We start from the raw sequence: 57,671 nt of genomic DNA on the forward strand, positions 1-57,671 counted from the left end.
GGCTGGGGCTGGGGTAGGCTCACTGCCTTCCAGCACGCCCGAGGCTAAGGTCGTCGGTGCACCAAGAAAGCCGCTACTCTTTACCGGTGCGCCCGTTGAATCGTCGCTTTGCAGCGTGTCATTGCTGATTGGGCGTATTTCTCCCCCCGGCTGAGCAGGCTCGGCCGGAGAAGAGACGCTGCCCATTCCGCCGTCAAGATTTGGGCGGTCGGGCAGGGCATAGGTCTGTTTCGCCACCGTCGTACACGCGGTACCTGGCCCGGACAGCGAACCATCCTGTGCCACGATAATTGGGTCAATACGGACTTTGGTGTTGTTCGAGGTATTCAGACGATCGGCTGATGCGCGAGACAGGGAGATCACCCGGTCATTTCCGTACGGGCCGCGGTCGTTGATACGCACGACAATCATACGGCCGTTTGCCAGGTTGGTGATACGGGCGTAGCTCGGGATCGGCAGCGTTGGGTGTGCTGCCGTCAGCTGCATCGGGTCGAACGTCTCCCCGGAGGCCGTCAGGTTACTGCCTGGCTCGGCATCGTAAATGGCGGCAAAGCCCGCCTGACTGAAACGGGAAGGATCCTGAACAATTTTATAGCTTTTGCCGTCGCGCTCGTAATCCTGATTGGCACTGGCATTCAGCGGTTCATAAACGGGATCGGCACCGCTGATTTCAACGATTGGGCCATTACACACCGCAGGCTGCGGCGGCGCGACGGTTGCCTGTTGCTGACCATCATCACTTGTGCAGGCCGCAAGTAAACTTGCCGCAATGCAGATCCCCAGCCACTGCTTACGCATTCCGATCCCCTTATTTTTATACGCTTTTTGACAACATTTTTCTGTGGGTATGGATCGACATCACGATACCAAACCCGGCCATCAACACGATCAGTGCCGAGCCCCCGTAACTCACCAGCGGCAGCGGTACGCCTACCACCGGCAGAATACCACTCACCATACCAATATTTACGAAGACATAAACGAATAAAATCAGCATCAACCCGCCAGCCATGACGCGACCAAAGGTCGTTTGCGCGCGTGCTGCAATCCACAATCCCCGCATGATCAGCAGAACGTATAGCGCCAGGAGTATTAAGATGCCCACCAGCCCCAGCTCTTCCGCGAGTACCGCAAAGATAAAGTCGGTGTGGCGTTCCGGTAAAAATTCCAGCTGCGACTGCGTACCGTGCAGCCAGCCTTTCCCGCGCAGGCCGCCGGAGCCAATCGCAATCTTGGACTGAATAATATGATAGCCCGCGCCCAGCGGATCGGTTTCCGGATCGAGCAGCATCATGACGCGCTGGCGCTGGTAATCATGCATCAGGAAGAACCAGAGAATAGGGATGAACGCCGCAATCAGCACCACCGCGATGCCAATCAGGCGCCAGCTCAGGCCCGACAGGAAGAGGACAAACAGGCCGGAGAGCGCGATAAGGATTGAGGTGCCGAGGTCAGGCTGTGCCGCAACCAGCAGCGTTGGCAGAAAAATCAGCACCAGCGCGATGGCGGTATTCTTCAGAGACGGCGGACAGACGTCGCGGTTGATAAAGCGTGCCACCATCAGTGGCACGGCGATTTTGGCAATCTCCGAGGGCTGGAAGCGGACAATACCCAAATCCAGCCAGCGCTGCGCCCCTTTTGAAATGGCGCCAAACGCATCGACCGCAACCAGCAAAATAATACAGAAGATGTAGAGGTAGGGCGCCCAGCCTTCGTAGACACGTGGCGGGATCTGCGCCATCACCACCATAATGATCAAGCCCATGGCGATCTGGCCGATTTTGCGCTCCATCATTCCGATGTCCTGGCCGCTGGCGCTCCAGATAACCAGCGCACTGTAAACCAGCAGAGCCAGCAGGATCAGCAGCATGGCTGGGTCGATGTGGATTTTGTCCCACAGCGATTTTTTATTTGGATTATCCGTCATGATTATTGGTCCTCCGCCGCAGCGGCGGCCGGGTTTTCAGCCGGCAGTTCGGTGTTGTTATCACCCAGCATGATGTGGTCAAGGATCTGGCGCATGATGGTCCCTACTGCAGGCCCGGCACCGCCGTTCTCCAGAATCATTGCCACCGCGACCTGCGGGTTGTCATAAGGGGCAAACGCCGTCATCAGCTTATGGTCACGCAGACGTTCGGCAATGCGGTGCGCGTTATAGGTTTCGTTGGCTTTCAGGCCAAATACCTGCGCAGTACCGGACTTCGCCGCCACTTTGTACGGCGTCCCGGCGAAATACTTGTGTGCGGTACCGTTCGGGCGGTTTGCCACGCCGTACATACCGTCTTTCGCGATTTCCCAGAATCCGGAATGAATGTCACCCACCGGGGCTTCGTGCGGCTGGTTCCATGGCACTTTTTTGCCGTCTTCAACCGTACTCTGCAGCAGATGCGGCACTTTCACCACGCCGTCATTGATGAGGATCATCATGGCTTTGTTCATCTGAAGCGGCGTTGCCGTCCAGTAGCCCTGACCGATACCCACCGGAATGGTGTCGCCCTGATACCACGGCTTTTTAAAGCGCTTCAGCTTCCATTCGCGCGTCGGCATGTTGCCGGAGCGTTCTTCCGCAAGGTCAACGCCGGTGTAGTGTCCGTAGCCGAATTTGCTCATCCACTCTGACAGGCGGTCGATCCCCATGTCATACGCCACCTGATAGAAGAAGGTATCCGCAGACTCCTCCAGCGATTTGGTGACGTTCAGATGACCGTGGCCCCATTTTTTCCAGTCGCGATAGCGCTTATCTGAACCCGGCAGCTGCCACCAGCCCGGGTCAAACAGGCTGGTATTGCGGTTGATGACGCCAGCACTCAGTGCAGAGACCGCCACGTACGGTTTAACCGTTGATGCCGGTGGGTAAACCCCTTGTGTCGCGCGGTTCACCAGCGGCGTGTTGGGGTCATTCAGCAGACCGGAGTAGTCTTTACTGGAAATGCCGTCAACAAACAGGTTCGGGTCATAGCTTGGCATAGACACCATCGCCAGGATGCCGCCGGTTCGAGGATCGGTGACCACAACGGCTGCACGGCTGCCCGCCAGCAGGGTTTCAATATACTGCTGCAGCTTAAGGTCAAGGGTCAGATAGACGTCATGCCCCGCCTGCGGCGGTACCTCTTTAAGCTGGCGGATCACGCGGCCACGGTTGTTAACCTCAACTTCTTCATAGCCGGTTTGCCCGTGCAGGACATCTTCGTAGTAGCGTTCAATGCCCAGCTTACCGATATCATGCGTTGCGGCGTAGTTCGCCAGCTTGCCGTCTTTATCGAGGCGGTCGACGTCTTTGTCGTTAATCTTGGAGACGTAGCCAATCACATGCGTCAGCGCGGAGCCGTAGGGGTAGTAGCGACGCTTGTAACCTTTTACTTCCACGCCGGGGAAACGGTACTGGTTCACCGCAAAGCGGGCCACCTGGACTTCCGTCAGGTTGGTTTTAACCGGGATGGAGGTGAATCGGTGTGAGCGGGCGCGCTCTTTTTTAAAGGCGGCGATATCGTCGTCGTTAAGGTCAACAACGCTTTTCAGCGCTTCCAGCGTATCCTGAACATTATCGACTTTTTCCGGCATCATCTCGATTTGATAGATGGTGCGGTTTAACGCCAGCGGGGTGCCGTTACGATCGTAAATAATGCCGCGGCTGGGTGCGATAGGTACCAGCTTGATACGGTTTTCGTTGGAACGCGTCTGGTAATCGGTAAAGCGGACAATTTGCAGATTATAAAGGTTGGCGATCAGCACGCCGGTAAGCAGCAAAATCCCGGTGAAGGCGACCAGCGCCCGGCGCACAAACAGCGCGGACTCAGCCGTATAGTCGCGAAAAGAATTCTGTAGTTTCATCCGCTGCTTAATCTACCCTGGTCAGTCATTACTCGCGGTGATAGGGGTGGTTGGTAGTAATGCTCCACGCGCGATACAGGCTTTCTGCCACCAGTACCCGAACGAGCGGGTGGGGAAGCGTCAGCGCGGAGAGGGACCAACTTTGTTCTGCTGCCGCTTTGCAGGCAGGGGATAACCCTTCAGGCCCGCCAATCAACAGACTGACGTCACGACCATCCTGCTTCCAGCGCTCCAGTTCGTGCGCCAGCTGCGGCGTATCCCAGGGTTTTCCTGGAATATCGAGGGTAACGATGCGGTTCTTGCCTGCGGCAGCCAGCATCAGTTCGCCCTCTTTATCGAGAATACGTTTGATATCGGCGTTCTTGCCGCGCTTACCGGCGGGAATTTCCACCAGTTCGAACGGCATATCTTTTGGAAAACGACGCAGATATTCAGTAAAACCGGTTTGTACCCAGTCCGGCATTTTGGTGCCGACGGCGACCAGCTGCAACTTCACGCATTAACCCCAGAGTTTTTCCAGTTCATACAGGCGACGGCTCTCGTCCTGCATGACGTGGACAATCACATCGCCGAGATCGACAACCACCCAGTCAGCCGTCGCTTCACCTTCAACACCCAGCGGTAACAGCCCTGCTGCACGTGATTCCTGAACCACGTGATCGGCAATCGAAACAACATGACGCGTGGACGTACCGGTGCAGATAATCATGCAGTCGGTAATACTGGATTTACCCTTCACGTCAATCGCGATGATGTCCTGACCTTTCAGGTCATCAATTTTGTCAATAACAAAATCCTGGAGTGCTTTACCCTGCAAGTTTTCCCCCTGGGGTGAATGAGATTGTAAAACTTTGAATTCGTAGCCAGGCAGTATACCTGAACTCATGCCTGTGTCGGGACAAATGTCTCCGGCCGGGCTTTTGAAGGCGGGTATCATCCCACCCTCCGCCTGAGATTGCATCGCCATTTTTGTAAAACAATTTCTGTAAAGCAATGACTGGCGGGAAAGTCTGGCAGCGGAGAATAACAGTATGGCTTACCCTGTCAAGGCAGGATAAACAATAAGCCGCTTTTTATGCCTTCCCGCTATTCATCTGCGCTTTTCTGATACAAACCGTGCGTATGGATATAGGCCAGCACCGGTGCGGGGAGCAGATCGTCACATGCTAAACCCTGCTGTAAACGCTCACGAATGAGGGTCGCAGAGATATCGAACCACGGCGTTTCCGCCAGATAAATCTTCCCGGCAGGCTGATTGTGGAGATCTTCAACATTGGCGGTGAGATGATCTTCCAGCCACTGCTGGTACTGCGCTTCGCGCATGGTCAGCGGATAGCCAGGACGGCGGCAGACGAGCAGATGGCTGTTCTCCAGAATGGTTTCATATTTATGCCATGTGGGGAAGTTCAGCAGGGAATCCTGACCGATGATAAAAGCCAGCGGCTGGTCTGGCCCCTGTTCTGCGCGCCACTCCTGAAGCGTCTGCGAGGTCCAGGAGGGTGTGTCGCGACGCAACTCACGCTCGTCAAGCCGGAAGAGCGGCTTATCTGCGATGGCCAGGGCAAGCATCTCTTTTCGCTGCTCGCTGGTCGCCTCGGGCTGTGGGCGGTGGGGCGGGACATTATTGGGCATGATGGTAACGCGCTGAAGGCCGATCAGATTCGCCAGAATTTCAACCGGCTTCAGATGCCCGTAGTGTACCGGGTCGAAGGTGCCGCCATACAGGGCCTGTAAAGAATGCATACTATCCATCAATAAAAACGTCTGCCAGCGCCTTGTGGCAGAGCAGCAGAGAAAGGCTTTCCAGCTCCGCCCAGACCGACTGGCCGTAATCTTGCTTTAGCGTAAGCTCGGCGCGCATCAGAAGCTGTACCGCCTGGCGAAGCTGTTCATGACTGAGGCGGTTGATGGCCTCGGTGGTCAAAGCCCGGCGATTTTGCCACACCCGGTGTTTATCAAACAGCGAACGCAAAGGCGTATGGGCAGACTGACGCTTGAGCGTAATCAGCAGCAGTAATTCGCGCTGCAGGGTTCGCAGCAGAATAACCGGTTCGCTGCCTTCGAGGCGCAGCTGCTGCAGAATATGCAGGGCGCGTTTACTTTTTGCCGACAGCAGCGCGTCCACCCAGTGGAACGGCGTGAAGTGCGCCGCGTCGTTAACGGCCTGCTCGACGCGCGGCAAGGTCAGCTTGCCGTCCGGCCAGAGCAGGGAGAGTCTGTCAAGCGCCTGCGCCAGGGCCAGCAGGTTACCTTCATAGCAGTAGCAGAGCAGCTGATTTGCCGCGTCATCCAGCTGAAGGTTGTTCTGTTTCGCTCTCGCGGCGACCCATTTAGGCAGATGTGCCTGCTCAGGCGTCTGACAGGTGACCAGTACCGCGTGGGTCGCGAGTTGGGTAAACCAGGCCGCGTTTTCCTGCGCTTTGGTCAGCTTGTTGCCACGCACAATAAGGAGCAGATCGCTGTGTAAGAGGCTGACCAGCGTTGCGAGCTGCTCGTTTATCGCCGCGTTAGGGCCGTTATCCGGCAGCAGGATCTGAATTGTCTGGCGCGATGCGAACAGGCTCATCGCCTGACAGAGCGAGAAGAGGGCGTTCCAGTCGGTGTTGTTATCCAACTGGACGGTGTGATGTTCATCAAAGCCCTGCGCGGCGGCGGCATGCCGCACGGCATCCAGGCTTTCCTGAAGCAATAACGGATCGTTTCCAAGAAGCAGATACGCCGCGCGCAGCCCTTCATTGAGCTGCGCGCGGAGTTGTTCAGGATACAGCCTGATCATCATTTACCCAGAGAGTTAGCAGCAGGAAGCGTGCCATCAACCGGTTTATCAACAATGTCAGATCCTTGTTTGGTTGACGCTGCAATACTAGGCAGTTTACGGATCAGCTGTTCCGCCGCCTTGTCGTACATTTCGTTGATGATAATCTGCTGTTCGGCATCTTTAGCCAGCGCCGTCTGCGGGTTATCGAAGAACGAACGGTACACTTTCGTACTGATCGGATAGATGTCTTTACCCGGGATCAGAACTGCCGCGTTGACCGTCAACACCATTTGATACTCTGCGGTACGACCATCCTGGAAGATAGACGCGGTATCTCTCGACAGACCACTTCCTGTCACACGCAGAGACGGCACATCCTGACGCAGCGTCTGTTTCTCAACAAGCTCAACGCCGTTGAGGCGCAGCTGATTGCGAATTGCCCGGCTGAGTGGACCATTCGGATCCCCGGAATCAAAGATCATGGTTTTCATCTGAGCAGGCACCGCCGTGGTATTGCGCAGGTGCCAGCCACAGCCAGCGGTGACAAGCACCGCCAGAGATAAGAGTATTGTTGCCAGTTGTCGCACGTTTCCTCCCGCGCTTAGCCAACGACCAGATTCAGCAGTTTACCCGGTACGTAGATCACTTTACGTACGGTAACGCCCTCAAGATATTTAGCGACCAGTGGTTCCTGGCCCGCGCGCTCGCGAACCTGTTCTTCGGTTGCATCGACCGCCACGGTAATTTTACCGCGGACTTTGCCGTTCACCTGGACTACGACCAGCGTGGTGTTTTCCACCATCGCGGCTTCGTCAGCCTGCGGCCACGGCGCGTTGTCGATATCGCCTTCGCCTTTCAGCTCCTGCCACAGGGTAAAGCTAACGTGCGGCGTGAACGGGTTCAGCATGCGAACGACGGCCAGCAGTGCTTCACGCATTAAGGCACGATCCTGCTCGCAGTCCTGCGGGGCTTTCGCCAGCTTGTTCATCAGTTCCATAATAGCCGCAATTGCGGTATTGAAGGTCTGACGACGACCAATATCATCGGTCACTTTCGCAATCGTTTTATGAACATCGCGACGCAGCGCCTGCTGATCTTCAGTCAGGGCGGCGGCGTTCAGCGCCGGGGCATCGCCCAGTGAGGTGTGCTCGTAAACCAGCTTCCAGACGCGTTTCAGGAAGCGGTTTGCGCCTTCTACGCCAGACTCCTGCCACTCCAGCGTCATGTCTGCCGGAGATGCAAACATCATGAACAGACGCACGGTATCCGCACCGTAACGCTCAACCATCACCTGCGGGTCGATACCGTTGTTTTTCGACTTAGACATCTTGCTCATGCCGGTGTAGACCAGCTCATGACCTTCGGCGTCTTTGGCCTTCACGATACGGCCCTTCTCGTCGCGTTCAACGATCGCGTCAACCGGAGAAACCCAGTTACGCTCGCCGTTTGCACCGACGTAATAGAAGGCGTCCGCCAGCACCATGCCCTGGCACAGCAGCTGTTTTGCAGGTTCGTCAGAGTTCACCATGCCCGCATCGCGCATCAGCTTGTGGAAGAAGCGGAAGTAGAGCAGGTGCATGATGGCGTGTTCGATACCACCGATGTAGATATCTACCGGCAGCCAGTAGTTCGCCGCGTTGGAATCCAGCATGCCATCCTGATACTGCGGGCAGGTGTAGCGTGCATAGTACCAGGATGACTCCATAAAGGTGTCAAAGGTGTCGGTTTCGCGCAGCGCAGGCTGGCCGTTGACGGTGGTTTTAGCCCACTCAGGATCGGCTTTGATCGGGCTGGTGATGCCGTCCATGACGACGTCTTCCGGCAGGATCACCGGCAGCTGATCTTCTGGCGTTGGCATCACGGTGCCATCTTCCAGCGTCACCATTGGAATTGGCGCACCCCAGTAACGCTGACGGGAAACACCCCAGTCGCGCAGACGGAAGTTAACTTTACGCTCGCCCACGCCAAGGGAGGCCAGCTTGTCGGCGATGGCGTTGAAGCCCTCTTCGAAGCTCAGACCGCTGAACTCGCCGGAGTTGAACAAGGTCCCTTTTTCGGTCAGCGCGTGTTCGGACAGGTCTGGTTCAGAACCGTCAGCCGCCAGGATAACTGGCTTGATGGTCAGGCCATATTTGGTGGCAAATTCGTAGTCGCGCTGGTCGTGACCCGGAACGGCCATCACGGCGCCCGTGCCGTATTCCATCAGTACGAAGTTGGCGGCCCAGACAGGGATCGCTTCGCCCGTCAGCGGGTGAATGGCTTTAAAGCCGGTATCAACGCCTTTTTTCTCCATCGTTGCCATATCGGCTTCGGCCACTTTGGTGTTGCGGCATTCGTCGATGAAGGTAGCCAGTTCCGGATTGTTTTCTGCCGCTTTCTGCGCCAGCGGGTGACCTGCGGCCACGGCCAGGTAGGTCGCGCCCATGAAGGTGTCCGGACGGGTGGTGTAGACGGTCAGGGTCTGGTCGTAGTTCTCAACGTTGAAGGTAATTTCCACGCCTTCAGAACGGCCGATCCAGTTGCGCTGCATGGTCTTAACGGTATCTGGCCAGTGGTCCAGATTATCCAGATCGTTCAGCAGCTCATCAGCATAAGCGGTGATTTTGATAAACCACTGCGGGATCTCTTTACGCTCTACTTTGGTGTCACAGCGCCAGCAGCAGCCATCGATAACCTGTTCGTTCGCGAGAACGGTCTGGTCATTCGGGCACCAGTTAACGGCAGAGGTCTTCTTGTACACCAGGCCTTTTTTGTACAGCTCGGTGAAGAACTTCTGTTCCCAGCGGTAGTATTCCGGGGTACAGGTTGCCAGCTCGCGGCTCCAGTCATAGCCAAAGCCCAGCATTTTGAGCTGGTTTTTCATGTACGCGATGTTGTCGTACGTCCACGGTGCCGGCGCCGTATTATTTTTTACCGCCGCGCCTTCCGCAGGCAGACCGAACGCATCCCAACCGATGGGTTGCAGAACGTTTTTACCCAGCATGCGCTGGTAACGCGCAATCACATCACCGATGGTGTAGTTACGCACGTGGCCCATGTGTAGTCGACCAGAAGGATAGGGAAGCATCGACAGGCAGTAATACTTCTCTTTGCTCTCGTCTTCGGTTACTTCAAAGGTGCGCTTCTCGTCCCAGTGTTGCTGGACTTTTGATTCTATCTCTTCCGGGCGGTATTGCTCTTGCATGGCAGCCAGTGGTCCTGTTTTCAATACAGCTACAAATGTAGCCAATGGATGTGGTAATTCAGATCCGCATAGCATAGCCCAAACGCCCGCGTCAAAACAGCCTTTCGCACAAATGCGCTTTGCAGGAATTTACCGGGTCTGTGCTTCACCTGACAAAGCGGCGATGAAATAAGGTCTATTATTAGAAATAGTTACTTACCCGGGAGGCAAAATGATGAACAAGGTTGCTCAATTTTACCGCGAACTGGTGGCGACACTGACGGAACGGCTGCGTAACGGCGAGCGCGATATCGATGCGCTGGTGGAGCAGGCGCGTGCCCGCGTGTCGCAAACGGGTGAGTTAACGCGAACCGAAGTGGAAGAGGTGACGCGTGCCGTGCGTCGCGATCTGGAAGAGTTCGCGCGCAGTTACCAGGAGAGCCAGGAGGAGGTCACGGACAGCGTTTTCATGCGGGTGATCAAAGAGAGCCTGTGGCAGGAGCTGGCCGATATCACGGATAAAACGCAGCTGGAGTGGCGTGAAGTCTTTCAGGATTTAAACCACCACGGTGTGTACCACAGCGGTGAGGTGGTCGGGCTGGGAAATCTGGTGTGCGAGAATTGCCACCACCATATTGCGGTGTATACGCCGGAGGTTCTGTCGCTGTGTCCGAAATGCGGCCACGATCAGTTCCAGCGTCGTCCGTTTGAGCCCTAGGTAAAAGCGCAGGTTTGCGCCCTCTCCCCGTGGGAGAGGGCATCAGGCCGCACTACGCACTATAGTAAGCCAGCCTCTCCGCCAGCAAATCCACAAACGCCTCACGGTCAATATCCACCATCACCGTGGTATTCGGCTTATTTCCCGTCAGCGAGTAGTAGTCCACCACCGTCATCCCCTGGGTGTATTTCCCCTGAGTTTCGACGCCAACCCACCTGTGGACGGTGGTAAACATCTCCGGCTTTAATAGCCAGGCAATGGTGCATGGATCGTGCAGCGGCGCGCCGTGGAATCCCCATTTCTCGGCTTTGTGATACTCCATAAAGAAGTCGAGCAGCTCAGCCACGGTTGTCGCGACCGGATTACCCACGGCACGGAAGCGCTCAATGTCGTCAGCCATAATCTGCGCGCGATGGGTCACGTCCAGCCCCGCCATCACGACGGGCAAACCGGACTGGAAGACGATCTCCGCCGCTTCCGGGTCGACAAAAATGTTGAATTCTGCGGACGGCGTCCAGTTTCCTAGACCCATGGCCCCGCCCATGATGACGATACGGGCGATTTTGCTGTGCAGTTCAGGGTGGCTGTTCAGCAGCAGCGCGACGTTGGTTTGCGGTCCGGTAGCCACCAGCGTCACGGGTTCCGCGCTTTCGCGCAGCACCTTCGCCATCAGCTCCACGGCGGTGCAGTTTTGCGGCGTGAAGCCCGGCTCAGGCAGTGCCGGACCGTCCAGCCCGCTTTCACCATGCACGTTATCCGCGATAATTAACTCACGCATCAGGGGCTTGAGGGCGCCACCGGCGACGGGAATATCGGTGCGCCCGAGCAGCGTCAGCATGCGCAAAACGTTACGCAGGGTTTTATCCGGCGTCTGGTTTCCGGCGGAAGAGGTGACGGCTTTGACGTCGAGTTCAGGGGAGGCAAGTGCAAGAACGAGCGCGATCGCGTCATCATGACCCGGATCGCAATCGAAAATGATGGGTTGTGCCATAGCGTTCTCCATTCATAGCGTTATTTTGTGACAAGGTTAACGCTGCAATGTGACGCCGAATAGATAAAGAGAGCTAAAGCGTGAAGCAGTGCGCAATCCGCAGATTGCGCACCGAGAAGATTAGTGCAGGATTTTGGCGAGGAAATCTTTCGCACGTTCGGATTTCGGGTTGGCGAAGAATTCCTCTTTCGGGGAATCTTCGACAATTTTCCCTTCGTCCATAAAGATCACGCGGTTGGCCACCTTACGGGCGAAGCCCATTTCGTGGGTCACCACCATCATGGTCATCCCTTCGTGCGCCAGTTCGACCATTACGTCCAGCACTTCGTTGATCATCTCCGGATCGAGCGCCGACGTTGGCTCATCAAACAGCATGGCAACCGGATCCATGCACAGCGCGCGGGCGATCGCCACACGCTGCTGTTGGCCGCCGGAGAGCTGCGCCGGGAACTTATCGGCATGCGCAGAGAGGCCAACGCGTTCCAGGAGCTTCAGGCCTTTCTCACGCGACGCTTTTTTATCACGCTTGAGCACTTTCACCTGGGCCAGCGTCAGGTTCTCAATAATGGAGAGGTGAGGGAACAGTTCAAAATGCTGGAACACCATACCAACGTGAGAGCGAAGCTGGGCAAGATTGGTTTTCTTGTCGTTGACTTTGGTACCGTTGACGACGATCTCGCCCTGCTGGACCGGCTCCAGACCATTGACGGTTTTGATCAGCGTCGATTTACCGGAACCGGACGGTCCGCACACCACTACCACGTCGCCTTTTTTCACTTCCGTGGAGCAGTCGGTCAGCACCTGAAAGTGCCCATACCATTTAGAAACATTTTTCAGGGAAATCATTGTACCGTCCTTTTCTTCAGCCAGCTGACCAACAGCGACGCGCTTAAACTAATCACAAAATAGACCGCACCCGCAAAGAGCACCATCTCAACCTGCGTACCATCACGCTCACCGATGGTTGACGCGGTACGGAAGAAGTCTGCCAGGCTCAGCACGTAGACCAGAGAGGTATCCTGGAACAGCACGATACCCTGGGTCAGCAGGAGCGGAACCATGGCGCGAAACGCCTGCGGCAGAATAATGAGCTGCATGGACTGCCAGTGCGTCATCCCCAGCGCCAGCGCGGCGCTGGATTGCCCGCGGGAGATACTCTGAATGCCCGCACGGATAATCTCCGAGTAGTAAGCGGCCTCAAACATCGAGAACGCCACCATCGCCGAGATCAGACGGATATCGGTTTTCGGCGACAGCCCCAGTACGTTTTGCAGGAAGCCGGGCACGATCAGGTAAAACCACAGCAGCACCATTACCAGCGGGATGGAGCGGAACACGTTAACGTAGGCGGTCGCGAACCAGGCGAGCGGCTTAAAGCTCGACAGGCGCATGACGGCCAGCAGGGTGCCCCAGACGATACCGACAATAATGGCAATAACGGTGATTTTTAAGGTAATCATCAGTCCATCAAGCAGATAAGGCATGGATGGAACGATAGAACTCCAGTCAAATTCGTACATTATTTGCCCCCCATGTTGCCCGGCAGGCGAATTTTGCGTTCAACCAGGTTCATCACCAGCATGATGAAAGCGTTAATCAGAACGTACGCGAGCGTGATCGCGGTAAAGGATTCCCACGCGTGAGCGGAGTAATCCAGCAGCTTGCCCGCCTGTGCAGCCATATCGACCAGGCCGATGGTTGAGGCGATGGCCGAGTTTTTCACCAGGTTCATCATCTCGGAGGTCATCGGCGGAACGATGACGCGGTAGGCGTTAGGCAGCAGCACGTAGCGGTAGGTTTGTGGCAGGGTTAATCCCATCGCCAGACCCGCATTTTTTTGTCCACGGGGTAATGACTGAATGGCGGCACGCACCTGCTCGCAAACGCGCGCAGCGGTAAACAGCCCCAGACACATCATGGAGGAGACAAAGAACTGCACATTCGGATCCAGTTCCGACTTGAACCACATGCCAATATTTTCCGGCAGCAGTTCCGGGATAACCAGATACCAGGTAAAGAATTGCACGATCAGCGGAACGTTACGGAACAGTTCCACATAGAGGGTGCCAAGCGTTGAAAGAAAACGGTTAGGGACGGTGCGCAGAATACCGAACAGAGAACCGACAAGAAACGCGATGATCCACGCCGTTATCGATAATGCCACGGTGACCTGAAAGCCGCTCCACAGCCAGCCAAGATAGGTGGTGTTGCCGAACGGGGCTTGTTGCAGAAATATGCCCCAGTTCCAGTCGATTGACATAATAAACTCCAGAAAAAAAAGGGTAGCAGCGCTACCCTCGAAGATTGGTGAGAAGCTCATTTTTCGCGCTGAGTGGGGAACGACCACTCAACGTATAGTCTGTCCATGCTTCCCGACAATCGAGAGGGCAGGAGATCCCGCCCCTGTTGTTCTAATTAGTTAAGAGCCTTGTCATTTGGAGATTTGAACAGCGCTTTCATGTCGTCAGACAGTTCAAAATTCATGTTCAGGTTTTTAGGTGGAATCGGGTTCTTGAACCATTTGTCGAACCATTTTTCCGCTTCGCCGGAGGTCTGCACCTGAGCGATGGTGTCATCGATCAGCTTTTTGAACTGCGGATCGTCTTTACGCAGCATACAGCCGTAGGCTTCTTTCGACTGCGCGGTGCCGACGATATCCCAGTTGTCAGGTTTCTTCGCTTTCGCACGCTCGCCCGCCAGCAGGGCATCATCCATCATAAACGCGACGGCACGACCGCTTTCCAGGGTACGGAAGGAGTCGCCATGGTCTTTCGCGCTGATGATGCGCATATCCATTTTCTTCTCGTCGTTCAGCTTGTGCAGCAGCACTTCAGACGTGGTACCGGAGGTGACAACGACCGCTTTGCCTTTCAGGTCAGCGAAGTCTTTAATCTCACCGCCTTTCTTCGTCAGCAGGCGGGTGCCTACAACAAAGATGGTGTCAGAGAAGGCTGCCTGTTTCTGACGCTCGAGGTTGTTGGTGGTGGAGCCACACTCGAAATCAAAGGTGCCGTTTTGCAGCAGTGGAATACGGTTCTGTGAAGTGATTGGGATCAGCTTCACCTGCAGGTCAGGTTTGTTCAGCTTTTTCTTCACGGCTTCAACGATAGCGTTGGAGTAATCCTGTGAATAGCCCACGACTTTTTGCGTGTTGTCGTAGTAAGAGAACGGGACAGAAGATTCACGGTGGCCGACCACGATGACGCCGTTTTTGGCAATCTTGTCGAGAGTGCTGCCTGCTGCTGGCGCATCTTCAGCGTGAACCACGCCTGCAGACATTCCCATAACCAGCATTGCTGTGGCCAGTTTACGTAATTGCATACCCAACTCCTTTCTTATCAGCGCCAGAGACGCATTGATACCCATTGTGATGTTGTTATATCTCGCGCAATGCGAGTGCAGTGTTATGCAAGCTTGTTAACATTTAGTCTGGCTTAATGTAAAGATTTTGCTGCGTTATTGTTTATTTTTGCGAAGCGCGCCGCACCATTCAGAGGCAAATATCTCCCGTTGCACCGTTTCGGTGCTACCGATGATCTACGCTGGTGCGACAAAGTTGCACGTTAAGCCAAACGGCGTTTACCTGAATAAACAAAGCAATAGGCGTGCCAGAATTGAAGTCTGGAGGGAATTGTCGGGTGGCGGCTGCGCCTTACCCGACCTACGGGAACGGAAATGTTGAAGGTAGGCCGGGTAAGGCGCAGCCGCCACCCGGCAACAGAAGGGAAGGTTATTTACGACGCTGGCGCAGGCTCATCAGCACCGCGCCAAAGCCGAACAGCGCGGTCAGGATCCACAGCGGCCAGTTGCCGGTACGGGCGTATGGCGTCAGCCCCGTGGTCGGGGTGATGTGAGTGGTCAGTACCTCACGGGTGAACTGTGGGATCATGGCCTGGATTTCACCCTGCGGACCAATCACGGCGGTGATACCGTTGTTGGTGCTGCGCAATAACGGACGCGCCAGCTCCAGGGAGCGCATGCGTGCCATCTGGAAGTGCTGCCACGGGCCGATTGACTTACCAAACCAGGCATCGTTAGAGATGGTCAGCAGATAGTCCGTATCCGGGCGGAAATTATCGCGCACCTGCTCGCCGAGGATGATTTCGTAGCAGATGGCCGCCGTCAGGGCAACGCCGTGCGCGTGCAGCTGAGGCTGAACGTACGGGCCGCGGCTGAAGGAGGACATCGGCAGATCGAAGAAGGGGGCCAGCGGGCGCAGAATCGACTCCAGCGGCACAAATTCACCAAACGGCACCAGGTGGTTCTTGTTGTACCGGTCAGTGGAGTGGTAGCTGTATTCGCTGTCTTTGCCGAGCGTAATGATGGTGTTGTAAGTGTCGTAGCGGTTCTGCTGATTCAGACGCGCATCGACAATCCCGGTGATCAGTGTGCTGCCACGCGAGAGCAGCAGGTCGTTCATCATGTTGAGGAACGGCTGCTGGTTGATCTCCAGATCGGGAATGGCAGACTCCGGCCAGATAATCAGCTGCGATTTACCCATCACCTCTTCGGTAGCGTTGGCGTAGATCTTCAGCGTATTCAACAGCTCTTTCTCGTCCCACTTCATGGACTGCGGGATGTTCCCCTGAACCATGGAAACCTGCATAGCGCGCGCGGGCTCAGGCGTGAACCACTGGATATAGCGCAGCGGGAAGGGAAGAGCGAACAGCACCAGCGCCACAACCAGCGGCTTCCAGCCGCGCGTGACCAGCGCCAGGACCAACAGGCCGCTGACCACCATGAGCAGGAAGTTAATGGCCTCAACGCCCATAACCGGCGCCAGGCCTTTGAGCGGGCCGTCAATCTGACTGTAGCCGAACTGCAGCCACGGGAAGCCGGTCAGCACCCAGCCGCGAAGGAATTCCGTGATTTGCCAGACCACCGGTGCGGCAATGGCGACGCGCAGCCAGCTGGTTTTGGGCCACAGGCGAGAAAGGATACCGGCGAACAGACCGGTATAGAGCGAGAGATACGCGGCGAGCAGTACCACCAGGAAGACGTTTACCGGGCCCGGCATACCGCCAAACTGGGCGATGCTGACGTAGACCCAGTTAATACCTGAGCCAAACAGCCCCAGTCCCCAGAAGTAGCCGATAGCGGCAGCCTGTACCGGACGACGGTTCAGGGTCAGACCCTGAAGCCCCATCAGGGAGAGTATGGCCGCAGGCCAGATATCGTAAGGAGAAAAAGCCAGCGTACCGCTGGCTCCGAGTAACAGCGCCAGCAGCAAACGGACGCGCTGGCGTTCAAGCAATGGGGCAAATGCCATTTACATTAATCTTCCAGTTTTGGCACCGGTGAGTCGTCCGGCGTTCTGACGTGAACCTGTATAATACGTCGGCTGTCGGCCATGGCTACTTTGAACTGGTAACCGTCGATGTCAACGGTCTCACCGCGCGCCGGGAGATGGCCAAAGGCCTGCATCACCAGCCCGCCAATGGTATCGACCTCTTCGTCGCTGAAGTGGGTCCCGAAGGCGTCGTTGAAGTCCTCGATGGAGGCCAGCGCACGCACGGTCCAGGTGTGGCGGCTGAGCTGACGGAAGTCGATATCCTCTTCTTCGTCGTACTCGTCTTCGATTTCGCCCACGATCAGCTCAAGGATATCCTCGATCGTGACCAGACCGGAGACGCCACCAAATTCATCAATAACAATCGCCATGTGGTAACGCTGAGAGCGAAACTCTTTCAGCATCCGATCCACACGTTTACTTTCCGGCACAACCACGGCCTGGCGTAACACTTTTTCCATGCTGAAGGCTTCGGCATCGCTGCGCATAAACGGCAGCAGATCTTTCGCCATCAAAATCCCTTCGATGTGATCTTTATCTTCGCTGATGACCGGGAAACGCGAGTGGGCGGATTCGATGATCACATCGAGGCACTCGTCCAGGGTCTGGTTACGTTTCAGGGTGATCATCTGCGAGCGGGGGATCATGATATCGCGAACGCGCTGGTCGGCGATGTCCATAACCCCTTCGAGCATTTCGCGCGTATCTTCGTCGATAAGGTCGTTCTGCCCGGAATCACGAATCAGCTCCAGCAGTTCATCACGGTTTTTGGGTTCGCCGTGGAAAAGCTGGTTCAGAATGAGGGAGAAAAATCCCTTTTTACTGGTTGTCGTGTCGCTACTGTGTGAATTGTCGTCGCTCATGGCGTTTGTTAAGGGTTCTCTTGTTAGTTCAACGTTTACCGCCACGCGATGTCCTTTCGTGGCGGCGGGGGAGTCAGTCAGGTGACGGACTATTCTTTCTCGGCAATGTACGGATCCTCATAGCCCAGAGCAAGCATTATCTCTGTCTCGAGGGACTCCATCTCTTCCGCTTCGTCGTCTTCGATATGATCGTAGCCGAGCAGATGCAGGCTGCCGTGTACCACCATGTGCGCCCAGTGGGCTTCAAGGGGTTTCTGCTGCTCTTTGGCTTCCTGTTCAACCACCTGACGGCAGATGATCAGATCGCCCAACAGCGGCATCTCGATGCCCGGTGGGGCTTCGAACGGGAAAGAGAGCACGTTGGTCGGCTTATCTTTCCCGCGATAGGTCAGGTTAAGCTCATGGCTTTCTGCTTCATCCACCAGGCGAATCGTAACTTCTGATTCTTCCTGAAACTGCGGGATAACGGCATCCAGCCATTTCTGAAACTGTGCCTCATCTGGCATGCCGGAATTGTCTTCACAGGCCAGCTGTAAATCGAGGATCACCTGACTCATTTCTGTTCTTGCTCCTGCGCTTCGCGCTTACGTTCTGCGGCCAGTTCGGCCTTACGCTTCTGATCCGCCTCTTCCCAGGCTTCATAGGCGTTAACGATACGCGCGACCACCGGGTGGCGTACCACGTCTTCACTGTGGAAGAAGTTAAAGCTGATTTCGTCGACCTCGGCCAGCACTTCGATGGCGTGGCGCAGGCCCGATTTGGTGCTGCGCGGCAGATCGATCTGCGTGACGTCGCCGGTAATCACCGCTTTCGAGTTAAAGCCAATACGCGTCAGGAACATCTTCATCTGTTCGATGGTAGTGTTCTGGCTTTCATCAAGAATGATGAACGCATCGTTCAGCGTGCGGCCGCGCATGTAGGCGAGCGGGGCCACTTCGATCACGTTACGCTCAATGAGCTTCTCGACCTTCTCAAAGCCCAGCATTTCGAACAGCGCATCGTATAAAGGACGCAGATACGGATCGACCTTCTGGCTTAGATCGCCTGGCAGGAAGCCCAGTTTTTCACCGGCTTCAACGGCAGGGCGGGTCAACAGGATACGTCGGATCTCCTGACGCTCCAGCGCATCGACCGCAGCGGCAACGGCAAGATAGGTTTTACCCGTACCCGCCGGCCCCACGCCGAAGGTGATGTCGTGGTCGAGAATATTGGCGATGTACTGCGCCTGGTTTGGCGTACGCGGCTTGATGACGCCACGCTTGGTCTTAATGTTGATCGCCTTGCCATAGTCCGGCACGCTCTCCGCGCTCTGCTCAAGCACGCGCGCCTCTTTAATGGCGAGGTGAATCTGCTCCGGTTCGATATCCTGAATTTCGCCGCGCATGGGGGAGGTGTCGACATACAGGCTACGCAGAATGTCCGCAGCGGCGTTGACGCAGATAGGGCGTCCGGTGAGTTTGAAATGATTATCGCGACGATTGATTTCGATACCCAGACGTCGCTCCAGTTGTTTGATGTTGTCATCAAACGGCCCGCACAGGCTCAGCAGGCGAGCGTTGTCTGCTGGCTCAAGGCTAATTTCACGCGTATCTATGTTCAAACTGTTCCTCTTTGATTGATTAACTGACCCGCTGCCACACGGCGCAATAAAACGGTCATTACCGAAATTATTCACGCCACAGAATAAAGGCGCAAGCGTTGCGGAAGATATTGGGGGCGATGAGAGGAAATACAAGGCCTGCCAAAAGAGGCAGGCCTGAAGGATTAGGGCTGGTAAATCCCAACGCCAGAATCGTTTTCTTTGCGGGTACGCGAGATCACGGATTGCGGTGACTCTGCGATACGCAGGCCAATTTCGTCTTCGGTGCGGACGACCTTCGCGCGCAGCGAGTTGGTCAGCACTTCGACAATCTCGACGTCCACAAACTTGCCGATCATATCCGGGGTGCCTTCAAAGTTCACCACGCGGTTATTTTCGGTACGACCTGAGAGTTCCATAATGCTCTTGCGGGAAGTGCCTTCCACCAGAATGCGCTGAACGGTGCCGAGCATGCGGCGGCTCCAGGCGTTGGCCTGCTGGTTGATACGCTCCTGCAGAATGTACAGACGCTGCTTTTTCTCTTCTTCCGGCACATCGTCAACCATATCGGCCGCCGGTGTTCCAGGACGCGCGGAGAAGATGAAGCTGTAGCTGACGTCAAAATTGACTTCGCCGATGAGCTTCATGGTGCGCTCGAAGTCATCAGCGGTTTCGCCAGGGAAGCCGACGATAAAGTCAGAGCTAATCTGGATATCCGGACGCGCTTCACGCAGCTTGCGGATGGTGGATTTATACTCCAGCACCGTATGCGGGCGGCCCATCAGGTTCAGCACGCGGTCCGAGCCGCACTGGATCGGCAGGTGCAGGAAGCTCACCAGCTCTGGCGTATCGCGATAGACGTCAATAATGTCGTCGGTAAATTCCATCGGATGGCTGGTGGTAAAGCGAATGCGGTCGATGCCGTCAATCGCGGACACCAGACGCAGCAGCTCGGCAAAGCTGCCGGTCGTGCCGTCGTAGTTCTCACCGCGCCAGGCGTTAACGTTCTGGCCCAGCAGGTTCACTTCGCGCACACCCTGCGCGGCAAGCTGCGCGATTTCAAACAGAATGTCATCTGCCGGGCGGCTGACCTCTTCACCACGGGTGTACGGCACCACGCAGTACGTGCAGTATTTGTTGCAACCTTCCATGATGGAGACGAAGGCGGTCGGGCCATCGGCACGTGGCTCAGGCAGACGGTCAAATTTTTCGATTTCCGGGAAGCTGACGTCAACGACCGGGCTACGGTTACCGCGGACCTGATTGATCATCTCAGGCAGACGGTGCAGGGTCTGAGGGCCAAAGACAATGTCCACATACGGGGCTCTCTGGCGGATCAGCTTGCCTTCCTGCGACGCGACGCAGCCGCCCACGCCGATGATCAGGTCCGGATTTTTTCGTTTAAGAAGTTTCCAGCGGCCTAACACGTGAAAGACTTTTTCCTGCGCTTTTTCACGAATTGAACAGGTGTTCAGCAGCAGCACATCGGCTTCTTTCGCATTTTCAGTCAGCTGGTATCCGTGGGTGGTATCCAGCAGATCGGCCATCTTGGATGAATCGTATTCGTTCATCTGACAGCCCCAGGTTTTTATATGGAGTTTTTTAGTCATCGACTTGCTCAGCTCAGGATTGCAAGCCGCGTATTGTAATGCTTTGGTGGGGTTGTGACCAGTATGAAGGTTGTGTGTCTCAGGACCGCAAAAATCCGGTAAACTTAAGGGATTCTCCAATAAGGAAAATTGACCATGACACTCCAACACACCGAAGTTGCCGTTGTCGGCGGCGGTATGGTCGGCGGCGCGCTGGCGCTGGGGCTGGCGCAGCAGGGATTTGAGGTAACGGTAATCGAACAGGCGGCTCCGCCAGCCTACGATCCCGCCAGTAAACCGGATGTGCGCATTTCCGCTATCAGCGCGTCGTCCGTCGATCTGCTGCGCGGGCTGGGCGTCTGGGAGACGGTGCTGGCGATGCGCGCCCATCCTTACAGCCGTCTTGAAACCTGGGAATGGGAAAATGCCCACGTCGCGTTTGATGCCGCTGAGCTGAAGCTGCCGCGCCTGGGCTATATGGTGGAAAACAATGTGCTCCAGCTGGCGCTCTGGCAGGCGCTGGAGGCGCACCCGAAGGTGACGCTGCGCGTTCCTGCGTCGCTTAAGGCGCTGCATCCTCACGAGAGCGGCTATCTACTGACGCTCGACAGCGGCGATGAGCTGTCCGTGAAGCTGGTCATCGGGGCGGATGGCGCTAACTCGCAGGTCAGACAGATGGCGGGGATCGGGGTTCATGCCTGGCAGTATGAACAGTCCTGTATGCTGATTACCGCCAGGTGCGAGAATGCGCCGGGTGAAAGCACCTGGCAGCACTTTACGCCGAACGGCCCGCACGCCTTTTTACCGCTCTTCGATAACTGGGCGTCGCTGGTGTGGTATGACAAACCGGCGCGCATTCGCCAGCTGCAGGGAATGAACATGGAACAGCTGCAGCGCGAAATTCTGCTGCACTTCCCGAGCCGTCTGGGACACGTCACGCCGGTCGCCGCCGGGGCGTTCCCGCTTACGCGCCGTCATGCGTTGCAGTATGCCCGCGAAGGCTTAGCGCTGGTGGGGGATGCGGCACACACCATTCATCCGCTGGCCGGGCAGGGCGTGAACCTGGGGTATCGTGACGTCGATGCCTTACTGGATGTGCTGGGCAGCGCCCGCGGACACGCGGAAAACTGGGCCAGTCATCAGGTGCTGAAGCGTTATCAGACGCGGCGTATGGCAGATAACTTCCTCATGCAGTCGGGAATGGATCTGTTCTATGCCGGGTTTAGCAATGACGTAGCCCCGGTGCGTATTCTGCGTAACATAGGCCTGATGGCAGCGGAACGCGCCGGTGGCCTGAAGCGTCAGGCCCTGAAGTACGCCCTCGGACTTTAATCTTTGCTCCGACTTTTCCCTCGCCCCTTTGGGGAGAGGGTTAGGGTGAGGGGGAATCAGGCCGCACAATTTTGTACAAAAACAAAAAAGCCCGCAGAGCGGGCTTTTTTGTTACTAAGTGGCTGGGGTGCAGGGATTCGAACCCCGGAATGCTGGTATCAGAAACCAGAGCCTTACCGCTTGGCGACACCCCAATTGCGTTAAACAAGCTGCTTAACGACTTTTTAAATTGGCTGGGGTACGAGGATTCGAACCTCGGAATGCCGGAATCAGAATCCGGTGCCTTACCGCTTGGCGATACCCCAACAATTTTTTTTCATTACCGAACAACATCGATAATCTAAATTTGGTGGCTACGACGGGATTCGAACCTGTGACCCCATCATTATGAGTGATGTGCTCTAACCAACTGAGCTACGTAGCCAGTACTGCAATCTTCGATGGCTGGGGTACCTGGATTCGAACCAGGGAATGCCGGTATCAAAAACCGGTGCCTTACCGCTTGGCGATACCCCAATACCGCGGAGAACCGCAAAATCGAAGAAATATGGCTGGGGTACCTGGATTCGAACCAGGGAATGCCGGTATCAAAAACCGGTGCCTTACCGCTTGGCGATACCCCATCCGTGCAACGCTTACCCGGGAATGGTGCGGGAGGCGAGACTTGAACTCGCACACCTTGCGGCGCCAGAACCTAAATCTGGTGCGTCTACCAATTTCGCCACTCCCGCAAAAAAGATGGTGGCTACGACGGGATTCGAACCTGTGACCCCATCATTATGAGTGATGTGCTCTAACCAACTGAGCTACGTAGCCATCTTTTTTCGCGTTACCTTATCGGCGTTGCGGGGCGCATTATGCGTATAGACCCTTGCAGCGTCAACACCTTTTTCAACGAAAATAGCCGGAATGTGACTGTTTGGTTAGGTTGCGAACAGCGTGACCGAATATTCGGCAATTATTGGTTATTAATCGGTTTTAGCTGTGCAAAAGCGGGGCAAAAAAAATCAGGCCCCGCAGGGCCTGATGATGAAATGCACGATTATTTGTAGGCTGACTGGTGAACGCCTACCGCACGTCCTGACGGATCGTTCATGGATTTGAACGATTCATCCCATTCGATCGCTTTGGCAGACGAGCAGGCGACGGACGGGCCACCCGGTACGCACTCCGCAGCGCTTGGTACCGGGAACAATTCTTCAAAGATTTCACGGTAGAGATACGCTTCTTTCGATCCCGGCGTGTTGTACGGGAAGCGGAAGCTTGCGGTTTCCAGCTGTTGGTCAGAAACCTGTTTCGCCGCCACCTCTTTCAGGGTGTCGATCCAGCTGTAGCCTACGCCATCGGAGAACTGCTCTTTCTGACGCCATGCCACGCTCGCTGGCAGGTAGGATTCAAAACATTCACGCAGGATATGTTTTTCCATTTTTCCGTTGCCGCACATCTTGTCCTGCGGGTTGATGCGCATCGCCACGTCGAGGAATTTCTTATCCAGGAACGGCACGCGCGCTTCGACACCCCATGCCGACATCGCTTTGTTGGCGCGCGCACAGTCAAACATATGCAGCGCCTGGAGTTTACGCACGGTCTCTTCGTGCAGCTCTTTGGCGTTTGGCGCTTTGTGGAAGTACAGGTAGCCACCAAACACTTCGTCAGAACCTTCACCGGAGAGCACCATCTTGATGCCCATCGCCTTGATCTTGCGCGACATCAGGTACATCGGCGTTGAAGCGCGGATGGTGGTTACGTCATAGGTTTCGATGTGATAGATCACATCGCGGATCGCATCCAGTCCTTCCTGCACGGTGAAGTGAATTTCATGGTGCACGGTGCCGAGGTGGTTTGCGACTTCCTGCGCGGCTTTCAGATCCGGCGCGCCTTCCAGGCCCACGGCAAAGGAGTGCAGTTGTGGCCACCAGGCTTCTGAGCGCTCCTGATCTTCCACGCGACGAGCCGCAAATTTCTTGGTGATTGCGGAGATCACGGAGGAGTCCAGACCGCCAGAGAGCAGCACGCCGTAAGGCACGTCGGACATCAGGTGGCTTTTCACGGAATCTTCCAGCGCCTGACGCAGCTCGGCTTTGTCCGTGACGTTGTCTTTTACCGCATCGTAGTCGAACCAGTCACGCTGGTAGTACGGACGGATCTCGCCGTCTTTGCTCCACAGGTAGCTGCCCGCCGGGAACTCTTTGATGGTGCGGCAGACCGGCACCAGGGCTTTCATTTCAGAGGCAACGTAGAAGTTGCCATGTTCATCGTGGCCCATGTACAGCGGGATAATACCGATGTGGTCACGGCCAATCAGGTAAGCGTCTTTTTCGCTGTCGTACAGGGCAAAGGCAAACATACCCTGCAGGTCGTCCAGAAACTCGGGACCTTTCTCCTGATACAGCGCCAGGATCACTTCACAGTCGGACCCGGTCTGGAACGCGTAGCGGTCGCCGTACTCGGCGCGCAGCGCCTGATGGTTGTAGATCTCACCGTTGACAGCCAGCGCGTGCGTTTTTTTCTCGTTATACAGCGGCTGTGCACCGGCGTTGACGTCAACAATAGACAGACGTTCGTGAGCCAGAATCGCTTTGTCACTGGCGTAAACGCCTGACCAGTCCGGTCCGCGATGGCGCATCAGGCGGGACAGTTCGAGTGCCTTTTTACGCAGTTCGCCTGCGTCAGTTTTAATATCCAGTACGCCAAAAATTGAACACATAACCTTCTCCGTTAACCCTGTTGCTTTGTAATGTTGCTTGCTTATGAAAATGCCGCAAAGGGGCAGGGTGCGCAAGCGTTTTACGGGTGAAAACGGAAATAGTGCAATGGTGGTTGCGGATCGGTGAAAAATGCGTATGCCATGAGCGCTTTTATTGATGATTATGCAATGAAAACGCTTTTTCTTTAGATGTGGGCGTGTTTTGCAGGCGAGAAAATAAAAAACCACGCCCTGAGGCGTGGTTCGGTATCAGATGATGTCAATTTCATCGACGGAGGGGTAAATCCAGCTTGGGCGGAACGGCATTGAGTCAATGTCATCAAGCTGAGAGACGCCTGACAGGACCAGAATCGTCTCCAGGCCTGCCTGGAAACCAGCAAGAATATCGGTGCGCAGGTTGTCGCCGACAATCACGGTCTCTTCTGAGTGGGCCTGCATCTTGTTGAGTGCGGCACGGATGATCCACGGGCTGGGCTTACCGACGTAGAACGGCTTGCGCCCGGAGATCTTCTCGATACCGGCACACAGCGCACCGCAGGCCGGATAAAAACCACGACCGTGGGTATCCGGGTTGGTCGCAATAAAGCGCGCGCCGTTAGCCACAAAGAAGGATGCCTTATGCATCATCTCCCAGTTGTAGGAGCGCGTTTCACCCACAATCACAAAATCCGGGTTGACGTCGGTGATGGTAAAGCCCGCTTTATATAGCTCATGGATCAGCGCGCCTTCACCGACCACATAGGCTTTTTTTCCTTCCTGACGTTTCAGAAAATCCGCCGTGGCCATCGCCGAGGTATAAAACACGCTGTCCGGGACGTCGACCCCTGCCGTGGCAAAGCGGTTTGCCAGATCCTGACCGGTCTGAGAAGGGTAGTTCGTGAGAAGAACCAGAGGCATTCCTTTGTCGATGATGCGGTGAAGAAACTCCGCAGCACCCGGCACGGCAACGTTGTCGTGCATCAGCACGCCGTCGATATCACAAATTACATTCTTAATGGTCATGGACAGTCCGACATTAAAAAAAAGAAGGCGTTACTATAAGGTCCGATCAACTTTCCAGCAAATGCTGGAGCAGAATTCCGTTGAGCATGGCGCGTTTGACCAGCGCGAACGCGCCAATCGCCGAGCGATGGTCAAGCTTTGAACGAACCACCGGAAGATTCTGGCGGAATGCTTTCAGCGCCTGGGTGTTAATACAGCCTTCAATCGCGGGGAGCAGCACCTTTTCAGCTTCCACAATTTCACCGGCGATCACCACTTTTTGTGGGTTAAACAGGTTAATGGCGATGGCGATGGTTTTCCCCAGATGGCGCCCCACCTGCTCGATCACTTCACAGGCCAGCGCGTCGCCTTTATTAGCGGCTTTGCAGATGGTGCCTATCTTGCAGTCGTCCAGCGTGACGCGGCTTTGATAACCCTGTTCAAGCAGATGGCGAACGCGTTGCTCGATGGCCGTGTTGGCGGCGATGGTTTCAAGACAGCCGAAATTGCCGCAGTGGCAGCGCTCCCCAAGGGGCTCAACCTGAATGTGGCCGATCTCACCGACGTTACCGTTGCGACCAATAAAGATTCGGCCGTTAGAGATAATGCCTGCGCCCGTTCCGCGGTGGACGCGCACCAGAATAGAGTCTTCGCAGTCCTGGCTCGCACCAAAGTAGTGCTCTGCCAGCGCCAAAGAGCGGATGTCATGGCCCACAAAGCAGGTCACCTTGAAGCGCTTTTCCAGCGCGTCGACCAGCCCCCAGTTTTCAACCTGAATGTGCGGCATATAGCGGATCACGCCGCTTTCCGGGTCGACCAGACCGGGCAGTATTACCGAGATGGCGATGAGTTCGCGGATCTTGCGCTGACAGCTTTCAATAAACTGCGCAATAGTATTCAGCAGCGCATGCTCCAGCGTCTCCTGGGTGCGCTCCGGAAGGGGATAATGCTCTTCCGCAATGGCTTTGCTACTCAGATCGTACAGCGTGAGCGTGGTGTCATGACGGCCGAGCCGGACGCCAATCGCCTGGAAATTGCGGGTTTCGGTAATAATAGAGATGGCGCGGCGGCCCCCGGTGGAGGCCTGCTGATCGACTTCTTTGATCAGACCGCGCTCAATGAGCTGGCGGGTAATTTTTGTCACGCTGGCGGGAGCAAGCTGGCTTTGTTCGGCTATCTGAATTCGCGAGATGGGTCCGTGTTGGTCAATCAGGCGATACACCGCCGCACTGTTAAGTTGTTTAACGAGATCGACATTACCGATTTGAGCTTGTCCGCCAGGTGTCATACTTTTACTTACTCAGTGACGACCTCGTTACCATTAACGATGGTCTTAATAATTTTATAATCGTGTGTGAATGCCGTCAGGTTTGCAACCATACCTGGTGCAATTCCGCCGAGCTGTTTATCCACGCCGATTGCGCGGGCCGGATAAAGGGTTGCCATGCGCAGGACTTCCTCAAGCGCAATCCCGCAGTGCTCAACCAGGTTACGTACCCCTTCAATCATGGTCAAAGAGGAACCGCTCAGCGTACCGTTTTCATCCACACACAGTCCATTGCGGTAGTATATTGTTTTACCGGCAAAAATGAACTGCTCAATATTTGCACCTGCCGGCGCGGTAGCGTCCGTCACCAGGCAAAGCTTGTCACCTTTCAGCCGCTTGGCATTGCGAATGTTGGTGTAATCGACGTGTAAGCCGTCCGCGATAATACCGCAGTAGACGTCTGGCTCATCCAGAATCGCCCCGACCAGACCCGGTTCACGCCCCGTGATATATGGCATGGCGTTATACAGGTGCGTCGCGAAGGTAATGCCCGCGCGGAAACCGGCTTTCGCTTCTTTCAGCGTGGCGTTTGAGTGGCCTGCTGAAACCACAATTCCGGCGGCGGCCAGCTTGCTGATGACGTCCGTGCCGGTCATTTCCGGTGCCAGAGTCACCTTGGTGATTACATCGGCGTTGGCACACATGTAGTCAACCAGCTCCGCATCGGGCTTACGCACGTAATCCGGGTTATGCGTTCCTTTCTTGACCATGTTCAGCCATGGCCCTTCAAGGTGCAGACCGAGCGCCTGATTTGGGTGTTTGGCCAGATATTCGCGCATCACGCGGATACCCTGCTTCATCAGGTCATCACTGCTGGTGATGAGCGTCGGCAGATAGCTGGTGCAGCCCGATTTCTCGTTGGCTTTCTGCATGATCTCCAGCGTTTCTACCGTTACCGCATCGGCGGTATCATTGAATTGCACACCGCCGCAGCCGTTGAGCTGTACGTCGATGAAACCGGGGGAGATTACTGCTCCATTGAGTGAGCGCTGTTCAATATCCGGCGGCAGTTCTGCCAGCGGGCAAACACGTTCAATCAGGCCATTCGCGATAACAATCGCGTGGTCATCCAGAATTTCATGGCCGGTATAAATCCGACCGTGGGTTAAAGCGTACATAACGACCCCCGGTTAAAAAAAGCGGCCGCCTCTTGAGAAAGAGGCGGTTATTCAATTACAGACCTTTGATGTTCTCGGCTTCTAACTCGTTGAAGTATTTCAGCGTTTTAACCTTCAGCTCCATCGTGGACGGCTCGTCGCAGACGATGACTGATTTAGGATGCAGCTGCAGACAACTGATGGTCCACATATGGTTAACGTTGCCTTCAACAGCAGCCTGGAGCGCCTGCGCTTTCACGCCGCCCAGCACCAGAATCATCACTTCTTCGGCATCCAGCAGGGTGCCTACGCCTACGGTCAGGGCGTATTTTGGAACCTGGTTAACGTCACCGTCAAAGAAGCGGGAGTTTGCCACGCGCGTGTCATGGGTCAGCGTTTTAATACGGGTACGAGAAGCCAGAGAGGACGCCGGTTCGTTAAACGCGATATGACCATCATTACCTACGCCACCCATGAACAGGTGGATTTTACCGTAGGAACGGATTTTTTCTTCATACTGACGGCATTCTGCGTCAATATCCGGCGCGTTTCCATTCAGCAGGTTAATATTTTCAGCAGGGATATCAACGTGATCAAAGAAATTGCGGTGCATAAAGCTATGGTAGCTTTCCGGGTGGTCTTTCGGTAAGCCAACGTATTCATCCATATTGAAGGTCACAACATGTTTGAAGCTAACCTGGCCTGATTTATGCATCTCAACCAGCGCCTTGTAGGCGGTCAGCGGCGTGCCGCCGGTCGGAAGGCCAAGAACGAAAGGACGATCGGCGGTCGGCTTGAACGCGTTAATACGGTTTACGATATGGCGAGCGGCCCATTTACCGACTTGTTCAGCAGTTGCCAGGGGAATCAGTCTCATTGTTCACCTCAAAGTTTAAGTAGAAGAGTGGGCGGATGGCTTCGGAACCTGATACTAAAGCGTAACCTGGAAACTTTCAGGCCGGATCAATCCGTCTTGATTTTTTGAATGATAAAATAAGTTTTCGCTGTTAGCCAGTGTAAGGGAGGGCTGAATACGATATTTGGTGACAAAAATCACAAAAAATAGGTGTTTAATTTGCGATACGAATTAATTTTTCACACACTCAGACTGCCAGTGAATTATCAACGGTATCTATCGTTCGTGACACAATAAAAACATAGTTTATGCGCGAGCCTGAAAAACGGGTCTCGTAGGGGGAATAGGATGAATATTTTAGGTTTTTTCCAGCGCCTCGGTAGGGCTTTGCAGCTCCCTATCGCCGTGCTACCGGTTGCAGCGTTGCTGCTGCGATTCGGGCAACCCGATCTTCTTAACGTACCGTTTATTGCTCAGGCTGGCGGTGCTATTTTTGACAACCTGGCGCTGATTTTCGCCATCGGTGTTGCCTCAAGCTGGTCAAAAGACAGCGCGGGTGCTGCAGCGCTGGCAGGGGCAGTCGGTTATTTCATCCTGACGAAAGCGATGGTAACGATTAACCCAGAAATCAACATGGGCGTGCTGGCAGGTATCATTACCGGTCTGGTCGGTGGTGCTGTGTACAACCGCTGGGCAAACATTAAGCTGCCAGACTTCCTGAGTTTCTTTGGCGGCAAACGTTTCGTGCCGATCGCGACGGGCTTCTTCTGTCTGGTTCTGGCCGCTATCTTTGGCTACGTCTGGCCACCGGTACAGCATGCGATCCATGCGGGCGGTGAGTGGATTGTTTCAGCGGGTGCAGTGGGCTCAGGTATCTTTGGTTTTATCAACCGTCTGCTGATCCCAACCGGTCTGCATCAGGTGCTGAACACTATCGCATGGTTCCAGATTGGTGAGTTCACCAATGCTGCGGGCACCGTATTCCACGGCGACATCAACCGCTTCTACGCGGGTGACGGCACCGCAGGCATGTTCATGTCTGGCTTCTTCCCAATCATGATGTTTGGTCTGCCGGGCGCTGCGCTGGCAATGTACCTGGCTGCGCCAAAAGCGCGTCGCCCAATGGTTGGCGGCATGCTGCTGTCCGTTGCGATTACCGCGTTCCTGACCGGCGTAACCGAGCCGCTGGAATTCCTGTTCATGTTCCTGGCGCCGGTGCTGTACCTCATGCATGCGGTGCTTACCGGTATCAGCCTGTTTGTGGCGACCCTGCTGGGTATCCATGCTGGCTTCTCCTTCTCTGCAGGCGCGATCGACTACGTGTTGATGTACAACCTGCCGGCGGCAAGCAAGAACGTCTGGATGCTGGTGGTAATGGGTCTGGTCTTCTTCGTCATCTACTTCGTGCTGTTCACTGCGGTTATTCGTATGTTTAACCTCAAAACGCCGGGCCGCGAGGACACCAAAGACGAAGTAGTCACCAACGAAGCCAACAGCAATACCGAAGAGGGTCTGACTCAGCTGGCGACCAGCTATATTGCTGCCGTCGGGGGGACTGACAACCTGAAAGCCATTGACGCCTGCATCACCCGTCTGCGTCTGACGGTGGGTGACTCTGCGCGCGTCAGCGACGCAATGTGTAAACGCCTTGGTGCATCGGGCGTGGTTAAACTGAACAAACAAACTATCCAGGTTATCGTGGGCGCCAAAGCGGAATCCATCGGTGACGAAATGAAGAAAGTGGTTGCCCGTGGACCGGTCGCGGCGGCATCAACCGACAGCGCACCTGCGTCGACGGCTGCCCCGGTAGCGAAGCCGCAGGCCGTGCCTAACGCCGTGACGGTGGCCGCGCTGGTCTCTCCGGTAACGGGTGACGTGGTTGACCTTGAGCAGGTCCCTGATGAAGCGTTCGCCAGCAAAGCGGTCGGTGACGGTGTGGCGGTGAAACCAACGGATAAAACCGTGGTGTCTCCGGCGGCCGGTACCATCGTGAAAATCTTCAACACCAACCACGCGTTCTGCCTCGAAACCGAAAAGGGCGCGGAGATCGTTGTCCACATGGGTATCGATACCGTTGCGCTGAATGGTCAGGGCTTTACTCGCCTGGTGGAAGAGGGCGCTGAAGTGGTGGCCGGGCAGCCGATTCTGGAAATGGATCTGGACTTCCTGAATGCCAACGCGCGTTCCATGATTAGCCCGGTGGTTTGCAGTAACATCGACGACTTCAGTGGTTTGGTCATCCAGGCGAAAGGTCAGGTTGTTGCGGGTCAAACCCCGCTGTACGAGATTAAAGGCAAGTAATCGCTCCTGAGTAGAGTCATGCCTTAAGCGGCGGGGGATATCCTCCGCCGCTTTTTTTTGCAGCAAATGCCCCCATTATTTTCATCTGATACGTATTTTCCGTAACTAAGGGTTGTCACTACGTCCGGCTTATAAGATCATATGCCGTTATACGTTGTTTACGCTTTGAGGAATCCACGATGAGTGAGGCTGAAGCCCGCCCGAGTAACTTTATTCGTCAGATCATCGATGAAGATCTGGCCAGTGGTAAGCACACCACAATTCATACCCGTTTTCCGCCGGAGCCGAATGGCTACCTGCATATCGGGCATGCGAAGTCCATCTGCCTGAACTTTGGCATTGCGCAAGACTACCAGGGACAGTGCAACCTGCGTTTCGATGACACCAACCCAGTAAAAGAAGACATCGAATACGTTGAGTCCATCAAAAATGACGTGCAATGGCTGGGCTTCAACTGGTCTGGCGATATCTGCTACTCCTCTGACTACTTTGATCAGCTGTATGCCTACGCGGTAGAGCTTATCAACAAAGGTCTGGCGTATGTTGACGAACTGTCTGCAGATGAGATCCGTGAGTACCGCGGTACGTTGACCGCGCCGGGCAAAAACAGCCCGTTCCGCGATCGCAGCGTGGAAGAGAACCTGGCGCTGTTTGAAAAAATGCGCGCCGGTGGTTTCGAAGAAGGCAAAGCCTGCCTGCGTGCCAAAATTGACATGGCATCGCCGTTCATCGTAATGCGCGATCCGGTGCTGTATCGTATTAAGTTCGCTGAACACCACCAGACCGGCAACAAGTGGTGCATCTACCCGATGTACGACTTCACCCACTGCATCAGCGATGCGCTGGAAGGCATCACCCACTCGCTGTGTACGCTGGAGTTCCAGGACAACCGTCGTCTGTACGACTGGGTGCTGGATAACATCACCATTCCGGTGCATCCGCGCCAGTACGAGTTCTCTCGTCTGAATCTGGAATACACCGTGATGTCCAAGCGTAAGCTGAACCTGCTGGTGACCGACAAGCACGTTGAAGGCTGGGATGACCCGCGTATGCCGACCATCTCCGGTCTGCGCCGTCGTGGTTACACCGCGGCGTCAATCCGTGAATTCTGCAAGCGTATCGGCGTGACCAAGCAGGACAACACCATTGAGATGGCCTCTCTGGAATCCTGCATTCGCGAAGATCTCAACGAAAACGCCCCGCGCGCGATGGCCGTTATCGATCCGGTAAAACTGGTCATCGAGAACTATCCGCAGGGCGAGAGCGAACTGGTCTCCATGCCTAACCATCCGAACAAACCGGAAATGGGAAGCCGTGACGTGCCGTTCAGCGGCGAGATCTGGATTGACCGCGCTGACTTCCGTGAAGAAGCCAACAAGCAGTACAAGCGTCTGGTGCTGGGTAAAGAAGTGCGTCTGCGTAATGCTTACGTCATCAAAGCCGAGCGCGTTGAAAAAGATGCGGAAGGGAATATCACCACCATCTTCTGTTCTTATGACGCTGAAACGCTGAGTAAAGATCCGGCGGATGGCCGCAAGGTGAAAGGCGTTATCCACTGGGTGAGCGCAACCCACGCGCTGCCGGTCGAGATCCGTCTTTACGATCGTCTGTTCAGCGTGCCTAACCCAGGTGCGGCGGAAGACTTCCTGGCGACCATCAACCCGGAATCGCTGGTGATTAAGCAGGGTTATGCGGAGCCGTCCCTGAAAGCGGCTGAAGCGGGCAAAGCGTTCCAGTTCGAACGTGAAGGTTACTTCTGCCTGGACAGCCGTTACAGCACGGCGGAAAAACCGGTATTTAACCGTACCGTAGGCCTGCGTGATACCTGGACGAAGATCGGCGAATAATATTCCTGTTCTGGTCAATGAGAGACAAACGCTGCATTATGCGGCGTTTTTTTTATTTAACGATCAGAGTATTAAGCCAGGGACTAAAGAGGCGTTCTGAAAATAACAGGTCAATGAGGTGCTACTTATTTTTTAAAAAAAACTTTGTGTCATTGCCAAAATTAAAAAGGTGATAAAAAAGGAACGCAATCTCACGCCTGGCCACTGAAAAACCTGAGAATTACCCGTCATTCCTCGCCTTCCTGTAAATGTTACAAAGCACTACCAATTATGTGCACTTCGTCATAATCCTGACTTTTGCCCGCTGAAAAGCATTGATAATTCGCGTCGCGAAAAATAACCTAAAGACGGTAGTTAATTCGAGGGTATTTAAAACTACCCCTGACCATTTGGTCTTTTTTATTTACGCCGTTTCAGGCGTTTTAATTCGTCAAAGAGGAATAATCTATGCGTACGTTCAGTGGCAAACGTAGTGCGCTGGCGCTGGCTATTGCCGGTGTGACAGCAATGTCGGGCCTGGTGATTGCGCCAGAGGCAAAAGCAGCGGGTTTCATCGAAGATTCTACCCTCACGGGCGGTATTTATTACTGGCAGCGTGAGCGTGACCGTAAAGACGTCACTGAAGATAAATATAAAACTAACCTCTCGCACTCCACCTGGAACGCCAACCTGGACTTCCAGTCAGGCTACGCCGCAGATATGTTCGGTCTGGATATTGCCGCGTTCACCGCGATCGAAATGGCGGAAAACGGCGACAGCGGCCACCCGAACGAAATCGCCTTCTCCTCCAGCAACAAAGCCTATGATGAAGACTGGTCCGGGGATAAGAGCGGAATCAGCCTTTACAAAGCCGCAGCGAAATTCAAATACGGCCCGGTCTGGGCGCGTGGGGGGTATATTCAGCCAACTGGTCAGACGCTGTTAGCCCCACACTGGAGCTTTATGCCGGGTACCTATCAGGGGGCGGAAGCAGGGGCTAACTTTGACTACGGCGATGCGGGTGCGCTGAGCTTCTCCTATATGTGGACCAACGAGTACAAAGCACCGTGGCACATTGAGATGGACAAGTTCTACCAGAACGATAAGAAAACCAAGGTCGATTACCTCCACTCGCTGGGTGCGAAATACGACTTCAAAAACGATCTGGTTCTCGAAGCGGCATTTGGCCAGGCGCAAGGGTATATCGATCAATACTTTGCCAAGGCCAGCTATAAGTTCGATATCGCGGGTAGCCCATTGAGTACCAGCTACCAGTTCTACGGTACGCGCGACAAAGTCAGTAACGGTGGTGTCAACGACATCTACGACGGCACCGCGTGGCTGCAGGCGCTCACCTTTGGCTACAAGGTCGGTCAGGTTGATTTGCGTCTGGAAGGCACATGGGTGAAAGCGGAAGGGCAGCAGGGCTACTTCCTGCAGCGTATGACCCCGACCTACGCCTCCTCCAACGGTCGTCTTGATATCTGGTGGGATAACCGCTCCGACTTCAACGCCGACGGTGAGAAAGCGGTCTTCTTCGGCGCAATGTACGATCTGAAAAACTGGAACCTGCCTGGCTGGGCGGTGGGCGCGTCTTACGCTTACGCCTGGGATGCAAAACCTGCCGACATGGCAACACCGGATGCTTACTACGATCCAAACTATCGCCTGAAAGAGTCTTCCTATAGCCTGGATGCAATCTATACCCTGCAGGATGGCCGCGCGAAAGGCACGATGTTCAAACTGCACTTCACCCAGTACGACAACCACTCCGATATCCCGAGCTACGCGGGCGGTTACGGCAACATCTTCCAGGATGAACGTGACGTGAAATTCATGGTTATCGCACCGTTCACCATCTTCTGATGAATCGTCCGGCGGGTCAGCTCCCGCCGGACTGGAGACTGCATATGATGAAAAAAATCGTAATCGTCGCGCTGTTGGCATCGGGGCTGGTGGCGTGTGCCCAGACTCAGGCACCGAAAGAGGACTCCCGTCTCAGGGAGGCCTACAGCGCCTGTATTAATACTGCGGAAGGCTCGCCGGAGAAAATTGAAGCCTGCCAGAGCGTGCTGAATGTGCTGAAGAAAGAAAAAGCGCACGAGCAGTTTGCGACGCAGGAAAATGTCCGGGTGATGGATTACCAGGCCTGTATCCAGGCGCGTAAAACCGGTAACGATCAGGAAGTGGCGAAGCGTTGCGACAAGATCTGGAACGAGATACGCAATAACAATAAATAAAATGCTTTACGCCCGGCGGCGCTGCGCTTCCGGGCTTTTTTCTGGCAAAAAAAAGCCAACCTTGCGGCTGGCTCAGAGTATGAATACTCGCTTATTTTGCGTCGTGCGCGTGGTCATCTTCACGGCAGTCGCCTTCAGCGCAGTGACCGTAAAGGTACAGGCTGTGGTTGGTGAGGCGGATACCGTGACGCGCGGCGATTTCACGCTGGCGCGCTTCGATGGAATCATCGCTAAATTCAATGACCTTGCCACAGTCGAGGCAGATCAGGTGATCGTGGTGCTGCTGCTGGGTCAGTTCGAATACAGATTTACCGCCTTCGAAATTATGACGGGTGACAATGCCCGCGTCATCAAACTGGTTCAGCACGCGATAGACGGTAGCCAGCCCAATCTCTTCACCCATGTCGATAAGACGTTTATAAAGGTCTTCCGCACTGACATGGTGATTGTCTGGACCCTGAAGCACTTCGAGGATTTTTAACCGAGGAAGCGTAACTTTCAGGCCAGCCTTCTTTAATGCGGTATTGTTGTCAGTCATGCGGAATCTGTCCTGTTGCTAAACGATTCACTTCTGTAGGAAGTGACAGAAAATGCACCTGGGATAATGCGTCTCATTATAGAACTGCCATGGCTAAATGAAAACTGCAAGTCTCAGGCAAAATATGCTTATAAAAATGGGGTATCACCAACAAACTTGCTCGATGGAAAACCACATTTATCAGGGAGACATTGTACAGGTCTGGGCGAAAAAGTTAAAAGATTGTAGCAATTAATTTAATCGGTTTGACCTGGTGCACGGGCGCAACCGCCGTTGCGCCGCGAGAAAAATCAGGCGTTAAGAATATCGTCCAGGTGCAGTTCTTCACGGATCTGCTTAACCCATTTCTCAACGCGCTCTGCGGTCAGTTCTGGCTGACGGTCTTCGTCGATGGCCAGGCCCACGAAGTGATCGTCATCGGCCAGGCCTTTAGACGCTTCGAAGTGGTAACCGGCGGTCGGCCAGTGGCCGACGATCACTGCGCCATTCGGCTCAATGATGTCGCGGATGGTACCCAGCGCGTCACAGAAGTACTCGGCGTAGTCTTCCTGATCGCCGCAGCCAAACAGGGCGACCAGCTTACCGTTGAAGTCCACTTCTTCCAGCGTCGGGAAGAAATCATCCCAGTCACACTGGGCTTCACCGTAGTACCAGGTCGGAATACCCAGCAGCAGAATGTCATAGCCTTCGAGATCTTCTTTGCTGCTCTTGGCGATGTCATGCACATCAGCAACGTCTTTACCGAGCTGTTTTTGAATGTTTTTCGCGATATTTTCGGTATTGCCGGTATCACTGCCAAAGAAAATGCCGATGATTGCCATGAGTAAAATAACCTCTTGAAACTTAATAGTATGGTGGCGCAATTCGGCCACGGATAAGGGCAATAATAGCAGAACTGGCAACCCTGCGGAAACAGCTATCGCGCAGGACTGCACTCTGTGCTACATGAAAAGGGTAATTAAGGGAATTTTCAGACTTATGCCTGGCCGCGCAATGTCTCAAGCTGGGCGATCAGCATCTCTTCAATGAGCTCGCTGCGGCTGATATTTCGCGCCTCGGCCAGCTCGTTAAGTGCATCGACCGCGTCAGCGTTGAGCTTCAGTTCGACACGCTTAAGCCCACGATTTTTATCGCGTTTAAGCTGATTGCGTTTATTGATACGCAGCTGTTCATCGCGCGAAAGCGGATTCGTCTTCGGTCGTCCCGGGCGACGCTCATTCGCGAACAGATCTAGTGTCGTACGGTCCGTTTGTTCTTTGGCCATGATTCTGAGACTTCGGGGGAAACACGCCGCCCTGCTAATGCCCGGGCGATAAGCGCGCCATCATACATCACCAAAAACGGCGCGCCAACGACTGGAAGCCCGCAGCCTTCCAGTCGCTCTCTTTTTAATCAATTTGCAGTATCAGCAAGATAGCGGCGAATGGCGCGCAGTACGGCGTCAGGTTTTTCCGCATGCACCCAGTGCCCGGCTCCGGCAATGACGTGGGCGCGAGCCTGCGGGAATTGCGCCAGTATGGCGTCGCGGTACGCGTCGGTAACGTAAGGGGAGTTACCGCCGCGAATAAAGAGGGTAGGGTGCGGCCAGGCGGGCACGGTTTGCCAGCCCACAATATTGTTGTACTGGTTCCAGAGCACCGGCACGTTAAAACGCCACTGTCCGTCAACAAACGACTTCAGCAGGAACTGCACGACACCTTCGTCATCAAGATGCTCATGCATGACGGTAGCGGCCTGCTGGCGGGTCGCGACACCCGCTTCGGTGACCGCATTGATGGCGGCAAAAATCTCGTCGTGACGGCGCACGTCGTAATCCACGGGCGCAACATCAATCACCACCAGGCCGTTAATACGCTCCGGGGCCAGCGCCGTCAGGGCCATCACCGCTTTGCCGCCCATTGAATGCCCGATGAGGGTGACCTTTTGCAGATCGTTGGCATCCAGCGTATCCAGCAGATCCTGCGCCATCGCGGCGTAGGTCATCTCGTCGGAACGGCCGGAAAGACCGTGATTGCGCATATCGACCTGTAAGATATCGTGATCGGTAACCAGATCGCGCGCCAGCACGCCCAGGTTATCCAGGCTGCCAAAAAGCCCGTGAACCAGTACGATGGGAGAATTATTGTTCGGCGATTGTGCAGTTTGCGCTCGGGTATTCAATTTCATGGCAAAGTTCTTTTTTTACGTATGTCAGGTTAGGGTATCATGTTGACCATTCTGCCGCCCGGCTGCAAGGTTCCAGTTTAATCTGACTTTTGCCGCCAACCTGGTTTGACGCTATCCGCTGTTGGGATTTGACCTTATAATCCCAATGACTTGTATTCAGATAAGATATCGCACTGGATTAAGATGAAAACAATCGAAGTTGATGACGAACTCTATCAGTATATTGCCAGCCAGACGCGGCATATCGGGGAGAGCGCGTCCGACATTTTACGGCGCATGCTTAAAATTTCCGCCGCTTCACAGCCTGCTACCCCAGTCACCAAAGATGTCGTGTCTCAGCCAAGCGTTGTTGCACAAGCAAAACCTGCCGTGACGCCGGCAAAAGATAAAGTGCGCGCGATGCGCGAGCTGCTGCTCTCCGATGAATACGCGGAGCAGAAAAAGGCGGTTAACCGCTTTATGCTGGTGCTGTCTACACTTTATTCACTCGATAACAAAGCGTTTGCTGAAGCGACCGAGTCGCTGCACGGTCGTACTCGCGTCTACTTCGCGGGCGACGAGCAGACGCTGCTGCAAAATGGCAATCAAACCAAACCTAAACATGTTCCTGGCACCCCGTACTGGGTGATCACCAATACCAATACGGGCCGCAAGTGCAGCATGATTGAACACATCATGCAGTCCATGCAGTTCCCGGCGGAATTGATTGAAAAGGTTTGCGGTACAATTTAACCCTTGCATCAGAAGGACCCGGTAATGGCAAATCACAGCCGTGCAGGCCAACCTGCACAACAAAGCGATTTGATTAACGTCGCTCAGCTGACCGCGCAGTATTACGTGCTGAAGCCGGTCGTGGGCAACGCAGAACACGCAGTGAAGTTTGGTACATCTGGTCACCGCGGCAGCGCGGCGCGCCACAGCTTTAACGAACCGCACATTCTGGCCATTGCTCAGGCCATTGCGGAAGAGCGCGCTAAAAACGGCGTTACCGGTCCGTGCTACGTGGGGAAAGATACCCATGCCCTGTCTGAACCGGCCTTTATTTCCGTGCTGGAAGTTCTGACAGCGAACGGCGTTGATGTGATTGTTCAGGAGAACAACGGCTTCACCCCAACGCCTGCGGTGTCTAACGCCATCCTGGTACACAACAAAAAGGGTGGCGCGCTGGCTGACGGTATCGTTATCACGCCATCCCACAACCCGCCGGAAGACGGCGGCATCAAATACAACCCGCCTAACGGTGGCCCGGCAGACACCAACGTCACCAAAGTGGTTGAAGATCGTGCGAACGCCTTGCTGGCCGACGGTCTGAAAGGCGTGAAGCGCATCTCTCTGGATGCGGCCATGGCGTCCGGCCACGTAAAAGAGCAGGATCTGGTTCAGCCGTTCGTGGAAGGTCTGGCGGATATCGTCGATATGGCGGCCATCCAGAAAGCCGGCCTGAAGCTGGGGGTGGATCCGCTGGGCGGCTCCGGTATTGAATACTGGAAACGTATTGCCGAGCACTACAAGCTGGATCTGACCATCGTGAACGATCACGTCGATCAGACCTTCCGTTTTATGCATCTGGACAAAGACGGCGCGATCCGCATGGACTGCTCCTCCGAGTGCGCAATGGCGGGCCTGCTGGCGCTGCGTGATAAATTTGATCTGGCGTTTGCTAACGACCCGGATTACGACCGCCACGGTATCGTCACCCCTGCCGGGCTGATGAACCCGAACCACTATCTGGCAGTCGCGATTAACTACCTGTTCCAGCACCGTCCGCAGTGGGGCAAAGAGGTGGCTGTCGGTAAGACGCTGGTTTCCTCCGCGATGATCGACCGCGTGGTGGACGCGCTGGGCCGCAAGCTGGTGGAAGTGCCGGTGGGCTTCAAATGGTTTGTTGACGGTCTGCACGACGGCAGCTTTGGCTTCGGTGGTGAAGAGAGCGCGGGGGCGTCTTTCCTGCGCTTCGACGGCACGCCGTGGTCAACCGATAAAGACGGCATCATCATGTGCCTGCTGGCGGCGGAAATCACCGCGGTCACCGGTAAGAACCCGCAGGAACATTACAATGATCTGGCGGCACGCTTTGGTGCACCAAGCTATAACCGTATTCAGGCCAGCGCGACGTCAGCTCAGAAAGCGGCCCTGTCCAAACTCTCTCCGGAGATGGTCAGCGCAAGCACCCTGGCAGGTGACCCGATCACCGCGCGTCTGACGGCGGCACCGGGCAACGGTGCCTCCATTGGTGGGCTGAAAGTGATGACCGAAAACGGCTGGTTTGCCGCGCGTCCATCCGGTACGGAAGATGCGTATAAAATCTATTGCGAAAGCTTCCTCGGCGCTGAGCATCGTCAGCAGATTGAGAAAGAAGCGGTAGAGATTGTCAGCGAAGTGCTGAAAAACGCGTAAGTGGTGTTCGGGTGCGGGCTGATGCCCTCACCCCCGGCCCTCTCCCACAGGGAGAGGGAGAAAACACTAAAAACGGCAACCCCTGGGTTGCCGTTTTGCTTTTACCTAACTGTGCTTATTCTTCAATTCAAACCGCGGTGACACCAGACCGTACAGCGTCCAGCCCATAAAGGTCACCATCGCGCCATACAGCATCGCTTCCTGGCCGGAGGAATAGAGTGCATAGAAGCTGTAGATTGCCCCAATCAGCGCCACGATATTGGCCGCTCGCGCCTTGTGTGGATCAACCTTCGCGACTTTCTGAATAATCACCAGCGCCGCCATCGACAGGATATACGGAATGATATTCGTCACGACCGCCAGGTTGACCAGCACGTTGAACTGGCTGTTCAGCGACGGGCTAATGGTCATCAGCGACAATCCGCTCTGGAAAATAACAATCGCCAGCATGCCCTGCACCGGCGCATCCGCTTTGGTGACGCGGGAGAAGATTTTTGGGAAGTAACCTTCATCAGCCGAGGATTTAAACACCTGTGCGATGGTGAACTGCCACCCAAGGAGTGAACCGCAGCACGACATGACCATCAGACCCATGATCACTTTCCCGACTTCTGGCGTGAACATCTGCGCGAAGGCCAGCCCGAACGGCGCCGTGGAGTTGGCCAGATCCATGTTCGGAACGATGCCCGCAATGACGTTCGTCGAGACGATATAGATCACCGCCGCGCCCAGCGTACCGCCGAGGACCGCAATCGGGACGTTCTTTTCCGGATTATCAACGACTTCTGCGTTCGCGCAGGCGGATTCCAGACCGAGGAAGGCCCAGAGCGTCATGGCGATAGAAGAGCCGACTGCGCTGAAGAACGGCACATGGTGCGGGTTCCAGGAGTTGGCGTACAGGGTCGGGCTGAACCAGAACCAGCCGATGATGCACAGGCCGACAACCGGAATAATCACGCCCCAGACGGTGATGCTGCTGAGCTGTCCGGTGATACGCGCGCCGCCAAAATTAGCCACGGTGCAGATCCACAGCACGCCGATGGTGGCTAAACCAATCTGTACCGGGCTGAGCGTCGCGCCAAACAGCTCTGTACCGTAGCCCACGGCGGAGATGGCAATCGCCACGTTGGCGATCAGCAGTGATACCCCATAGGTATAGTTGGCCATAAAGTTGCCCGACTTGCCAAAGGCATACTCGGCGTAGCCTCCCATGCCGCCTGACTTGCGGCTGAACATCCCGCACTTGGCAAATGCCCATGCCAGCGCCATCGAGCCGACGGCGGTCACCAGCCAGGAGATGATTGAAATGGTTCCTACTTCGGCGAGCTTGGTGGGCAGCATGATGATCCCGGAGCCCATCATGTTCACCATGGTGAGGATGGTCAGCTGCACCACGCCCATCTTATTGGACTTACTCATAATTTCTCTCCTTTCAGCAGCGCGGGCTGAGCGGCGGGTTGTTTGATGACGTTACAGCGAACCTGTTTACGGCCCTCGCACTCCTCGACGTACACACCCTGCAGCTCCGGCGCAAAGCCCGGCAGCAGGTTGATGCCTTCTTCCAGCGCGGTGAAGTAGCGCAGCACGGAGCCGCCCCAGACCTCCCCCGGGACAACGCACAGCACCCCCGGCGGATAAGGCAGGGCGCCTTCCGCGGCGATTCGGCCTTCCGCGTCGCGAAGGGAGACCAGTTCAACCTCACCGCGCAGATAGGCGTAGTTCGCGTCCTGCGGGTTTATCATCACGCGTGGGAAATGGGACTTGCGGAACATCTCTTTCTGCAGCTGTTTCACATTGTGACGGGCGTACAGGTCATGCATCTCCTGGCAGATCTGGCGCAGGGTGTAATCCGCGTAACGTTCCGGATGTTGTTTGTAGAGAGAAGGCAGGACGTCTTTCAGCGGAGCATCGCTCTCAAGCAGTTTTTCGAAGCGCACCAACTGCGCCACCAGTTGCTGCAGTTTGCCCATATCTTCCGCAGGCGTGAGCAGGAACAGGATCGAGTTGAGATCGCATTTCTCCGGCACGATGCCGTTTTCACGCAGGAAGTTGGCGAGGATGGTGGCGGGCACGCCGAAATCGTCATACTCGCCGGTGCGGGCGTTAATGCCCGGCGTGGTTAGCAGCAGCTTGCACGGGTCGATAAAATACTGATGCTCAGCGTAGCCTTCAAAAGCGTGCCAGTTTTCACCCGGTACGAAGTGGAAGAAGCGCAGATTGGTCGCAATCTCCGCCGTGTCCCAGCTTTCCCACGGACGGCCATCCACTGTCTCCGGCACGAAGGGGCGCAGATACCGGCAGTTCTCCAGGATTAGCTTACGCGCTTCAATACCGTTCACCACGCAGTCCATCCACATGTTGCGGCCGCTCTGGCCTTCATGCATGCGGGCGTTGATGTCCAGTGCGGCAAACAGCGGATAGAACGGGCTGGTGGAGGCGTGCATCATAAAGGCATTATTCAGCCGCTTATGCGGGACATAGCGCTGCTGGCCTTTGATGTGGCTGTCTTTCTTATGGATTTGCGAGGTCTGGGAGAAGCCTGCCTGCTGTTTATGCACGGACTGGGTAACCAAAATCCCCGGGTCGTTTTCGTTCAGCTCCAGCAGCAGCGGAGAGCAGTCGGCCATCATCGGAATAAACTGCTCGTAACCCACCCAGGCGGAGTCAAACAGGATGTAATCACACAGATGCCCAATCTTATCCACCACCTGACGGGCGTTATAGATGGTGCCATCGTAGGTACCCAGCTGGATCACCGCCAGACGGAACGGACGCGCATCGCGCGCACGGCCCGGTGCAACTTCGGCTACCAGCTCGCGTAGATAGTTTTCTTCAAAACAGTGGGCGTCAATGCCGCCGATAAAGCCGTACGGGTTGCGCGCCGTTTCCAGATAGACCGGCGTTGCGCCTGCCTGGAGGAGGGCACCGTGATGGTTGGATTTGTGGTTATTACGGTCGAACAGTACCAGGTCGCCGGGGGTGAGCAGGGCGTTAAGCACCACTTTGTTAGATGACGAGGTGCCGTTCAGCACGAAATAGGTCTTATCGGCATTAAAGACCTTCGCCGCATGTTGCTGCGCAATGCACGGCGCGCCCTCGTGAATCAGCAGATCGCCCATTGCGACGTCGGCGTTACACAGATCGGCGCGGAAAAGCGTCTCGCCAAAGAAATCAACGAACTGGTTACCGGCTGGATGGCGGCGGAAGAACTGGCCACCCTGATGCCCCGGGCAGTCAAACGCGCTGTTGCCCTGCTTCACGTAGTCGACCAGGGCGCGGAAAAACGGCGGGCGCAGCTGGGTTTCATACCGCAGGGCAGCCGCTTCCAGTTGGCGTCCATAAAAGTCGTTGCTGGTGTCTGAATACTCAAATACGCCATGAATGCGCGATAAATAGTCTGCCGGAATGATCTCTTCTTTATGCGTCGCAACAAAAACAGGAATACCAAATCCGGTGGCTTCTATTTCTTCCAGTATGCCGTCGGTAATATCACTGACCGCCAGCACAATAGCGGCAACGTCGATATAATCAGAGGTTCTGACATCCACCAGTTCACGCTGGGTGGTAAAGCAATCCGGACATGCACGGCTGGCTGCGATTTTTAAACTTTTCATCTTTCTCTCTTTATTTTAGGTAATAAGCGTCCCTCGATTTCTTGCAAGAAAGAAATCGATAATTTTCCGGAAAAAAAGCAAAGGGTGGCCGCTGATTAAAATCAGTACATTGCTTTTTTGATGATTGAAATTCAGTCCGCCCGGTGCGGATGAGTCTGAATCAAAATGAATGAGCGCACGAATTCACAGGCAATAGCCTGTAAAATAAGATGTTTCAGGGTAACCTGTAAGCGAGTGCGCCAGAAGTCGAAGGACTACCGGGCATTAAAGAGATGAAAGTCAAAGCAGTTTCGGTGGGCAAACATCATGATATGTGTTGTCCGCCTTATATGGGGCATTAAACGATTGTTGTTTTCCATGATTCATTTTCCTTTCAGTAATTGAAAGCACGGTCATTTTATCCAGGAAAAGGCGATTAACTGTGAAGAAGATCACCGTTAACCGATCATTTCAGAAATAAATAGTCGTTTTTGATGAATATCGCAGATCAAAACTCTGATTTGTTACCGATGAGTTAACAGGACGTTTTATCAATGTTTTAAATGGACATAAATAATCCAAAAAAACACTGACTGGATTATTTTTGATATATTTTCTGAGAGGTTTTTATTTTAATTAAAAATAAAATGAATAGTTATTCAGAGCATAAACCGATAACCGATACCGGTTTCAGTTAATAAATGGCGAGGGCGAGCGGGGTCGACTTCGAGTTTCTGACGAAGGTGTCCCATATATATGCGTAAATAGTGACTATGTTCCACGGCGTTGGGTCCCCACACCTGACTTAGCAGCTGGCGCTGGGTGAGAACCTTGCCGTGATTGTTAAGCAGCACGGCGAGCAGGCGAAATTCAATGGGCGTGAGGTGAATTTCCTCTTCGCCGCGCACAATGCGCCGCGCGGCCAGGTCAACCCGGATATCCCCAAACGTGTAGGTTGGATCGGCAGGCGTGGTGGCGCTGTGGCGACGCAGCGCCACGCGAAGGCGAGCCTGTAGCTCGCCGATACCAAACGGTTTAATCAGATAGTCATCCGCCCCGGCATCCAGCGCGGCGATTTTATCCGTCTCTTCCGTACGGGCGGAGAGCACGAGGATCGGCATCTGGCTCCACTGCCGGACTTCACGAATAAAATCGATGCCGTCGCCGTCCGGGAGTCCAAGATCGAGGATCACCAGGTCCGGCTTGCGGGTGGCGGCTTCAATTAAACCCCGCTGAAGCGTACCCGCATCATGGACGCGCAGACCGTCTCCTTCCAGCGCAGCGCGCAGAAAACGGCTAATGGCGATCTCATCTTCAACAATCAGAACGTTGATCACAAATCCTCTGGTAATTCATTAAGTTCTGGCGGGGTTTCCAGAGGAAGTGTAACACAAAAAAGTGCGCCGCCTTCGGGACGATTCTCTGCGGAAATGGATCCGCCGTGGACGTCAATGATTGCCTGGCATATTGCCAGCCCCAGCCCCACACCCGGAATGGCCGACTCCTTATTGCCGCGTGCAAATTTCTCGAAAATAGCCAACTCCTGCCCGGCTGGAATGCCGGGGCCGGTATCCCAGACGTTAAGGCAAAGCGTGCCATCTTCCACTGTCGCATCAACCCCAATCTGAGCACTGGCACCCGCATATTTGGCGGCATTTTCCAGCAGGTTGATTAGCACCCGCTCGAACAAGGGCCCATCAACGTGAATTAAGGTCAGGGGCTCGGGCATGTTCAGCGCAATATGTCGCCCGCCCAGGCCCGGCTCGAGCATTTTCAGCGCGCTGCCCACCACCTCTTCCAGCGTGAGCCACTCTTTTTTGAGGTTAAATCCGCCCGACTGGATACGCGCCATGTCGAGCAGGTTATTCACCAGGCGCGTGGTATTCAGCACGTGCTGGCGGATCTCGCTGGCCTGAAGGGCATGTTTAGAGCCTTCCGCCGCCAGGTCCAGCGTCAGAATTTCTGACTGACCAAACAGGACGGTGAGCGGGGTACGCAGATCGTGAGACAGCGCCGCCAGCAGCGAGTTACGAATGCTTTCACGCTCGCTCGCCAGACGGGCCTGTTCCTCGCTGGCGGTGAGGGCCAGTCGTTCCAGCGCGCTGGCCACCAGTAGGGTAAAGGTCTCCAGCAGTCGCTGCTGTTCGGGGATCATCAACTGGCGCAGGTTGGAAGGCTCCACGATGACCAGCCCCTGATTTTTATCGGCACTGCGCAGCGGCAGAATTTGATAGGGCACGCCGGGGAGGGTGTCGGTCCCTGCGCCCGCCGGTAAGCCTTTGTCAAAGCTCCAGCGCGCGATGGCCTCGTCCCAGGGGGTCATGCCAGTGGCGGACGTGAGCGGGCGTAGCTTGCCGTGTTCGTCCGGGAGCAAAATCAGGTTGCTGGCATGAAAGGTCGAGCGGATAAACTGCTCGCTGGTCTGCACGATATCCAGCGGCGTGCGGCCCACCGCCAGCGATTTCGACATCTCATAAAGATGGCGCGTGCGCTGTTCGCGATAGCGGGCGATGCGCGCCTGATAGCGCACGCCCGCCGTCAGATTCCCGATCACCAGCCCGACGGTGAGCATCACCGCGAAGGTGAGGATGTACTGTACGTCCGAGACGGCCAGCGTCCCGCGGGGGGCAATAAAGAACAGATCGAAGCTGATGACGTTGATAACCGTCGCCAGTACAGACGGCCAGCGCCCGTAAAAGAGCGCCACCACCACCACGCCAAGGAGGTAGATCATCACCAGGTTGGCGGCATCAAACGCAATCAGCCACTGGCTGGCAATGACGGTAATCAGGGCGCAGAGCACGACGGCGACAAGACAGCCGCGGAGCTGAATGCGCCATTTATCGCTGAAGGTGCGGCCGTCCGGCGCGCGATTGGGTAAAGGGGTAGGTTTGTCGTCCAGCGCCACGATCACCAGATCCAGATCCGGCGCACGACGGGCCAGCTTGTCGGCAAAGGATTCGCGGCTAAACCAGCGGCGATGCTGGCGACGGCCGATGACGATTTTCCCCAGATTGTGCTCGCGCGCGTAGCGCAGAATGGCTTTATCTTCCTGCGGATCGGAAAGGGTGGCGGTTTCCGCGCCCAGCTCCTGCGCCAGGCGCAGCGAACTCAGGATCGCGCGACGCTGGTTTTCGGGCAGCGCGTGCAACTGCGGCGTTTCGACATACACCGCATGCCAGACGCTGCCAAATTTGGCCGCCAGGCGCGCGGCGGTGCGGACAAGTTTTTCGTTGCCGCTGCCGTGGCCCACGCACAGCAGGATGGCATCCCGCGTGTGCCAGACGCGTTCCTGGCCCTGCAGGTCGCGCCAGGCACGCATCTGATCGTCCACCCGGTCGGCGGTTCGGCGCAGGGCCAGCTCGCGCAGGGCTATCAGGTTGCCTTTACGGAAGAAATGTTCGATGGCGCGCTCGGCCTGGCCGGCGATATACACTTTGCCTTCGTGCAGGCGCTGGCGCAAATCATCGGGCGGCAGGTCGACCAGCACCACCTCGTCCGCGGAATCAAAGAAGGGATCGGGCACCGTCTCGCGCACCTGAATGCCGGTCACGCCGCTGACCACGTCGTTCAGGCTTTCGAGATGCTGAACGTTTACCGTGGTGAACACATCAATACCGGCTTCAAGTAATTCTTCAACATCCTGCCAGCGTTTTGGATGGCGTGAGCCAGGCGCATTGCTGTGCGCCAGCTCGTCCATCAGGATAAGCGCGGGACGGCGGGCGAGGGCGGCATCGAGATCGAATTCAGTGACTAACCGACCGCGATGGCTGATGCGGCGGGGCGGCTGGGTAGCCAGCCCCTTCAGCAGTGATGCTGTCTCTTTACGTCCGTGGGTTTCAACCACGCCGATCAGAATATCGAGCCCCTGCGCCCGAAGCCGCTGGGCTTCCGTCAGCATGGCGAAGGTTTTCCCGACGCCCGCGCAGGCGCCGAAGAAAATTTTCAGTTTGCCGCGATGGGCTTCAGCTGTTTGTTCGAGCAGCCTGTCCGGATCCGGGCGCATGGGCTCGTCGGTCATTTAGTTTTTCCTTAGCGCGTCCAGCGCCAGATTCAGCTCAACAATATTTACCACAGGCATGCCGATGAAGCTGACCAGCGGCTTTTGCGTGTGCTCTGCCACCAACTGGCTCACCTGTTCGACGGTCAGCTGACGGGCAGCGGCAACGCGCGGGATCTGCCATGCCACCGCTGCCGGCGTCAGGCTGTAGTCCAGCCCGCTGGCCGAGGCGGTCACCAGCTCCACGGGCACGTCACGGCTGGCCTGCGGATTCGCGGCGCGCAGGGCTGCTACGCGCTCCGCGACGGCTTTGTCCAGTTCAGGGTTACTGCCCGCCAGGTTGCTGCCGCCGGATGCCATCGGATTATACGGGCTTTCAGCAGTGGCGGAAGGGCGTCCCTGGAAGTAGCGGGCATCCGTAAAGTTCTGACCAATCAGGCGAGAGCCGCGGTTTTCACCGTTTTGCAGTATCAGCGAGCCGTTAGCCTGATCCTTAAACCACCACTGGCCCAGCGCGGTGGTCACCAGCGGGTACAACCCGCCGGTAATGAGAGACAGCAGAATAAACAGAAGTATAGCGGGGCGTAACATGGTCATTTGATTCACCTTTTAAACCAGGCCGAACAGCGTCAACAGCAGGTCGATAACCTTGATACCGACGAAGGGCACCACCAGCCCGCCCAGGCCATAAATCCACAGGTTACGGCGCAGCATGGCGGCCGCCGTGAGCGGCTTGTAGCTCACGCCCTTCAGCGCCAGCGGGATCAGGAAGACAATAATCAGGGCGTTAAAGATGACTGCGCTCAGAATGGCCGAGGCCGGAGAGTGCAGGTGCATCACGTTCAACGCGTTTAATTGCGGATAGGTCGCGGCAAACGCGGCCGGAATGATGGCGAAATACTTCGCCACGTCGTTGGCGATGCTGAACGTGGTCAGCGACCCGCGCGTCATCAGCATCTGCTTGCCGATGTGCACCACCTCAATCAGCTTGGTCGGGTTAGAGTCGAGGTCGACCATATTGCCCGCCTCTTTTGCCGCCTGGGTTCCGGAGTTCATCGCCACCGCCACGTCGGCCTGTGCCAGGGCAGGGGCATCGTTGGTCCCGTCGCCGGTCATCGCCACCAGACGGCCTTCCGCCTGATACTGACGAATCAGTGCCAGCTTGGCTTCCGGGGTGGCTTCGGAAAGGAAATCATCCACGCCCGCTTCGGCGGCAATCGCCGCGGCGGTAAGACGGTTATCCCCGGTGATCATTACCGTTTTGATCCCCATCTTACGCAGTTGGGCAAAACGCTCCTTGATGCCGCCTTTGACGATATCCTTCAGCGCAATCACCCCGAGCACGCGCGCGCCTTCGGCCACCACCAGCGGCGTCGCCCCCTGACGGGCCACGCTTTCGACCAGACTGTCCACTTCCGGCGGGAAGTGACCGTTGTTGGCCTCAATGTGGCGGCGAATCGCGTCAACCGAGCCTTTACGGATCATGCGATCCTGAATGTTGATGCCGCTCATGCGGGTTTGTGCCGTGAAGGGCACGAACGTGGCGTGCAGGCTCTGAACGTCGCGCTGGCGCAGGTTAAAGCGCTGCTTGGCGAGGATCACAATACTGCGGCCTTCCGGGGTTTCATCGGCAAGGGATGAGAGCTGGGCGGCATCCGCCAGCGTTTTTTCATCCACGCCCGGGGCGGGTAAGAAATCCGACGCCTGGCGGTTACCGAGGGTAATGGTGCCGGTTTTATCCAGCAGCAAGACATCCACGTCACCGGCGGCTTCTACGGCACGCCCGCTGGTGGCGATGACGTTGGCACCGAGCATACGGCTCATGCCAGCCACGCCGATGGCCGACAGCAGGCCGCCGATGGTGGTAGGGATCAGACAAACCAGCAGCGCCACCAGCACCGTGACGGTGACTGCGGTACCGCCATAGGCGGAGAACGGCCACAGCGTGGCGGTTGCCAGCAGGAAGACAATGGTCAGGGCCACCAGCAGGATGGTCAGGGCAATCTCATTTGGCGTTTTCCGGCGCTGTGCGCCTTCCACCATGGCGATCATCCGGTCGAGGAAGGTTTCACCCGGGTTAACGCTGCACTGGATCACCAGCCAGTCGGAGAGAATGCGCGTCCCGCCCGTCACGGAGGCGAAATCGCCGCCGGACTCACGGATCACCGGCGCGGATTCACCGGTGATGGCGCTTTCATCCACCGATGCGCCCCCTTCAATGACTTCGCCGTCGCAAGGGATGATGTCACCGGCTTCCACCAGCACCACATCGCCTTTACGCAGTTCATCCGCCGGAACGTGGTCCATCTGGGCACCGTATTTCGGCTCACGTAACTTGCGCGCGAAGGCGGTTTTTTTCACCCCTTTCAGGCTGTTGGCCTGGGCTTTGCTCCGGCCTTCCGCCAGCGCTTCCGCAAAGTTGGCGAACAGCACGGTAAACCACAGCCACAGGCTGATGGCGCCGGTAAACATCGCATTTCCCGGCATATGGCCCGTTCCCATGGCAATCGCCAGGGCGGTGGTCAGGACGCTTCCCGCCCAGACGATAAACATCACCGGGTTGTGCCACTGCACGCGCGGGCTCAGCTTTTTCACCGCATCCATGAGCGCCTGGCGAACTAATGACGGTTCGAACAGGGCCAGTTGTTTACGACTCATGACAATTTCTCCGCAAAATCAGCGTAAAGAGAGGTATTCCGCGACCGGGCCTAACGCGAGGGCGGGGATAAAGGTCAGGGCGCCGACCAGCAACACGGTGCCCGTTAGCAGGCCGATAAACAGCGCGCCGTGGGTCGGTAATGTCCCGGTGGTGGTCGGTTGGATTTTTTTGTTCACCAGCGATCCGGCTATCGCCATAACCGGCACAATGATCCCGAAGCGGCCCACGAACATGCAGAACGCCAGCAGACAGTTCCAGAACGGAGAGTTGGCGCTTAAGCCTGCAAAGGCGCTGCCGTTGTTGTTGGCGGCAGAGGAGACGGCATACAGCACTTCACTAAAACCGTGAATGCCGGGGTTAAAGATGCCGCTGCGTCCGGCCTCGGTCATCAGCGCCAGCGCGGTGCCGAGCAGCACGAGAGCCGGGGTGACCAGGATTGCCAGCGCGGTTAATTTCATCTCGCGGACGTCGATTTTTTTACCCAGATATTCCGGGGTGCGGCCAATCATCAGACCGGCAATAAACACCGCCAGCAGCACGAACAGCAGCATACCGTAAAGACCGGAGCCCACGCCGCCAAACACCACCTCGCCAATCTGCATCAGCCACATCGGGATCATGCCGCCCAGCGCCGTAAAGGAATCATGCATGGCATTGACGGCCCCGCACGACGCTGCCGTGGTGACCACCGCATACAGGCTGCTGGCGAGAATGCCAAAGCGGCTCTCTTTACCTTCCATATTGATTGCACTATCGGCCCCGAGTGAGAGGAAGTGCGGATTACCCTGCCATTCGGCCCACATCACCAGTGCAACACAGACCACAAAGATAAGCGACATGGTCCAGAGCAGGGTACGCCCCTGACGGCGATCGTTAACCACGTCGCCAAAGGCAAAGCAGAGCGCGGCGGGGATCAGGAAAATCGCCAGCATCTGCACAAAATTGGTCAGGGCGGTAGGGTTTTCAAACGGGTGCGAGGAGTTGGCGTTGAAGAAGCCCCCACCGTTCGTCCCGAGCATTTTGATGGCTTCCTGCGACGCCACTGGCCCCATCGGCAGGAGCTGTTTTGCGCCTTCCAGCGAGGTATAAGGTGCGTAAGGCAGCAGGTTTTGCAGGCTGCCTTGCTGAATGAAGAACAGCGCGATCAGCAGCGCAATCGGCAGCAGGATCCACAGCGTAATGCGCGTCAGGTCTACCCATGCGTTACCTAACGTACTCACTTTCTGACGTGCAAACGCACGCGTCAGCGCGAAGATCACCGCAATACCGCTGGCGGCAGAGAGGAAGTTCTGCACGGTTAATCCGACCATCTGGCTGAAGTAGCTGAGCGTGGTTTCACCGGAATAGGACTGCCAGTTGGTGTTGGTGACAAAACTGACTGCCGTGTTCAGCGCAAGATGCCAGGACAGGCCCGGTAATTGTTGCGGATTCAGCGGCAGGATACCCTGAAACATCAGCATGGCGAAAAGCGCAATGAGTCCGACAATGTTCAGCAGCAGAATGGCGATCAGATAGTCACGCCAGTTCATCTCCCGATCGTCTACACCCAGTACGCGCCAGATCCCTTTTTCAACGCTTCCCGTGCCGGGCAGGGGAACGTTATTGATCAGCCGTGCCAGCCCCGAGCCCAGTGGCCTTGCCAGGACGAACAACACCACTAGGAAACTGGCAATAAGCAAAAACGCCTGAGCAGCCATCAGAATGCCTCCGCATTAATCAGGGCATAAACCAGATAACCCAATAACAGGAACACCAGCACGATGCCGGCAATAAGACCTGCACTCACAATCCACCTCCGGGTGACTTTTGTTGTTGTGCTAACGGTAGGATTTATGGCGCAAAGATTTCGCAAAAATGAGAAGGGTGGGTGTAAAAAAAGTATAAAAATGGCAAAGCCCACAATTTAACTATTGATAAGTAAATCGTTAACTTTTTTGTAACTTAATTACGGCGTGAGTGTAAATTTTTGCTAAACGGGCGAAAATAAGTGGTCGGATGAGTAGTAAAATTACAAACAAAGCGATATTATTTTAGCCAGGTCACAGATTTTGAATTTTCCGGATGACGTTTCCGGCCAACTATAGGGGAGAAAAATATGGATCTTTATAAAGAGTTTCCGGCTCATATCGTGTTCATGCGCCGCGCTTTCGCCGTAGTGGCTGGCGTGCTGGCTCTGCCGGTGATGCTGTTCTGGAAAGATCGTGCACGTTTTTATAGCTATCTGCACCGCGTCTGGGCGAAAACCAGCGAGAAGCCGGTATGGATGGATCAGGCCGAGAAAGCGACCTGCGACTTCTATTAAGATTACACACAGCAATAAAAAAACCGCCAACAGCAATGTGGCGGTTTTTTTGTCCCTCCGGATTCGCGGTCCGTTGGGTGGTTTTCAAGCCCTCGTCAGAGGCTTAAAAGAATATCTCGGGTCCTTAAGTAATCAAACTGCAACTCCCTAAATATATTCTTAAAAACCTTTTCGGTGGATTACGTTTTACGCCAGGGCCAACTACTATGCAGCGTCCCTTTCCGCCATCTCGCACATGGGCACCGGTCCCGGGAAAGGCGTGACCACAACCGTAAGTCAGGCTCTCGTCAGAGCTTGTGTCCACCGACTTATCACCGGTGGTGAACGGTGGAGCGGTTAGCAGCAGGGACCGCATAATGAAACGCTATTTTTGCATCGCGTTCATTGTCGCCAGCGTACTCGTTGTCAAAAGTGATGAACCGATCGGGTTTGTTGCATTTACCACGATAGCGCAGGACAAGTAGCGTTAAGGCCGCCTCGGGCGGCCTTTTTTATTTCATCCCGTCTACACTTCATGGCAAAGTAGTTCAATGCATGCTTTTTCCTTTTACGGCATGCCCTTACGGACATAATGGATATTTGCCTGGAGTTTTATGCCCACCCATCTGGTTTGGTTTCGCGCGGACCTGCGCGTACATGACAACATCGCCCTGGCGGCGGCCTGCCGCGCCAAAGACGCTAACGTACTGGCTCTGTTTGTGGCTACGCCCGAGCAGTGGCGGCAGCATGATATGGCGCCACGCCAGGCGGCCTTGCTGCGTGCGTATCTGACCGATCTGCAGCATTCGCTTGCCGGAAAAGGCATACCGCTGATTTATAAAGAGGTAAGTGATTTTGCCGCACAGCTGCAGACGGTGCAGGAGACCTGTAAGCAGCACAACGTCACGCATCTTTTTTACAACTATCAGTACGAATTCAACGAGCAGCAGCGCGACCGTCAGCTGGAGAAGATGCTGGAGGATGTGGTCTGTGAAGGATTTGATGACAGCGTGATGCTGGCGCCGGGCAGCGTGATGACCGGCAACCGTGAGATGTATAAAGTTTTTACTCCGTTTAAAAATGCCTTTATCAAGCGTCTGAAAGAGTCGCTGCCGGAGTGCGTTGCCGCGCCTGCCGCGAGGGGCGAACCCCTGAAGGACCTGTCTGAACTGACGTTTGACTACCCTCAGGAGCCGTTTGACAAAACGCTGTTCCCCGCCGATGAAAAAGCGGCCATCGCGCAGCTCCGCCAGTTCTGCAAACAGGACGCGGCCAACTACGACGCGCGGCGGGATTTTCCGGCCATCGAGGGCACCAGCCGCCTGTCGGCCTGTCTGGCGCTGGGCGCGATCTCTCCTCGCCAGTGTTTACACCGTCTTCTGGCCGAGCAGCCGCAGGCGCTGGATGGAGGCACCGGTTCTGTCTGGCTGAACGAGCTTATCTGGCGTGAGTTCTACCGCCATCTGATGACGTATCATCCCGATCTCTGTAAGCATCGTCCGTTCATTCCCTGGACCGACAACGTAAAATGGCAGCATGATGAGGCACTTTTACAGGCCTGGAAAAAAGGGGAGACGGGCTATCCGATTGTTGATGCCGCGATGCGTCAGCTCAATGAGACGGGGTGGATGCACAACCGCCTGCGAATGATTACCGCGAGCTTTCTGGTGAAGGATCTGCTTATCGACTGGCGTATCGGAGAGCGCTATTTTATTTCTCAGCTGATCGACGGCGATCTCGCCGCGAATAACGGCGGCTGGCAGTGGGCGGCCTCTACGGGCACCGATGCGGCTCCCTATTTCCGGATTTTTAATCCAACCACTCAGGGACAAAAATTTGATGAGAACGGCGAGTTTATCCGCCGCTGGCTCCCTGAACTAAAAGAGATACCGGCTAAAGCGATCCACGAACCGTGGGCATGGGCGGATAAACAGCGTGTAAAACTGAATTTTCCCCGTCCGATCGTCGACCATAAACAGGCGCGTGTCGCCACGCTGGCTGCGTACGAAGCGGCCCGCAAAGCATAAGAGAGTGATGATGAAAAACAGCGAACTGGAACGCCTGATTAACGAAAAACTCAATACCGCCTCCTTTAGCGACTACGGTCCAAATGGCCTGCAGGTAGAAGGGCGCGAAACGGTGCAGAAAATTATCACCGGCGTCACGGCAAGCCAGGCGCTGCTGGACGAGGCTGTCCGTCAGGAAGCCGATGCGGTGATTGTCCATCACGGTTACTTCTGGAAAAACGAATCACCGATTATTCGCGGCATGAAGCGCAACCGCCTGAAAACGTTGCTGGCAAATGACATCAACCTGTACGGTTACCACCTGCCGCTGGACGCGCACCCGGAGCTTGGCAACAACGTTCAGCTTGCCCGACTATTGGGGATTACCGTAATGGGCGAAATCGAGCCGCTGGTGCCGTGGGGCGAGCTGGCGATGCCGGTTCCCGGACTGGAGCTGGCCTCGTGGATTGAAGCGCGCCTGGGGCGTCGTCCGCTGTGGAGCGGCGATACCGGTCCGGATACGGTGAAGCGTGTTGCCTGGTGCACCGGAGGCGGGCAGGGCTTTATCGACAGCGCCGCGCGCTTCGGTGTCGATGCCTTTATCACCGGCGAGGTTTCCGAGCAGACCATCCATTCGGCACGTGAACAGGGGCTGCATTTCTACGCGGCCGGGCATCATGCCACCGAGCGCGGCGGTATTCGTGCCCTCAGCGAGTGGCTGACTGAAAATACCGATCTGGATGTAACCTTTATTGATATCCCTAATCCGGCCTGATGAGAGGTGCCTGAGTGCAGCGAGCGCGTTGTTATCTTCTGGGAGAAACGGCAGTGGTTCTGGAGCTCGAGCCGCCGGTAACCCTTGCCACGCAAAAGCGTATCTGGCGGCTAACCCAGCGTCTGGTCGAACTGCCGGACGTGGTTGAAGCCATTCCGGGGATGAATAACATCACGGTGGTGCTGCGTAGTCCGCATACGCTGGCGCTGGATGCCATTGAACGTTTACAGCGCTGGTGGGAAGAGAGCGAGGCGCTGGAGCCGGAATCGCGTGCCATTGAGATCCCGGTCGTTTATGGCGGTACGGGGGGACCGGATCTTGGTGTGGTCGCAAACCATTGCGGACTCACCGAAAAGCAGGTTGTTGAGCTGCACAGTTCGGTGGATTACGTCGTCTGGTTCCTGGGATTCCAGCCCGGATTCCCGTATCTCGGGGGATTATCTCCCAGGCTGCATACGCCGCGCCGCGCTGAACCGCGCCTGAGCGTACCGGCGGGGACGGTCGCGATTGGTGGCGAGCAGACCGGCGTATATCCGCTGACTTCGCCCGGTGGTTGGCAGCTTATTGGGCATACCGCCACCCCGTTATTTGACCCCGGGCTGGCGTCGCCAATACTCCTGCGCCCGGGCGATACCCTTCGCTTTATCCCGCAGAAGGAGGGGGTATGTTAACGCTTATTCGCGCCGGGCTTTATACCTCCGTACAGGATGCCGGCCGCTTTGGCATGCGCCAGTCGGGCGTGAGCTATTGTGGCGCGCTGGACCGTCCTGCGCTGGAAATCGCTAACGTGCTGGTGGGCAACCCCGGCAGCACGGCGGCACTCGAAATTACGCTCGGCCAGTGTGTCATTGAGTTTGGTCAGGAGACCTGGTTCGCACTCACCGGCGCCGGCTGTGATGCCACGCTGGACGGCAAAGCGGTGTGGACCGGCTGGCGTCTGCGGGCGAAAGCCGGACAGCGTCTGACCTTAAAGCGTCCTTTGCACGGCGTGCGTAGCTATCTCGCGGTGGCTGGCGGCATTGATGTGCCTGAGGTGCTGGGCTCATCCAGTACCGATCAGAAAGCAGGAATTGGCGGTCACGAAGGACGTTTGTTGCGCGATGGCGATCGCCTGGCGATTAAGCCCTCCTCGCGTCACTTCTCGACGGCGCAGGGGGTGAAACAACTTCTCTGGGGAAACCAGATCCGCGCCTTACCGGGGCCGGAATATCATGAGTTCGACGAGGCCTCCAAAGAGTCCTTCTGGCGCTCGCCGTGGAAGCTCAGTCCGCAGAGTAACCGTATGGGCTACCGCCTGCAGGGGCAGCCGCTGATCCGGACGACCGACAGGGAACTGCTTTCCCACGGTTTACTGCCTGGGGTTATTCAGGTGCCGGGCAACGGGCAACCGATCGTGTTAATGAACGACGCGCAGACGACGGGCGGCTATCCGCGAATTGCCTGCATCATTGAAGCCGATCGCTACCATCTGGCGCAAATTCCCCTCGGACAGCCGATTCACTTTGTGCAGTGTTCGCTGGAGGAGGCGCTAAAGGCGCGGCAGGATCAGCAGCGCTATCTCGAACAGCTGGCGTGGAGGCTCGATGGTAAAGATTGATTTGAATGCCGATCTGGGCGAGGGCGGCAGCGCCGATGCGGCGCTGATGACGCTGGTCTCCTCGGTCAATATCGCCTGCGGCTTTCACGCAGGCGATGCGCAAACCATGCTAGAGAGCGTGCGTCATGCCATCAAAAATGGCGTGGCGATTGGCGCCCACCCGAGCTTCCCTGACCGGGAAAACTTTGGCCGCACCGCGATGGACCTGCC

At 55.8% G+C, this 57,671-nt stretch carries 51 protein-coding genes and 7 tRNA genes (1 of these 58 running past the window's edge); 14 read left to right on the top strand and 44 right to left on the bottom strand.

Features of this window, described 5'->3' with window-relative positions:
• The 9 genes from rlpA to leuS form a co-directional block, all read right to left on the bottom strand.
• On the bottom strand, positions 1 to 798 hold a 798-nt coding region (gene rlpA / locus ACMWJS_RS18445), incomplete at its 3' end, for an endolytic peptidoglycan transglycosylase RlpA (RefSeq protein ID WP_414747394.1).
• A 16-nt stretch (positions 799 to 814) separates the two neighbouring features.
• Entirely contained in the window at positions 815 to 1,927 is a 1,113-nt protein-coding gene (gene mrdB, locus ACMWJS_RS18450; protein ID WP_008501037.1) for a peptidoglycan glycosyltransferase MrdB, read from the bottom strand.
• A 2-nt stretch (positions 1,928 to 1,929) separates the two neighbouring features.
• Positions 1,930 to 3,831 (bottom strand): peptidoglycan DD-transpeptidase MrdA, encoded by a 1,902-nt coding sequence (gene mrdA / locus ACMWJS_RS18455; RefSeq protein ID WP_008501038.1) that lies wholly within the window; start codon positions 3,829 to 3,831, stop codon positions 1,930 to 1,932.
• Between the two features lie 28 nt (positions 3,832 to 3,859).
• Positions 3,860 to 4,327: a 23S rRNA (pseudouridine(1915)-N(3))-methyltransferase RlmH gene (gene rlmH / locus ACMWJS_RS18460; protein ID WP_003858701.1), complete on the bottom strand. Its 468-nt coding sequence runs from the start codon at positions 4,325 to 4,327 to the stop codon at positions 3,860 to 3,862.
• 3 nt (positions 4,328 to 4,330) lie between these two features.
• On the bottom strand, positions 4,331 to 4,648 hold the full coding sequence (gene rsfS / locus ACMWJS_RS18465) for a ribosome silencing factor (RefSeq protein ID WP_023334893.1): 318 nt from the start codon (positions 4,646 to 4,648) through the stop codon (positions 4,331 to 4,333).
• Between the two features lie 269 nt (positions 4,649 to 4,917).
• Positions 4,918 to 5,583, bottom strand: a complete 666-nt coding sequence (gene nadD / locus ACMWJS_RS18470) for a nicotinate-nucleotide adenylyltransferase (RefSeq protein WP_025912714.1) — start codon at positions 5,581 to 5,583, stop codon at positions 4,918 to 4,920.
• Complete coding sequence (gene holA / locus ACMWJS_RS18475) at positions 5,576 to 6,607, bottom strand: DNA polymerase III subunit delta (RefSeq protein ID WP_414747420.1); 1,032 nt, start codon at positions 6,605 to 6,607, stop codon at positions 5,576 to 5,578. The genes nadD and holA overlap by 8 nt, the downstream gene beginning before the upstream one ends.
• On the bottom strand, positions 6,607 to 7,176 hold the full coding sequence (gene lptE / locus ACMWJS_RS18480) for an LPS assembly lipoprotein LptE (RefSeq protein WP_008501042.1): 570 nt from the start codon (positions 7,174 to 7,176) through the stop codon (positions 6,607 to 6,609). Before lptE ends, holA begins: the two co-directional genes overlap by 1 nt.
• Positions 7,177 to 7,190: 14 nt before the next feature.
• Positions 7,191 to 9,773: a leucine--tRNA ligase gene (gene leuS / locus ACMWJS_RS18485; protein WP_414747395.1), complete on the bottom strand. Its 2,583-nt coding sequence runs from the start codon at positions 9,771 to 9,773 to the stop codon at positions 7,191 to 7,193.
• Positions 9,774 to 9,987: 214 nt separating this feature from the next.
• Between leuS and ACMWJS_RS18490 the strand changes: the two genes are divergently transcribed.
• Complete coding sequence (locus ACMWJS_RS18490) at positions 9,988 to 10,470, top strand: zinc ribbon-containing protein (protein WP_023617134.1); 483 nt, start codon at positions 9,988 to 9,990, stop codon at positions 10,468 to 10,470.
• Positions 10,471 to 10,522: 52 nt separating this feature from the next.
• On the opposite strand, the gene rihA is transcribed toward ACMWJS_RS18490, so the two are convergent.
• The 10 genes from rihA to miaB form a co-directional block, all read right to left on the bottom strand.
• Positions 10,523 to 11,461, bottom strand: coding sequence for a pyrimidine-specific ribonucleoside hydrolase RihA (rihA, locus tag ACMWJS_RS18495; protein WP_048026958.1), 939 nt, complete (start codon positions 11,459 to 11,461; stop codon positions 10,523 to 10,525).
• A 120-nt stretch (positions 11,462 to 11,581) separates the two neighbouring features.
• Positions 11,582 to 12,307: an amino acid ABC transporter ATP-binding protein gene (locus ACMWJS_RS18500; protein ID WP_014883001.1), complete on the bottom strand. Its 726-nt coding sequence runs from the start codon at positions 12,305 to 12,307 to the stop codon at positions 11,582 to 11,584.
• Entirely contained in the window at positions 12,304 to 12,981 is a 678-nt protein-coding gene (gltK, locus tag ACMWJS_RS18505; RefSeq protein WP_008501047.1) for a glutamate/aspartate ABC transporter permease GltK, read from the bottom strand. Before gltK ends, ACMWJS_RS18500 begins: the two co-directional genes overlap by 4 nt.
• Entirely contained in the window at positions 12,981 to 13,721 is a 741-nt protein-coding gene (gene gltJ, locus ACMWJS_RS18510) for a glutamate/aspartate ABC transporter permease GltJ (protein WP_008501048.1), read from the bottom strand. The genes gltK and gltJ overlap by 1 nt, the downstream gene beginning before the upstream one ends.
• Positions 13,722 to 13,876: 155 nt before the next feature.
• Positions 13,877 to 14,782 carry an amino acid ABC transporter substrate-binding protein gene (locus ACMWJS_RS18515; protein ID WP_008501049.1) on the bottom strand — a complete coding sequence of 302 codons (906 nt, stop codon included), beginning with the start codon at positions 14,780 to 14,782 and terminating at the stop codon, positions 13,877 to 13,879.
• Between the two features lie 409 nt (positions 14,783 to 15,191).
• Positions 15,192 to 16,730, bottom strand: a complete 1,539-nt coding sequence (lnt, locus tag ACMWJS_RS18520) for an apolipoprotein N-acyltransferase (protein WP_414747396.1) — start codon at positions 16,728 to 16,730, stop codon at positions 15,192 to 15,194.
• Between the two features lie 5 nt (positions 16,731 to 16,735).
• Complete coding sequence (gene corC / locus ACMWJS_RS18525) at positions 16,736 to 17,614, bottom strand: CNNM family magnesium/cobalt transport protein CorC (RefSeq protein ID WP_021242574.1); 879 nt, start codon at positions 17,612 to 17,614, stop codon at positions 16,736 to 16,738.
• An 89-nt stretch (positions 17,615 to 17,703) separates the two neighbouring features.
• A complete protein-coding gene (gene ybeY / locus ACMWJS_RS18530; protein ID WP_008501052.1) occupies positions 17,704 to 18,171 on the bottom strand; it encodes an rRNA maturation RNase YbeY in 468 nt (155 codons plus the stop codon).
• The gene (locus tag ACMWJS_RS18535; RefSeq protein WP_008501053.1) at positions 18,168 to 19,214 is read right to left on the bottom strand and encodes a PhoH family protein; all 1,047 of its coding nucleotides are present in this window, start codon (positions 19,212 to 19,214) and stop codon (positions 18,168 to 18,170) included. The genes ybeY and ACMWJS_RS18535 overlap by 4 nt, the downstream gene beginning before the upstream one ends.
• Positions 19,215 to 19,378: 164 nt before the next feature.
• Positions 19,379 to 20,803, bottom strand: coding sequence for a tRNA (N6-isopentenyl adenosine(37)-C2)-methylthiotransferase MiaB (gene miaB / locus ACMWJS_RS18540; RefSeq protein ID WP_414747397.1), 1,425 nt, complete (start codon positions 20,801 to 20,803; stop codon positions 19,379 to 19,381).
• A 135-nt stretch (positions 20,804 to 20,938) separates the two neighbouring features.
• On the opposite strand from miaB, the gene ubiF reads away from it, so the two are divergent.
• Positions 20,939 to 22,114 (top strand): 3-demethoxyubiquinol 3-hydroxylase, encoded by a 1,176-nt coding sequence (gene ubiF, locus ACMWJS_RS18545; protein WP_045909584.1) that lies wholly within the window; start codon positions 20,939 to 20,941, stop codon positions 22,112 to 22,114.
• 119 nt (positions 22,115 to 22,233) lie between these two features.
• Here the strand turns inward: ubiF and ACMWJS_RS18550 are convergent.
• The 12 genes from ACMWJS_RS18550 to nagB all read right to left on the bottom strand — a co-directional run bounded on the left by ACMWJS_RS18550 (position 22,234) and on the right by nagB (position 29,103).
• Positions 22,234 to 22,308 (bottom strand) — tRNA-Gln (locus ACMWJS_RS18550).
• A gap of 36 nt (positions 22,309 to 22,344) precedes the next feature.
• A tRNA-Gln gene (locus ACMWJS_RS18555) sits at positions 22,345 to 22,419 on the bottom strand.
• A gap of 42 nt (positions 22,420 to 22,461) precedes the next feature.
• Positions 22,462 to 22,538: transfer RNA gene (locus tag ACMWJS_RS18560), tRNA-Met, on the bottom strand.
• 17 nt (positions 22,539 to 22,555) lie between these two features.
• Positions 22,556 to 22,630 (bottom strand) — tRNA-Gln (locus ACMWJS_RS18565).
• A 32-nt stretch (positions 22,631 to 22,662) separates the two neighbouring features.
• Positions 22,663 to 22,737, bottom strand: a tRNA-Gln gene (locus ACMWJS_RS18570).
• Positions 22,738 to 22,760: 23 nt separating this feature from the next.
• Positions 22,761 to 22,845, bottom strand: a tRNA-Leu gene (locus ACMWJS_RS18575).
• Positions 22,846 to 22,853: 8 nt separating this feature from the next.
• Positions 22,854 to 22,930, bottom strand: a tRNA-Met gene (locus ACMWJS_RS18580).
• 226 nt (positions 22,931 to 23,156) lie between these two features.
• Complete coding sequence (gene asnB, locus ACMWJS_RS18585; RefSeq protein WP_021242994.1) at positions 23,157 to 24,821, bottom strand: asparagine synthase B; 1,665 nt, start codon at positions 24,819 to 24,821, stop codon at positions 23,157 to 23,159.
• A 249-nt stretch (positions 24,822 to 25,070) separates the two neighbouring features.
• Positions 25,071 to 25,823: a ribonucleotide monophosphatase NagD gene (nagD, locus tag ACMWJS_RS18590; RefSeq protein ID WP_008501057.1), complete on the bottom strand. Its 753-nt coding sequence runs from the start codon at positions 25,821 to 25,823 to the stop codon at positions 25,071 to 25,073.
• Positions 25,824 to 25,869: 46 nt separating this feature from the next.
• On the bottom strand, positions 25,870 to 27,090 hold the full coding sequence (nagC, locus tag ACMWJS_RS18595) for a DNA-binding transcriptional regulator NagC (protein ID WP_021242995.1): 1,221 nt from the start codon (positions 27,088 to 27,090) through the stop codon (positions 25,870 to 25,872).
• An 8-nt stretch (positions 27,091 to 27,098) separates the two neighbouring features.
• Positions 27,099 to 28,247, bottom strand: coding sequence for an N-acetylglucosamine-6-phosphate deacetylase (gene nagA, locus ACMWJS_RS18600; RefSeq protein WP_414747398.1), 1,149 nt, complete (start codon positions 28,245 to 28,247; stop codon positions 27,099 to 27,101).
• 55 nt (positions 28,248 to 28,302) lie between these two features.
• Positions 28,303 to 29,103, bottom strand: coding sequence for a glucosamine-6-phosphate deaminase (gene nagB, locus ACMWJS_RS18605; RefSeq protein WP_086532793.1), 801 nt, complete (start codon positions 29,101 to 29,103; stop codon positions 28,303 to 28,305).
• 327 nt (positions 29,104 to 29,430) lie between these two features.
• Here nagB and nagE point away from each other — a divergent pair, with 327 nt between their 5' ends.
• The 4 genes from nagE to chiQ all read left to right on the top strand — a co-directional run bounded on the left by nagE (position 29,431) and on the right by chiQ (position 35,449).
• Positions 29,431 to 31,383: a PTS N-acetyl glucosamine transporter subunit IIABC gene (gene nagE, locus ACMWJS_RS18610; RefSeq protein ID WP_048226098.1), complete on the top strand. Its 1,953-nt coding sequence runs from the start codon at positions 29,431 to 29,433 to the stop codon at positions 31,381 to 31,383.
• A 179-nt stretch (positions 31,384 to 31,562) separates the two neighbouring features.
• Positions 31,563 to 33,230, top strand: a complete 1,668-nt coding sequence (glnS, locus tag ACMWJS_RS18615) for a glutamine--tRNA ligase (protein ID WP_045909581.1) — start codon at positions 31,563 to 31,565, stop codon at positions 33,228 to 33,230.
• A 447-nt stretch (positions 33,231 to 33,677) separates the two neighbouring features.
• Positions 33,678 to 35,075, top strand: coding sequence for a chitoporin ChiP (chiP, locus tag ACMWJS_RS18620; RefSeq protein WP_023293022.1), 1,398 nt, complete (start codon positions 33,678 to 33,680; stop codon positions 35,073 to 35,075).
• 47 nt (positions 35,076 to 35,122) lie between these two features.
• On the top strand, positions 35,123 to 35,449 hold the full coding sequence (chiQ, locus tag ACMWJS_RS18625; RefSeq protein WP_045909866.1) for a ChiQ/YbfN family lipoprotein: 327 nt from the start codon (positions 35,123 to 35,125) through the stop codon (positions 35,447 to 35,449).
• Positions 35,450 to 35,540: 91 nt separating this feature from the next.
• Here the strand turns inward: chiQ and fur are convergent, their stop codons facing one another.
• The 4 genes from fur to ybfF all read right to left on the bottom strand — a co-directional run bounded on the left by fur (position 35,541) and on the right by ybfF (position 38,153).
• The gene (gene fur / locus ACMWJS_RS18630) at positions 35,541 to 35,987 is read right to left on the bottom strand and encodes a ferric iron uptake transcriptional regulator (protein ID WP_014169146.1); all 447 of its coding nucleotides are present in this window, start codon (positions 35,985 to 35,987) and stop codon (positions 35,541 to 35,543) included.
• Positions 35,988 to 36,277: 290 nt separating this feature from the next.
• Positions 36,278 to 36,808, bottom strand: coding sequence for a flavodoxin FldA (gene fldA / locus ACMWJS_RS18635; RefSeq protein ID WP_008501067.1), 531 nt, complete (start codon positions 36,806 to 36,808; stop codon positions 36,278 to 36,280).
• 155 nt (positions 36,809 to 36,963) lie between these two features.
• Positions 36,964 to 37,251, bottom strand: coding sequence for a LexA regulated protein (ybfE, locus tag ACMWJS_RS18640; RefSeq protein WP_023310772.1), 288 nt, complete (start codon positions 37,249 to 37,251; stop codon positions 36,964 to 36,966).
• Between the two features lie 128 nt (positions 37,252 to 37,379).
• Positions 37,380 to 38,153 (bottom strand): esterase, encoded by a 774-nt coding sequence (gene ybfF, locus ACMWJS_RS18645; protein ID WP_414747399.1) that lies wholly within the window; start codon positions 38,151 to 38,153, stop codon positions 37,380 to 37,382.
• Between the two features lie 183 nt (positions 38,154 to 38,336).
• On the opposite strand from ybfF, the gene seqA reads away from it, so the two are divergent.
• Positions 38,337 to 38,885 carry a replication initiation negative regulator SeqA gene (gene seqA, locus ACMWJS_RS18650; RefSeq protein WP_008501070.1) on the top strand — a complete coding sequence of 183 codons (549 nt, stop codon included), beginning with the start codon at positions 38,337 to 38,339 and terminating at the stop codon, positions 38,883 to 38,885.
• Between the two features lie 24 nt (positions 38,886 to 38,909).
• Positions 38,910 to 40,550 (top strand): phosphoglucomutase (alpha-D-glucose-1,6-bisphosphate-dependent), encoded by a 1,641-nt coding sequence (gene pgm, locus ACMWJS_RS18655; RefSeq protein ID WP_048026964.1) that lies wholly within the window; start codon positions 38,910 to 38,912, stop codon positions 40,548 to 40,550.
• Between the two features lie 105 nt (positions 40,551 to 40,655).
• On the opposite strand, the gene potE is transcribed toward pgm, so the two are convergent.
• The 9 genes from potE to kdpF all read right to left on the bottom strand — a co-directional run bounded on the left by potE (position 40,656) and on the right by kdpF (position 52,588).
• Positions 40,656 to 41,969, bottom strand: coding sequence for a putrescine-ornithine antiporter (gene potE / locus ACMWJS_RS18660; protein ID WP_414747400.1), 1,314 nt, complete (start codon positions 41,967 to 41,969; stop codon positions 40,656 to 40,658).
• Complete coding sequence (gene speF / locus ACMWJS_RS18665; protein ID WP_414747401.1) at positions 41,966 to 44,164, bottom strand: ornithine decarboxylase SpeF; 2,199 nt, start codon at positions 44,162 to 44,164, stop codon at positions 41,966 to 41,968. The genes potE and speF overlap by 4 nt, the downstream gene beginning before the upstream one ends.
• 254 nt (positions 44,165 to 44,418) lie before the next feature.
• The gene (speFL, locus tag ACMWJS_RS18670) at positions 44,419 to 44,523 is read right to left on the bottom strand and encodes a leader peptide SpeFL (RefSeq protein WP_003858645.1); all 105 of its coding nucleotides are present in this window, start codon (positions 44,521 to 44,523) and stop codon (positions 44,419 to 44,421) included.
• 279 nt (positions 44,524 to 44,802) lie between these two features.
• On the bottom strand, positions 44,803 to 45,480 hold the full coding sequence (kdpE, locus tag ACMWJS_RS18675; RefSeq protein WP_008501074.1) for a two-component system response regulator KdpE: 678 nt from the start codon (positions 45,478 to 45,480) through the stop codon (positions 44,803 to 44,805).
• The gene (kdpD, locus tag ACMWJS_RS18680) at positions 45,477 to 48,164 is read right to left on the bottom strand and encodes a two-component system sensor histidine kinase KdpD (protein ID WP_414747402.1); all 2,688 of its coding nucleotides are present in this window, start codon (positions 48,162 to 48,164) and stop codon (positions 45,477 to 45,479) included. Before kdpD ends, kdpE begins: the two co-directional genes overlap by 4 nt.
• The gene (gene kdpC / locus ACMWJS_RS18685) at positions 48,165 to 48,740 is read right to left on the bottom strand and encodes a potassium-transporting ATPase subunit KdpC (RefSeq protein ID WP_021241023.1); all 576 of its coding nucleotides are present in this window, start codon (positions 48,738 to 48,740) and stop codon (positions 48,165 to 48,167) included.
• 12 nt (positions 48,741 to 48,752) lie between these two features.
• Positions 48,753 to 50,801 carry a potassium-transporting ATPase subunit KdpB gene (kdpB, locus tag ACMWJS_RS18690; RefSeq protein ID WP_008501077.1) on the bottom strand — a complete coding sequence of 683 codons (2,049 nt, stop codon included), beginning with the start codon at positions 50,799 to 50,801 and terminating at the stop codon, positions 48,753 to 48,755.
• Positions 50,802 to 50,819: 18 nt separating this feature from the next.
• Positions 50,820 to 52,499 (bottom strand): potassium-transporting ATPase subunit KdpA, encoded by a 1,680-nt coding sequence (gene kdpA, locus ACMWJS_RS18695; protein ID WP_414747403.1) that lies wholly within the window; start codon positions 52,497 to 52,499, stop codon positions 50,820 to 50,822.
• Positions 52,499 to 52,588, bottom strand: coding sequence for a K(+)-transporting ATPase subunit F (gene kdpF / locus ACMWJS_RS18700; protein ID WP_014069365.1), 90 nt, complete (start codon positions 52,586 to 52,588; stop codon positions 52,499 to 52,501). The genes kdpA and kdpF overlap by 1 nt, the downstream gene beginning before the upstream one ends.
• Positions 52,589 to 52,897: 309 nt before the next feature.
• On the opposite strand from kdpF, the gene ACMWJS_RS18705 reads away from it, so the two are divergent.
• The 6 genes from ACMWJS_RS18705 to pxpA form a co-directional block, all read left to right on the top strand.
• Positions 52,898 to 53,104, top strand: a complete 207-nt coding sequence (locus ACMWJS_RS18705; RefSeq protein WP_008501079.1) for a YbfA family protein — start codon at positions 52,898 to 52,900, stop codon at positions 53,102 to 53,104.
• 593 nt (positions 53,105 to 53,697) lie between these two features.
• Entirely contained in the window at positions 53,698 to 55,110 is a 1,413-nt protein-coding gene (phrB, locus tag ACMWJS_RS18710) for a deoxyribodipyrimidine photo-lyase (RefSeq protein WP_414747404.1), read from the top strand.
• Positions 55,111 to 55,120: 10 nt separating this feature from the next.
• The gene (locus ACMWJS_RS18715; RefSeq protein ID WP_045909572.1) at positions 55,121 to 55,864 is read left to right on the top strand and encodes a type 2 GTP cyclohydrolase I; all 744 of its coding nucleotides are present in this window, start codon (positions 55,121 to 55,123) and stop codon (positions 55,862 to 55,864) included.
• Positions 55,865 to 55,878: 14 nt separating this feature from the next.
• Positions 55,879 to 56,535, top strand: a complete 657-nt coding sequence (gene pxpB, locus ACMWJS_RS18720) for a 5-oxoprolinase subunit PxpB (protein ID WP_414747405.1) — start codon at positions 55,879 to 55,881, stop codon at positions 56,533 to 56,535.
• The gene (pxpC, locus tag ACMWJS_RS18725) at positions 56,529 to 57,461 is read left to right on the top strand and encodes a 5-oxoprolinase subunit PxpC (protein WP_048026969.1); all 933 of its coding nucleotides are present in this window, start codon (positions 56,529 to 56,531) and stop codon (positions 57,459 to 57,461) included. Before pxpB ends, pxpC begins: the two co-directional genes overlap by 7 nt.
• A protein-coding gene (gene pxpA, locus ACMWJS_RS18730; RefSeq protein WP_414747406.1) for a 5-oxoprolinase subunit PxpA crosses the window boundary here: on the top strand, positions 57,448 to 57,671 show its start. 517 nt of this gene lie beyond the right edge of the window; only the first 224 of its 741 coding nucleotides appear in the window; it begins with the start codon at positions 57,448 to 57,450; the stop codon falls past the right edge of the window. Before pxpC ends, pxpA begins: the two co-directional genes overlap by 14 nt.

The sequence above is a fragment of the Enterobacter sp. HK-058-C-ECC genome, from assembly GCF_047531125.1.
GTDB classification, from domain to species: domain Bacteria; phylum Pseudomonadota; class Gammaproteobacteria; order Enterobacterales; family Enterobacteriaceae; genus Enterobacter; species Enterobacter quasiroggenkampii.

Excerpts from the sequence above, each read along its gene's own strand:
- phrB (WP_414747404.1), top strand. The coding sequence starts at position 53,698 with ATGCCCACCCATCTGGTTTGGTTTCGCGCGGACCTGCGCGTACATGAC.
- speFL (WP_003858645.1), bottom strand. The coding sequence starts at position 44,523 with ATGGAAAACAACAATCGTTTAATGCCCCATATAAGGCGGACAACACAT.
- chiQ (WP_045909866.1), top strand. The coding sequence starts at position 35,123 with ATGAAAAAAATCGTAATCGTCGCGCTGTTGGCATCGGGGCTGGTGGCG.
- ACMWJS_RS18705 (WP_008501079.1), top strand. The coding sequence starts at position 52,898 with ATGGATCTTTATAAAGAGTTTCCGGCTCATATCGTGTTCATGCGCCGC.
- ACMWJS_RS18715 (WP_045909572.1), top strand. The coding sequence starts at position 55,121 with ATGAAAAACAGCGAACTGGAACGCCTGATTAACGAAAAACTCAATACC.
- potE (WP_414747400.1), bottom strand. The coding sequence starts at position 41,969 with ATGAGTAAGTCCAATAAGATGGGCGTGGTGCAGCTGACCATCCTCACC.
- ubiF (WP_045909584.1), top strand. The coding sequence starts at position 20,939 with ATGACACTCCAACACACCGAAGTTGCCGTTGTCGGCGGCGGTATGGTC.
- nagB (WP_086532793.1), bottom strand. The coding sequence starts at position 29,103 with ATGAGACTGATTCCCCTGGCAACTGCTGAACAAGTCGGTAAATGGGCC.
- leuS (WP_414747395.1), bottom strand. The coding sequence starts at position 9,773 with ATGCAAGAGCAATACCGCCCGGAAGAGATAGAATCAAAAGTCCAGCAA.
- speF (WP_414747401.1), bottom strand. The coding sequence starts at position 44,164 with ATGAAAAGTTTAAAAATCGCAGCCAGCCGTGCATGTCCGGATTGCTTT.
- nagD (WP_008501057.1), bottom strand. The coding sequence starts at position 25,823 with ATGACCATTAAGAATGTAATTTGTGATATCGACGGCGTGCTGATGCAC.
- gltK (WP_008501047.1), bottom strand. The coding sequence starts at position 12,981 with ATGTACGAATTTGACTGGAGTTCTATCGTTCCATCCATGCCTTATCTG.
- lnt (WP_414747396.1), bottom strand. The coding sequence starts at position 16,730 with ATGGCATTTGCCCCATTGCTTGAACGCCAGCGCGTCCGTTTGCTGCTG.
- nagC (WP_021242995.1), bottom strand. The coding sequence starts at position 27,090 with ATGACACCTGGCGGACAAGCTCAAATCGGTAATGTCGATCTCGTTAAA.
- kdpC (WP_021241023.1), bottom strand. The coding sequence starts at position 48,740 with ATGACCATGTTACGCCCCGCTATACTTCTGTTTATTCTGCTGTCTCTC.
- gltJ (WP_008501048.1), bottom strand. The coding sequence starts at position 13,721 with ATGTCAATCGACTGGAACTGGGGCATATTTCTGCAACAAGCCCCGTTC.
- ybeY (WP_008501052.1), bottom strand. The coding sequence starts at position 18,171 with ATGAGTCAGGTGATCCTCGATTTACAGCTGGCCTGTGAAGACAATTCC.
- ACMWJS_RS18515 (WP_008501049.1), bottom strand. The coding sequence starts at position 14,782 with ATGCAATTACGTAAACTGGCCACAGCAATGCTGGTTATGGGAATGTCT.
- ACMWJS_RS18500 (WP_014883001.1), bottom strand. The coding sequence starts at position 12,307 with ATGATTTCCCTGAAAAATGTTTCTAAATGGTATGGGCACTTTCAGGTG.
- ybfF (WP_414747399.1), bottom strand. The coding sequence starts at position 38,153 with ATGAAATTGAATACCCGAGCGCAAACTGCACAATCGCCGAACAATAAT.
- pgm (WP_048026964.1), top strand. The coding sequence starts at position 38,910 with ATGGCAAATCACAGCCGTGCAGGCCAACCTGCACAACAAAGCGATTTG.
- kdpD (WP_414747402.1), bottom strand. The coding sequence starts at position 48,164 with ATGACCGACGAGCCCATGCGCCCGGATCCGGACAGGCTGCTCGAACAA.
- fur (WP_014169146.1), bottom strand. The coding sequence starts at position 35,987 with ATGACTGACAACAATACCGCATTAAAGAAGGCTGGCCTGAAAGTTACG.
- chiP (WP_023293022.1), top strand. The coding sequence starts at position 33,678 with ATGCGTACGTTCAGTGGCAAACGTAGTGCGCTGGCGCTGGCTATTGCC.
- fldA (WP_008501067.1), bottom strand. The coding sequence starts at position 36,808 with ATGGCAATCATCGGCATTTTCTTTGGCAGTGATACCGGCAATACCGAA.
- nadD (WP_025912714.1), bottom strand. The coding sequence starts at position 5,583 with ATGGATAGTATGCATTCTTTACAGGCCCTGTATGGCGGCACCTTCGAC.
- kdpB (WP_008501077.1), bottom strand. The coding sequence starts at position 50,801 with ATGAGTCGTAAACAACTGGCCCTGTTCGAACCGTCATTAGTTCGCCAG.
- glnS (WP_045909581.1), top strand. The coding sequence starts at position 31,563 with ATGAGTGAGGCTGAAGCCCGCCCGAGTAACTTTATTCGTCAGATCATC.
- asnB (WP_021242994.1), bottom strand. The coding sequence starts at position 24,821 with ATGTGTTCAATTTTTGGCGTACTGGATATTAAAACTGACGCAGGCGAA.
- nagE (WP_048226098.1), top strand. The coding sequence starts at position 29,431 with ATGAATATTTTAGGTTTTTTCCAGCGCCTCGGTAGGGCTTTGCAGCTC.
- holA (WP_414747420.1), bottom strand. The coding sequence starts at position 6,607 with ATGATCAGGCTGTATCCTGAACAACTCCGCGCGCAGCTCAATGAAGGG.
- corC (WP_021242574.1), bottom strand. The coding sequence starts at position 17,614 with ATGAGCGACGACAATTCACACAGTAGCGACACGACAACCAGTAAAAAG.
- pxpC (WP_048026969.1), top strand. The coding sequence starts at position 56,529 with ATGTTAACGCTTATTCGCGCCGGGCTTTATACCTCCGTACAGGATGCC.
- miaB (WP_414747397.1), bottom strand. The coding sequence starts at position 20,803 with ATGACTAAAAAACTCCATATAAAAACCTGGGGCTGTCAGATGAACGAA.
- ybfE (WP_023310772.1), bottom strand. The coding sequence starts at position 37,251 with ATGGCCAAAGAACAAACGGACCGTACGACACTAGATCTGTTCGCGAAT.
- nagA (WP_414747398.1), bottom strand. The coding sequence starts at position 28,247 with ATGTACGCTTTAACCCACGGTCGGATTTATACCGGCCATGAAATTCTG.
- mrdB (WP_008501037.1), bottom strand. The coding sequence starts at position 1,927 with ATGACGGATAATCCAAATAAAAAATCGCTGTGGGACAAAATCCACATC.
- mrdA (WP_008501038.1), bottom strand. The coding sequence starts at position 3,831 with ATGAAACTACAGAATTCTTTTCGCGACTATACGGCTGAGTCCGCGCTG.
- seqA (WP_008501070.1), top strand. The coding sequence starts at position 38,337 with ATGAAAACAATCGAAGTTGATGACGAACTCTATCAGTATATTGCCAGC.
- kdpA (WP_414747403.1), bottom strand. The coding sequence starts at position 52,499 with ATGGCTGCTCAGGCGTTTTTGCTTATTGCCAGTTTCCTAGTGGTGTTG.
- ACMWJS_RS18490 (WP_023617134.1), top strand. The coding sequence starts at position 9,988 with ATGAACAAGGTTGCTCAATTTTACCGCGAACTGGTGGCGACACTGACG.
- rihA (WP_048026958.1), bottom strand. The coding sequence starts at position 11,461 with ATGGCACAACCCATCATTTTCGATTGCGATCCGGGTCATGATGACGCG.